Here is a 57,671-nt window from a genome sequence, read left to right as displayed (position 1 = left end):
GTATGCGGCAGAATAGGAGCAATCAATTTAACTAGCTTCATAACGCATTCATGCAGTACAGTTTGAATTGCACGGCGGCCATCACTGTTTTCCGCATCGCAGTATAGAATATCCTTTGCATAATCCAGATAGAAGGAACTTAAATCCTGTGTACAGAAATTATTGATACCATTATAGATATCAGCAAATTCATAATTGTCATAGGATTGTTTTACCTGATCAACCAAATCATTTAACTTAATGAGCATATATTGGTCCACTTCACGAAGATTTTCGTAAGAAACCGCATCATGCTCTGCGTTAAATCCGCTCAGGTTTCCAAGCAGGAATCTGAATGTGTTACGAATTTTACGATATACTTCGGATACTTGTTTCAGAATATTATCAGAAACACGTACATCAGCCTGGTAATCGACACTCGCAACCCAAAGACGCAGAATATCTGCACCCATTTGATTAATAACTTTTAATGGGTCAATTGTGTTTCCTAGGGATTTACTCATTTTACGGCCTTCTCCATCAAGTGTAAATCCGTGGCTTAATACTTCCTTGTAAGGAGCTTTACCAGTAACAGCAACTGACGTTATCAAAGAGGAATTAAACCATCCACGATATTGGTCTGAACCCTCGAGGTAAAGGTCAGCTGGTCTTCTCAAATCTTCTCTTGCTTCAAGAACTGATTGATGGGAGGAGCCAGAGTCAAACCATACGTCCATAATATCTGTTTCTTTCGTAAATAAGCCATTAGGGCTGCCTTCATGTGTAAAGCCTTCTGGGAGAAGATCTTTTGCGTCTTTCTCAAACCAAACAGTGGAACCGTATTGTCGGAATAAATCGGATACATGCTTAATCGTTTCATCCGTAATGATTGCTTCACCATTTTCTGCATAAAACACCGGAATCGGTACGCCCCATGCACGCTGACGGGAAATACACCAGTCTCCACGATCACGAATCATGTTAAATAATCTCGTTTCACCCCATGCAGGTACCCATTTAGTTTCTTTGATCTGCTGCAATAGGTCTTCACGGATATCATCAACTGAAGCAAACCATTGGTCAGTTGCACGGAAAATTGTTGGCTTTTTCGTTCTCCAATCATGCGGATAAGAGTGTGTAATGAAATCAAGTTTTAACAGAGCACCGACTTCCTCGAGTTTATCCGTGATTTCTTTGTTTGCTTTATCATAGAATAATCCTTCAAATCCAGGAGCATCAGAAGTCATATGGCCTTTTCCATCCACTGGGCAGAGTACTCCAAGATTATATTTCTGACCTACGATAAAGTCATCTTCACCATGTCCTGGCGCAGTATGAACACAACCTGTACCTGCATCAGTGGTTACATGCTCTCCTAAAATAACAAGTGAGTCACGGTCATACAATGGATGTTTAGTGACTACATATTCCAGTTCAGCACCTTTAACAGTCTTCTCAACTTCAGCATTCTCCCATCCAAGTGTTTCTTTAACGGAAGGCAATAATGTTTCAGCCACAATATATTTTGTACCATCCACATTCACAAGTACATAATCAAGGCGTGGGTGAACAGCAATTCCAAGGTTAGCTGGAATGGTCCAAGGTGTCGTTGTCCAAATAATGAACTTCGCTCCCTCTTCCACTACTCCTTTGCCGTCCTTCACATCAAATGCAACAAAGATAGATGCTGATTTCTTGTCGTGGTATTCGATTTCCGCTTCAGCTAGTGCAGATTCACTGGAAGGAGACCAATAAACCGGTTTTAATCCTTTATAGATATAGCCTTTTTTCGCCATATCACCGAAAACTTTGATTTGCTCAGCTTCATATTCAGGTTTCAGTGTGATGTATGGATTTTTCCAGTCTCCTCTTACACCTAAACGTTTAAATTGAGTGCGCTGCTGATCAATTTGTGTATAAGCATATTCCTCACAAAGTTTACGGAATTCAGCGATTGTCATTTCCTTACGATTTACTTTTTTGTTTTTAGTTAGAGCTGTTTCAATTGGTAAACCATGAGTATCCCAACCTGGTACATATGGCGCATTATAACCATTCATTGATTTAAAGCGAACAATAAAATCCTTTAAGATTTTATTCATTGCATGCCCGATATGAATGTTTCCATTCGCATAAGGAGGTCCGTCATGCAGCACAAATTTAGGAAGGTCCTTCGTGCGCTCCTGTACTAATTTGTAAATATTTTTTTCTTCCCAACCTGCTTGAACTTCCGGTTCTCTTTTTGGTAAATTCCCACGCATTGGAAATTCTGTTTTAGGCATCAATAATGTGTCTTTAAATTCCATTCCATTCACTCCTTAAACTTCGGTTAAACTATTTTCATAAATAAATACAAAAAAGCCTTTTCATCCCGGTAAAGGGACGAAAAGGCTATATTTCCGCGGTACCACCCTTTTAGAATATTGCCTGACAATATTCCTCTTGGTATTCGTAACGTGAATGACTCGCCACTATTTACTGCCAGCCAAGCTGGGTTCAAAAGCAGACTCAGGGATGATCTTCCATCCAGATTCTTTTACCGGACTCCCACCTTCCCCGGCTCGCTACAAAAAGTATAATCTGATGTACTGTTCCCGTCTTCGTTTTATCATTTTTTGAATAGATTTGTTAAAATATTATATTCAATAACTTACGATAAAGTCAAGACCTTACATTTCTTCTTCATTCAGGTCGATATCAAATTCAGTGGCATCCACGTCATATTTAAGAAGTTTATCCCAATCTTCACTGTTTAATAAATCAAGCTGGGCTTCAACAAGCATTTTAAAACGCATTCTGAATACTTTAGATTGCTTTTTAAGGTCTTCAATTTCAATAGCAATTTTTCTTGCTTTAGATAATGCCTCATTGACAATTCGGTCAGCATTTTTTTCTGCTTCCTTCATAATCAATTTAGCCTCTTTTTGAGAATTTCGTTTGACATCTTCTCCGGCTTCCTGAGCAATGACGATTGATTTATTCAACGTTTCCTCAATGTTGGAGAAATGCTCAAGGCGTTGTTCCAACTCTTCCACTTTAGCTTCAAGATCTTTCTTATCTCGAAGGACCAACTCGTAATCTTTAATTATTTGGTCAAGAAACTCATTTACTTCATCTTCATCGTAACCGCGGAATCCTCTGCCGAATTCCTTGTTATGTATGTCTAGCGGTGATAATGGCATAGACTGCACCTCCGAATACTGATTCTTCTCTTAATTATTATACTATGCTTTCGACAGTAATGGTGATATTCCTTCTAAATTCCTGATTATTTTTGTATACCACACTTTATTTTCCATTTATCTTTCTTTGTTTTTCCTTCAATGGAAAATATCTTCATTCTCCCTATCCCACGAGTGGATAACACATCACTTTCTCTGATTTCATATGATGGATTATCGACTTGTTTCCAGTTTACCTTAACACGCCCCTGCTGTACGAGTGTTTGGCTCTTTTGCCTCGAAATATTGGCGATAGCCGACAATATCGTATCAATTCTCATGGAGGAAACTGTCACTTGGCATTCCTTCCATTGTTCCGTAACAGTCATGGCCTGATCAGCAGGTATTTCCTGAAACTTTACACCCGCATTGCCCATTTTAGATATATTCATCTCCAGATAGGATGCTACATCTTTTGCAACAACGAATTGTACTCGCTCGCCTTCAATCCATATATCACCAAATTTTTCTCTCTTTAAGCCAACAGACATTAACGTGCCAAGAATCTGCCTGTGTTTCAGTGTCGTAAATTTTGCAGAATAAAACAATTCATAAATGGTCAGTTCGTAATCCTCGATTTGCGGTTCATAATAGTCCGGATAGAGGAGCGCTCTTTGCCGCTCGGCCGCTTCGCTTCCTCCAAAAAAGGAAACAAGTACATCTCCATTTGTACCAATTAGCATCCTTACAATCTCTGATTCTCTGGGGTCAAGAAAATCTGTCAGTTTAGGGGCATATTGCTCCTGCACTTGATCAATCCATCCAAGCACCTGATCGATAAATTCTCTTTCTTCCTGACGAAAATGCTGATAAATATCCATTTACATCCTCCAGCTAAAATATAAAAGCTCCCTGTTTTGAAAGGGAGCTAACATTCTTCTTAAAAAATGCCTGCCAACGCGGAGATTCCTACTCGTGCCATATTTAACACAAGAATCGCTATAATTGGAGAAATATCAATCATGCCGAGCGAAGGTACAATTCTCCTGAATGGTTCCAAAAACGGCTCACATATGCGTGCTAAAAACATTCCAATTCCTGTATCCCTTGCATTTGGAAACCACGACATTAATATGTAAATAATTAAGGCCCAGGAATATATATCTACTGCTTTATAAAGTATATAAAAAACTATATCCATTATTTACTTACCACCTTATATCCTCCAGTTCATCTTCTTGAGCATATCCAGAGATGGAACCTGAAACATCAACATTATCAGGGGTACATAAGAATATATTTGACCCGATACGCTGAATATCCCCACCTATTGCATAGACTGTCCCACTTAAAAAGTCAACAATTCTTCTAGCCTGGTCTGGTGAAATCCTTTGTAAATTCACAACAACCCCACGGCGATTTTTTAAATGGTCGGCAATCTCCTGAGCATCTGCATACGCTCTTGGCTCCAGCAATACTAACTTAGAAGATTTCTGTATGCTTTGAAGACTCACTATATTTTGTTGTTTTTGCTGCTGATCATGTTTATTCACTTTTGCCGGAATTTTTTCTTCTTCAACATATTGTTCCTCATACTCATATTCTTCATCCTCGAGTGCAAAGAACGTTTTCATTTTTGATACGATAGACATCATTTACACCTCTCTTTTATTCATTCCCTACCAAGGCAGTTCCGATTCTAACCATGGTTGCACCCTCTTCAATGGCGATTTCATAGTCATTAGACATACCCATTGAGAGTTCTGTGCATGGGGCATTGGGCAACTTCATATTTTGTATCACTACTTGCAATTCTTTGAGTTTACGGAAACAAGTACGTATTTCTTCTTCATCATCTGTGAAAGGAGCCATCGTCATAAGTCCCATTACCCTAATTTTTTCAAATTCAGCAAGCTGTTGTACAAACTCAATTGCAACCTGAGGCTGTATTCCATGTTTAGTATCTTCTCCGCTTACATTTATCTGAACAAAACAGTCAATCGGGCGAGTGGCTCTCTTTTCTATTTCTTCAGCCAATGATAAGCGATCAAGAGAATGTAGAACGTCCACACGATTTATGATCGTTTTTACCTTTCTCGTTTGAAGCGAACCGATAAAATGCCAAACTGGTCGTTCTTTTATACCCTCTTGCTTGGCTATTAATCCTTCCGGGCGGTTTTCACCAAAGTTTTTAATTCCGGCTTTATAGGCTTCTAGAGCACGTTTTGTTGAAACATATTTTGTAACAGCAATTATTTGTATATCTTGTGGATTACGACCTGCACGTTTTGCAGCACTCTCGATTTTTTCATGAATGATTTGCAGGTTTTCCGTCACTTCCAATATCCTACTCCTCCTTCCAGCCGATTAACCCCAACATTCGACCAGTTTTCCCCTCATCACGTCGGTGAGAAAAAAAGTAAGAATCATCACAACTTGTACAAAAACCAGTTGTCATAATATTCTCTGGTAAAATACCGGCTTTCTGAAGAATTAAAGCATTCGCCAGCTTTAAATCAAGCTGATATTGATTCTCCGTAATTTGATTATAAGCGGTTTTTGTCTGTTCTTCTAGTATAACCTCTAAATAGTTAATTACTTTTTTGTCGACCGTATAACAGTTTTGGCAAATAGATGGCCCTATTGCAGCATATATCTCTTCAGGCTGAACACCTTCATCCTGTCTCCAGATATCAATCATAGATGAACCTATGCCAGCAACCGTCCCCTTCCAGCCTGCATGTACAATCCCAATCAAATGATGGTTAGGCGCCATAAAATATACGGGTACACAATCTGCAAAACAAAGCGTCAATAATATTCCGCTTTCTTTTGTATATAAACCATCCGTTGCTTTTAATGCTGTTTTATAATCTATAGCACCAAGCCCGGCATGACTTTTGTCAATTTTCAAAATAGACGCTTCATGCGTCTGCTCAGCTCCAACCCATCTTTCAACAGGAAAATGGAGCTGGTCAGCTAGAATACGCCTGTTTTCTATTACTTTTCCATCTAAATCAAAGACGTGAAAAGCTGTATTCATCGACTGAAACGGAAAATCGCTGATGCCTCCGTTCTTCGTAGTAAATCCCGCCAATAAATTCGGATGCCAATCCTTCCAACCTTTTATCGACATAAATGATTCGGAAAACTGAACAAATGGTTCCAAGCTAATACCCCTCGATTTTTCTTTCATTTTATCATAATCCCGCATAATTTTCTTCTTCTATTCATTAAAACTTCCGTATCCCTTGTATTCCACAAGAATCACATCTTCTCCAATCATTTTAATTTTATACCACGGAATGACAGTGTCTTCCTCTTTATTTAAAAACGAAAGCATTTTACTGTTTGCTACCGTTATACTTTCTATTTTCCCAGTACTTAGATTAATTTCAATATCTTCAACATTGCCCAATCGTTTTCCATCGAATGTATTTACGATATCTTTGACTTGTAACTCAGAAATTTTAATCATACTCTATCTCCTCCACTCGGGATCTGTAGTTACAGGCATTATATGAATGGAAAGAACAATAAAGAACTTCTCTCTCTGGCACGCCCTCCTATCCATCAAATCTTGAACGTTATAAAAAAAGGATTTAGTTTCTTTCATATCTGGCTATCTACAAAACCATAAAATCTTTAATAACAGATGCAGGTGATGCAAGAATTTTGAGTTCCTTTTTTTACATAAGGATTGGAGGCCCAGCTATAATAAATAGGCTTAAATATAAATAAAAACTATCCTGCAAACGAGGATAGCTTAAGGGCAATACATATTTAATTATAAGTTCATTGATCAGCAGCTAGATATTTTTATTCATTTGGCGAATAGCCGCTTTTTCCAAGCGGGATACCTGTGCCTGTGAAATTCCGATTTCCTCAGCAACTTCCATTTGCGTTTTCCCTTGGAAGAAACGTTTCTTAAGGATCATTTTCTCACGCTCATTTAACCTGCGCATGCCATCTTTTAATGCAATCTCATTAATCCATGTGCTATCTTTACTCTTCTCATCACTGAGCTGATCCATTACAAAGATTGGATCGCCTCCATCATTGTAAATAGGTTCAAATAATGACACCGGGTCCTGGATTGCATCTAGTGCAAATACTACCTCTTCATACGTAACATCAAGAGCTTTTGCAATTTCTTCAGATGTCGGTTCTCTCGATGTTTCACTCATCAGTCTCTCTCTGACCTGTAAAGCCTTGTATGCAATATCTCTCAACGATCTGGAAACCCTAATCGGGTTATTATCCCGTAAATAACGGCGAATTTCCCCAATGATCATTGGTACAGCATACGTGGAAAATTTTACATTCTGACTTAAGTCAAAGTTGTCAATCGATTTCATTAAACCAATGCATCCAACCTGGAAGAGGTCATCAACATACTCACCCCTGTTATTAAAGCGCTGAATGACACTTAGGACAAGTCTAAGATTACCGTTAACCAACTTCTCCCGTGCTGATGATGATTCTCCAGATTGCATCTGTTTAAACAACTCTCGCATTTCATCATTTTTTAAAACAGGTAATTTTGATGTATCCACACCACATATTTCTACTTTGTTTCGTGTCAATCCATTCCCTCCTAGCAGGAGCTGCTGTACAAAGTAAAGTATCTCCGCGGGAGGGAATTATATGCACATAAAAATTATTTCCGTATAGTGACTAAATGAAAACTCCCTGATTCATAAAGCTTTTATACGACTAAATATTTTTTACACCTTCCTTAAACCATTTTATTAAATTCTTTTCTAAGCCTTTTTATAATTCGCTTCTCAAGACGGGAGATATAGGATTGCGATATCCCCAGTAAATCAGCAACATCCTTTTGTGTTTTTTCCTCTCCGCCAACTAGGCCAAATCTTAATTCCATAATCTGCTTTTCCCGATCATTCAATTGTTCCAGTGCTTTAGCCAAAAGTTTTTTATCAATACTTGTCTCTAAGTTTTTTGTGATGATATCATCATCTGTGCCTAATACATCTGATAAAAGCAATTCATTCCCATCCCAATCAATATTCAGCGGTTCATCGAATGAGACTTCGGAACGTGTTTTACTGTTCCGTCGTAAATACATTAAAATTTCGTTTTCTATACATCTTGATGCATATGTCGCCAGCTTTATTTTCTTTTCGGGATTAAAGGTATTTACAGCTTTAATAAGGCCGATTGTGCCAATACTGATTAAATCTTCAATGTTAATACCTGTATTCTCAAATTTACGTGCTATGTATACAACTAAACGAAGATTTCGTTCAATTAGCATAGATCTTGCTGTTTCATCTCCAGCAGGCAGTTTATGAATTAATATTTCTTCCTCTTCCTTACTGAGTGGCGGTGGAAGAGCCTCACTGCCGCCAATATAATACACTTCATCTGACTTAAGCTTTAATTTAACTAAAACTTTTGTCCAATAATAGGATAGTCTAAAGCGGAAATTTCTCAATTGTTTAACCCCTTTCCTAATCCTCAACGTCTATTTTCTTCCTGAAATGAGTATAGTGATTATTACATTAAGAGGCAGATGCTGAATCACCGGCCGGTACCATTTTTGGATGAACAATGGAATCGAAAAGCCCTTCTCCTGATAATTGCTGCATGGTAAAAGAAATTAAACATTTTTGAACCTCACGACATTCATTGGCTACTTTAATGGATAGGACATCTGGTTTAAATGCAATTAACAATTGACTGTCATTCCCAACAACCTTACACGGAATAATTCTCATTTTTTCTTGCCACTCATCAGGGAAATCAGCAAAATCGCCATGCAAATTCTGGATCCCTTTGTCAATTAACTTGGATACAGACGCAGGTATCATTGTTTCCCTTCCATAGAGTGAAATAATTGCTACAGGAGAACCGGATAATGGATCGAGTAATTGATTTCCTGTGTCAACAAGCCCTTCTGATTCAAATGAAACGCCATTAATTTCAACAATCATTGTAACCCTCTGCTCTTTATTCCACTTGGCAAGATCAAGGATGTTAATATGCTTTTTTGAAAAATGCCATGCCAATGGAAATCCAATCATAACAAAAATCCAACTGACCGGGTCACCGAAGCTGCCTGCTCCACTTGTGAATCCGTTGAAATATTCAGTCACTTCAAAACTAAAAAAATAGTGACTGCCTAAGAGGATCCCACCAATTGTAAAGGTTACAGCATATAAAGTTACAACTCTTTTAAAAAATGCTCGGATACTTCTAAAACCAAATGCGGTTAAAACCATGAAAATAGAAACCATGCTTTTCAGCCAAATTTGATCAGCTAAATAGGAAAAGGGAGTGATATATAGCCAAACAACCATAGATCCCACTAATCCTCCAGCTAGCATTCTAATCCATTTTATTTGGTTTTTTAGTAAAACCGCAGTCCACACTAATATACTTGTATCAAAGACCCAATTGAGAAACCAAATGGCATCAATATAAATAGTCATATTGTTTCCCCATACTTTTTTTAATAGAACATATGAGAAATTATAACCTGACATAATCCAAAAGGTTGTCGCTTCATGTAAAGAGTGCAACCGTTTTTTATTTATATTTTCATCAGTATTTGTCGATGATTTACTGCAAAATTTCACCAGTCATATTTAATTTGAACTATTAGAACTATCGGGGTGGAAAAAGGAATTGAGATAATCAATCAGATTCTTAATTAAAATGTTTGAAATAGAACTATCGGACTAAATCCATAGAATGAGCTATAAACCCTGCAGCGGGAATCTACAAATCAGCTCATTAAAAATATTTACAAAAACAAAAAAAGATGATGATGTAATTTACTATTACATCATCATCTTCCTCTATGAAATATATTATCTACGACGATTACGATTTCTTAAGAATGTCGGAATATCAAGTGTATCATCAGTATTGCTGCTCACTTGATTATTTCTGCTAGGTTCTGAAGTATAAGATTCCTCACGCTTAGGTACTTCGCGCTTGATTGGATTCGTTTGAGGAGCAGGGCGTGATTGGCCAAAGTTCGGTCTTGCCGCCGGACGTTGTTGTTCAATTTCATTGAAGCCAGTCGCAATCACAGTTACTACAATTTCATCTTTCAGATTCTCATTAATAACAGAACCAAAAATCATATTTACTTCCTGATCGGAGGCTGATGCTACAATATCGGCAGCTTCCTGAACTTCGAATAAGCTTAAGTTCGTTCCTCCAGTGATGTTCATTAACACACCTTGAGCACCGTCAATGGATGTTTCAAGCAATGGACTGGAGATAGCTTTTTTAGCCGCTTCAGCAGCACGGCTTTCACCTGATGCAACCCCGATTCCCATTAAAGCGGATCCTTTATTGGACATAATTGTTTTCACATCTGCAAAGTCCAGGTTAATTAATCCTGGCACTGCGATTAAATCAGAAATACCTTGTACACCTTGTCTTAAAACATTATCTGCTTCACGGAAAGCTTCAAGCATTGGTGTACTTTTATCAACGATTTCCAATAATCGATCATTTGGAATAACAATTAACGTATCAACAGATTCTTTCATAGCCGCAATTCCACCCTGAGCCTGCGTGGAACGCTTACGGCCTTCGAATGTAAATGGTCTTGTCACTACACCAACAGTCAGAGCACCCAATTCACGGGCAATCTGAGCTACAACTGGAGCAGCTCCTGTTCCGGTACCACCGCCCATACCAGCTGTAACAAATACCATATCTGCTCCTTGAAGGGCTTGCTCAATTTGTTCTTTACTTTCTTCAGCAGCTTTTTTTCCAACATCCGGATTGGCGCCTGCACCAAGTCCTCGTGTCAATTTACCGCCTATTTGCATTTTTATTTCAGCTTTTGATAGATTCAAAGCTTGGGCATCTGTGTTAACCGCAATAAATTCTACCCCTTGTAAGCCATGTTCAATCATTCGGTTAACGGCGTTATTTCCGCCGCCCCCTACTCCGATTACTTTTATCGTTGCTAACGAATCAATATTTGTATCAAATTCTAGCATGGAAAGTCCTCCTATTATTTTCGGTAAAGTGTTTCCCTTATTCGAAAAATACTCCGAAGAATTTTTTCATTTTTGTACTCACTTTATCTTCCGGATTTTTTGGTGCTTTTTCTTTTGGAGCTGGTTTTTGAGCCGGACGCTTTTCTGTTGTTTCTCTGGTAGCAGCAACAGTATGCGCTCCTAACTTCAAGCCTTGCGATCTGGCTTTGTTACATGCATATGTGATAAGACCAACAGAAGTTGTGTACTGAGGTTCTCTGACACCTATGTAATTTGGTTCCGCTCCACGAACGCGATTTTGCAAAATATTTTGTGCTAAATCCAGTATACCAGGGGTTTTTACTACTCCACCAGTGAGAACATATCCCCCAAGCAAATCAGTTACACCCATATTCACTATAGCATCTTCTACCATTTCAAAGATTTCTGTTAATCTATCTTCCATAATATCAGATACGATAAATTGATTGCAGGTCTGTTGTTTTTCGCTGCCAATCACCGGTACTGTGAATGTTTCTTCTTCCGCATCATCATCAATAAATGCATGGCCATGTCTAACTTTAATTTGTTCGGAAACATCAGTTGGTGTTTTTAACACAATGCTGATATCTTTTGTAATATTATTTCCGCCAAGCGGGATAACTGTAGCTCCTTTTAACTCCCCATCTTCAAATACAGCGACTTGTGTAGAACCGCCACCTATATCAACTAGGGCTATTCCAAGATTACGCTCATCCTTGGATAAAACAAGTGAGCCGGCCGCCATAGGCTGCAATGCAATATCAGTTATTTCTAAACCTGCACGTTCTACAGCGCGAAGGGTATTATGTAAAATGGTTCTGAGTCCGGTAATTAATACGCCCCTCATTTCAAGGCGAACTCCAGTCATACCTTTTGGGTCGCTGATTTCATCTATTTCATCCACTTTGTAATGCACAGGAATAACATCAATAATTTCTCGATCAGAAGGAATTGTAACTAATTCCGCCTGTTCTCTAACACGAGTTTTATCCTCTTCTGTAATCTCTCGATTGTCATTGGATACAGCGACTACCCCATGGCATGGCTGAAGCATAATATGATTGGCGCTGATTCCGACAATCACTTTACGAATCTCCATACCTACCATTCTTTCAGCTTGTTCAACTGCTTTTCGAATGGATTTGACAGTTTCATCTATATCAACAATCTGACCTTTTTTCAAGCCTTCAGATGCTGCATTCCCCACACCGATTATGTTCAAGGAGTCATTTTCCATTTCTCCTATTATCACTTTCACAGTGGATGTACCGATGTCAAGGCTAACATAAATTTCATTGTTGTGCACCCTTTGGCACCTCCTTTAATAGCTATCTATATTATGTTTGAGCTTTTTGAAACCCTACAAAACAACTATTCGCCAAAACCCTTTATTATCCTGTTATTTCATGTGAAATATCAGAATGTATAAAGAATGTCTGTTTTTTAATGATAAGAAATATTTCAGAAAAACAATTTGTTATTTCATATTACCTTATTAACTACAAGTCTACACCAATATGAACGCCTAGAAAAGTCAAATTTGTAGCATATATCATATAAAAAAAGAATTTTCTCACATCTGACCAATTCATTCTGTTTTATTTCAGAAAATTAAGCTACTAAAATAATACGCTATGTCCTAAAAATTCATTTTCTATATCAGTTGACTTAAAATTACGTTCAAAGATTCTTTTTATGTTCCTAAATACAATTTTTGGAATTACCTTCATTTTTCACTCCTTGAATCTGACTAATAAGAATGAAAATATGAACCAACTTCGAGATCGATAACCCCTTTGCTGCCTTCCTCCAATTGACTCACAATTGCAGCATAATGCACCAGCTTCTCAGCAAGAGTTTCTCCACTCGCAGTTACTTCAAAACCGTCATTCATGTAAAGAGTGACTTTCGTTTTATCAGTCTTTGATGGATTATGGTGAATCTCAGATATTGAGTTCATCACATCCTCGGACATTTCTTCAAGCTGCCCTATAACGATTGACAATGGTTTCCCCTCTTTAAATGAAACAAGTAAAGGCCCTGAATCTGGAATATGGCTTAACTTCTTGTCCAATATCTTACCATTCGATAATATTGGATAATATTCCTTTCCCTTTTGTACATAGGCGGTGTATTTATATTCACTGACTTCCAATGTTATATGGTTGGGAAATCCTTTTTTTAATTTGACATCCTCAATCTCAGGATGTTTTTTAATCATCGTTTCAATTTTGTCACCTTTAATCTCCCAAATATTATCCTCTACTTCCAAACCGCTTTGCTCAATGATTTCTTTATCTGTCAAATACGCATTGCCTTCGACCTGTATAGATTGGATTCGACTTAATGGAGATTGCAAATAGATAATACTGAATATAAGTAAAAAGAAAATCGTCAACAGCCCGATTAGGCGCCTATTTGCTTTCTTTTTTCTCATCTGTTTCAATTTAGGAATTCGATCTTCAAGAGATACCAAATTCTTATCCAATACAAACACCTCATTTAACCAACAACTAAGAATCTGCATACCCTCGTCGTTTTACATATACATAATAAAATATTCTCACCATGATATATAGGTATTATTGCAAAATTATATCGATGGGTGAAGATTTTATTTTTAAATTTCAAAGAACTCATTTACCAAAAATTGATAGATAACACATCAATTATGAGAAAATTATAACATATAATCTCTTGTTTTTTTCTGCTTTTTTAAAGGAATGAATCAAGAAATCCGCTTCCGATTCCATCGGTTAAAAAAACAGGACGATTGGATTATCATGAATCGGAAGGGACGAGGTATTCATTTTTCATAGCAGGCCATCAAAACCAACTATCTAAATGAGTCCTTTAATCACAATAGAAAAGGACATAATTATAAGTCATTAACCGTAAGTCCTGCTTGATATCTTTAGAAACAAGATTTTTATTCCTCTTTGATTTCATTTCGTCCTATTTATTTACTGCAGATCCTGCATCATGCTTAATAAACGCTCAGCCGAATCAGGTATACCCATTTGCTTTGCTGACTTCTTCATAGATTCAATCCTGTCTGTATCGAGCATTATTTCATCAATCGCTTTAATTAAGGTGCTACCATTCAATTCACTTTCTTTTATCATGGTTGCTGCCCCTTTTTGTACTAAAGCCTGTGCATTCTTTTCCTGATGATTATTCGTTACATAAGGACTTGGAATCAAGATACTGGCTATTCCCAATGCTGTTAATTCAGCCAAAGTGGTCGCTCCCGCTCGCGATACAACCAAATCAACTGAAGGCAATATTTCCGGCATATTGTGTATAAATGGTTTTACAATGACATTATCTGGAGTTCCAACTAAATCAAGCTCTTCTTTTACTGATTGATAATGAACGTCACCAGTTATATATATCACTTGGTATGGTTTATCCTTTAATACTTCAATATTTTTTAAAACAGCTTCATTAATTGCTTTTGCTCCACGGCTTCCTCCAAATATGAGCACAGAAGGAATGCCTTTCTTAATGCCTAATTGCTGAATTGCATTTGAGCCAATATGTGATACAACCTCTGAACCCCTCGGATTTCCAGTAAAGACCACTTTTTCCTTCGGGAAATATTGCCGAGCCTCTTCAAAGCTTATAGCCACTTTATTAACATATCGACTTAAAAATTTATTTGTTAAACCTGGCACGCTATTTTGTTCATGTATAATCGTTGGAATCTTCATTTTGGACGCTGCATAAACAACCGGTCCACATACATATCCACCGGTCCCGATGACGACATCCGGCTTAAACTCTTTTAATAGTTTTTTGCTGTTTGAAACACCTTTTAAGAAGCGCCATATTGTTTTAACATTTTCCAAGCTTAAAGATCGTTTAAATCCTGTAATCTCAATAGCTTTAAAATCAAGACCTTCTCGACTAACGAGGTCTTTTTCTAATCCTTTTTCGGTACCTATATATAAAAAAGATGCCTCCGGATTTAACTTCTTAATTTCTCTTGCCATGGCCAGTGCAGGATATATATGTCCTCCCGTACCTCCACCACTTAATACTATTTTCATGATTGATTCACCTTTCACTTAACATACATTGTTTCTAACTATATGATTTACCCATATTCTACTACACTCTAAACCAGGTTTACATAGGTTCTTCATTATATATATTACTTAAAAATCCCATTATACTTAAATAATGATAATCTGTAAAAAAAAGAAGCCAAATGGATCAGCTTCATTTCACTCTAATAATTAGAATACCTACTTATATTGAGCAATACACCAACCGCCATTAACATCAAGGTCAACGAAGAACCTCCATAGCTTAAAAACGGCAATGTAATCCCAGTAACTGGCATAAGTCCTGTCACAACACCAATATTGATCATCACCTGTATGGCAATCATAATGATGATTCCAACTGCTAAAAAGGCTCCAAATAAATCAGGTGCTCCAAGCGCGATTCTGATACCTCTCCATAACAGGAGAGAGAATAAGAGTATTACTAGTGAACCACCTATAAAACCCAGTTCTTCGGAGAGAATCGCAAAGATGAAATCTGTTTGCGGTTCAGGCAAATAAAAGAACTTTTGTCTGCTTTGGCCCAGTCCCAGCCCAAACAAACCGCCAGGTCCAATAGCATAGAGTGACTGAATGATTTGAAATCCGCTCCCGAGAGGGTCCTGCCAAGGGTCAAGAAATGATGTGATTCTCTTCATCCGGTAAGGTGCAGATATAACAAGTACAACAAAGCCTGCCACCCCAAGCATTCCAAGACCGACGAAGTGACTTATCCTGGCACCTGCAATAAAAATCATCGCTATACATGTTCCTACCATTACAGTTCCTGTTCCAAGATCAGGCTGCATCATAATTAACCCAAATGCTAAAAAGACAAGACCTAACGAGGGTGCTAAACCTTTCTTAAAAGAAGTTATGTACTTTTGTCTTTCAGATAAGAATTTAGCGAGGAAGACGATCATTGCCAGCTTCATAAATTCAGAAGGCTGAATGGAAAAAGCTCCTACTCCAATCCAACTCCTCGAACCATTTCTTAATGTTCCTATTCCCGGGATGAGCACCACCAACAATAAAATAAAACAAATGATGATTAAAGGTTTTGCCCATCTTCTCCAATTCCAATAATCAATATTCATAATAACCAGCATAGCTACAATTCCTACACCTGCAAATAATAATTGTCTCTTTGCAAAGAAAAAGGTGTCATCAAATTTATAGGTAGCCCATATTGCACTGGCGCTGTATACCATGATTAGCCCTATTGAAAGCAAGGAAAACATTGCGATGATCAAAATAAAGTCAGGAGTGGTTTTTTTTGCAGGCACTTCCATGCACCTCTTTGTTTTAAATTAGGGAAGTATTCCTGGGCGTGATAAATGCTAACAAAAAGAGACGACTTCAAAATCGTCTCTATTGCATTTAGGCAGTGCCTTTCATGAGAAATACTGACTCTTGAACAAGCTCCCTATTTTAACTTATGCACGGCATCCATAAACATGTCTCCCCGGGCTTCAAAAGTTTTATATTGATCCCAACTTGCACATGCCGGTGAAAGTAAAATAGTATCGCCACTTTCTGAAAGTTTATATGCTTCATTGGCGGCTATAGCTACATTATCGACATGTTTGATTATAGATATCCCTGCTTCCTGTGCAGTTTTCGTTAATTTTTCAGCTGTTTCTCCAAAAACAATCATTGCCTTAACATGAGTGAGAAGCGGAATTAATTCATCAAATTCATTTCCTCGATCCAAGCCTCCAGCTAACAGGATTAATGGACTTTTAAACGAGGATATAGCGGCTGACGCAGCCAAAATATTTGTTGCTTTGGAATCGTTATAAAATTTTCGTCCATTTATTTCTGCAACAAATTGAGTACGATGTTTAACACCGCTGAATGTTTTTAGTACATATTGAATCGCTTCATTAGCTACACCATATAATTTAACAGCAGCAACAGCGGACAAAATATTTTCGAGATTATGCTTACCAGGCAATACTACCTCATCTATAGCAATAATCTTTTCATCTCTGAACCAAATAAATCCGTCATTCGTGTAAGCACCTGTTTCATCCACGGATTCAGTGCTGAACGGAACTGAAATAGCAGCTGAACGCTCTGCCGCCTCTTTGGTAGGCGCCTGACTGGCATTATACACTATGAAATCAGTATCCTTTTGGTTTTTGGTTATTTGTGCTTTAGCGAATGCATATTCTTCTTTCGTCCCATGATAATCCAAATGGGCATCAAATAGATTTAAATAGACTGAAATATAAGGTCTGAACGTTTGAATACCCATCAACTGAAACGAGGACAATTCAATTACTATAACATTCTCCGCCGTTGCTTCCTGAGCCACTCCGCTTGCTACCGTTCCTATATTCCCGGCTATAAGCGGCTTTTTCCCTCCGCGTTCAAGCATCTCATAGATCAATGTAGTCGTAGTTGTTTTTCCATTCGTACCTGTTATTCCAATAAAAGGAGCCTCAGATATTCGATAAGCAAGCTCTACTTCAGTAATAATTTCTATATTCTTTTTCAGCGCTTCCTGTATCATCGGATTTGTATACGGAATCCCGGGGTTTTTTACGATTAACTCGAACCCTTCATCCAATAATTCAATCGGGTGGCTACCGCAAACGACCTTAATACCTTCTTCCAGTAAACCTTGAGCTTCTGGGTTTTCATTCAAAGGCTTAAAATCATTTACAGTTACAAAAGCACCAAGTTTATGCAAAAGTGAAGCCGCACTTACCCCGCTCTTTGCCAGCCCGAGGACAAGCACTTTTTTTCTTAAATAATCATTTATTTGCTTCATATTATAACCACACCTCTAAGTAGATTCCTAAAATAGCGAAAAGTAAGCCAACCGTCCAAAACGTTACAACTACACGCCACTCTGACCATCCGCTTAATTCATAATGATGGTGTAATGGACTCATTTTAAATACACGCTTACCTGTCGTTTTAAAAGAAGCTACCTGAATAATAACGGATAAAGTCTCAATAACAAAAACACCGCCAATAATAACAAGAAGTAATTCTAATTTTAGCAATATCGCCACTGTCGCAATAGCTCCACCTAAGGCAAGTGATCCCGTATCACCCATAAACACCTTCGCAGGATGAGCGTTAAAAACTAGGAATCCCAACACAGCCCCGACAACAGCTACACAGAATAAAGCAATATCATATTCTTTTAAATCCCAGGCTAATACAGCAAATGCTCCAAACGCGATAGCAGAAGCCCCAGATACCAACCCATCAAGACCATCAGTTAAATTGACAGCATTCGAAAAACCGACTAACCAGAAAATAATAATAAAGATGTAAAACCATCCAAAATCAATGCTGTAATCAGTCAATGGAATACTAATTTCAGTAGACATATTGCTCTGTCTCATAATGAAATAAAAGATACAAGATATAACTATTTGCCCAAGCAATTTTTGTCTAGATGTTAATCCAAGATTTCTCTTCATGACGATTTTAATAAAATCATCCAGGAAACCAAGTAAACCAAAACCGATGGTTACAAATAGCAGTAAATAGGTTTCAGTACCCGGATCTCTAAATTTACCAGTCATTACAAGGGTTGTAACAAGGATTGACAGTAAGAATACAACCCCTCCCATCGTAGGTGTACCTGTTTTTTTCTGATGGGATTTCGGTCCTTCTTCTCTAATACTCTGACCAAATTTCAAACGTCTTAGGAACGGTATAAAAATAGGGGAGAGAAGAACCGTAATTAAGAATGATACGAGTATAGTAAAAAATAAAACTTGCTCCAGCATGGTTCTACTCCCTTTCGTCTCTTCGGTTCAAATTTAATTTCTGTTCAATTGCTTCTAATGCGACTTCTTTATCGTCAAAATGAAGAACTTCCTTACCAATGATTTGATAATTTTCATGACCTTTTCCGGCAATCAGGACTACATCACCAGGTTCAGCACTGAACACGGCATCATAAATTGCTTCCTTACGATCAGCAATAACTTTGTAATCATAGCCGGCGACACCATTTTCCATATCAGAAAGAATGGATAAAGCATCTTCACTCCTCGGATTATCAGATGTGAATATGGCATTTGAACTATATTCACATGCTACCCGAGCCATAATTGGACGTTTTGTACGATCACGATCACCACCGCAGCCAACGATCGTATATACTTTTTTAGAAGCAAACTCATTGATTGTCTTCAGAACATTTTCCAAGCTATCAGGTGTATGTGCATAATCTACTATAACTGTAAATTCCTGTCCTCCGAAGACCGGCTCAAAACGCCCCGTCACTCCTTTAATATTCTGTAAAGACGATAAGATCTGATTGATATGAAGACCTGAAACAAGTCCAACAGCAATGGCAGCCAGACAATTGTATACGTTGAATTTTCCAATCATCGGGATTGTTATTGGACAGCTATGGTCTGGCGTTGTCAAAGTAAATTTTGTTCCTTCTGAAGTAATAATAATATCAGTTGCCCTAACATCTGCTTTTTGAATAATTCCATATGTTACCACACTAGCAGAAGTTGATTTTTCAAACATGATGGATGCTGAATCATCAGCGTTTAAAATGGCATACTTCGGCTTATTATCCTGATAAGTATTTCCTAAACGTGAGAATAATAAGCTTTTTGCATAACGGTAATTATCCATTGTTCCATGATAATCAAGATGGTCCTGTGTTAAGTTTGAAAAAACAGCAATATCGTAATCACAGCCAAATACACGCCCCATATCGAGTGCATGCGAAGATACTTCCATAACTGCAGTATGTACACGATTGTTCACCATATCTGCAAATGTTTTTTGTAAGGTTAGGCTATCAGGTGTTGTATTTTTTGTTTCGAACTTTTCAGATCCAATCTTCGTATACATGGTTCCGATTAAACCTGTTGTATAGTTTGCATCCTGAAATATTCTTTCTACCAGATGACTAATTGTTGTTTTTCCATTTGTTCCGGTAATTCCGATTAGATTAAGCTTTTGTGTAGGGTGGCCATAAAAGAAATCAGCCAGTAAAGCCATTAACTTTTGTGTGCTTTTAACAATTACGACAGGTACAGAGAGTGATAGAGGCTTCTCTGCAACAATAGCGACTGCTCCATTTCTAACCGCCTCTTCTGCAAGATCATGGCCGTCGACAGTATATCCCTTAATACAGATAAACAAGCTGCCTTCCTTTACCTTGCGGTGGTCATTCTCAATGGATGAAATAAGAGGGTTGCCATCTCCCTGTTTCTGTTTAAACGGTATTCTAGAGATTAATTCATCGAGTTTCATAAAACTGTTCCTTTCTTTTTAAAGCAATCTTCACTATTGTATCGTAATTTAAGCCGTTTAGAAATAATAAAGTATATAATCTTCTAGTCAGGTAAAAGAATAACCGCTTACACTTTTTTCAGATTACGAAGAGGCAGCTGAAAAGAACTTTTATCAGCTGCCAATTTGTTATTCTATGCAGAAATATCCTGAAAGCAGCACCACTTTTATAACCTATTATTCCTCTGTATCATCCTCTTCCAGATATATTCGGATGGAAGAACCCTCTTTCAATTTGACACCTGCTTGCGGTGATTGCTGCACAATCCGATTTCCGCCCCCAGACTTTTCTACTTTGAAGGTAGAATATTGCTCACCCAAATCCTTTAGTGTCATTCCAATCAAATCAGGAACTTCTTCCATTCTCGGATCTAAATAGTTTTTTTCTTTCTCTACTTGATTTTTACGCTGCTCAATACCAAGTGCTGGCAAACTATCCTTCATGATCCTTCCAACAATAGGAGCTGCTACGACCCCTCCAAATTGAACCGTTCCTTTTGGATTATCAATCGCTAAATAGACAACCAATTGCGGATCATCAGCTGGTGCAAACCCGATAAATGAGACAATGAAATTATTTTCTAGGTATCTGCCGTTTTGAGCCTTCTGAGCTGTACCGGTTTTCCCGCCAACTCGATAACCATCAACAAATGCACCTTTCCCTGAACCTTGTGCCACTACTGTTTCAAGAGCTTCACGAATTTCCTTTGAAGTTTCCTTTGAGATAACATTCCTTTTCGCCTTTGGAGTTTTCTTAATGATGGTATCACCTGTGACAGGATTTACAATTTCTTTTGCGATATAGGGGGTATAAAGTGTTCCGCCGTTAATCGCCGCCGACACAGCCATCACCTGTTGGATTGGTGTAACTGAGACTCCTTGGCCAAAAGCAGTTGTTGCCTGTTCAACCGGGCCAACTCGATTTATATTAAATAAAATCCCTTTCCCCTCTCCCTGTAAATCAATACCCGTTTTTTCTCCAAATCCAAAGTCATGAATATAATTAAATAATTTTTCTTTTCCGAGTCTTTGACCAAGCTCAACGAACCCAGGGTTACAGGAGTTCTGTACTACCTCAAGGAATGTTTCAGATCCATGTCCCCCCCGTTTCCAGCATCTTAAACTAGCTCCGCCTACCTTTGTATAGCCTGGATCATAAAAATGATCATTTTTCAAATCCACTTTTCCTTCTTCAAGCGCTGCGGCCAACGTAATAATCTTAAATGTAGAACCTGGCTCATAGGTACTCCATACAGGTAAGTTCCGATTATAAACCTCAGGTGCCACATTTCTAAAATTCGACGGATCAAATGTAGGCCTGCTCGACATTGCCAGTATTTCTCCTGTATTAGGATTAACGGCAATAGCAACAATACCATCGGGGTTATATGTTTCTTCGGCAATTTCCAGTTCTCTATCAATAATCGTTTGAATTCTGCTGTCAACTGTTAGCTTTAAATCATACCCATTTGCTGGAGCTTTATAGTCATCAGCCATATTCTCCATCCGTTTTCCTTTTGCATCAGCATAAAACTTAACATACCCTTTTTGTCCCTTCAGCTCATCATCATAGGCCAATTCAAGGCCCATCAATCCTTGATTATCGATACCCGCAAATCCAAGAACATGTGCCAGTGTAGATCCTTTAGGATAATAACGAATTGAGTCCTCAGCAATATAGACTCCTTTTAAATCTAAGTTTCTAATTTCTTTTGCTTTATTGTGGCTGATTTTTCGGCCTTCAGGTATCTTTACGATAGACGTATTTGAGGTTATGAGTTTAAAAGCTTTATCCGTCCTCATATTCAGTACTGAGGCTATTTGTTTAGCTGTATCCGCTGGATTCACCACCTGGCGAGGGACAATATAAACAGTAGGGGCGGATTTATTAGTAGCATAAACCACTCCATTACGGTCCTTGATCTCTCCCCGTTTTGGCTCAAATGGAACATTTCTGCTCCACGAATCTTTAGCTAAGCCCGTCAAAAAATCTCCTAAATAAAACTGAACATATCCTAGTCTGATGATGATTACCAGAAATACGAACAATCCGATCAACAATGCTGCGATTAATCGTTTTCTGACAGTAATATTTGATGCTCTCATGCCCATCCCTCCAATGCACGACTCTTTTTCACTGTATGCTTGTACCCTTTGGTTTATGTATGCACATTATGAAAAGAAAAAAAGAGCCTGATAGCTTTAAAAGCTATCAGGCTCTGAAATAAATCTAATCGGATTCTACATCCTCTTCCTTGGTTTTTGAACTATTCTCTTTTGATTTTTCATATATGGTTTTAGGATTCTCAAATTGAACAACTAGGAAAGTATCATCCTTCAATTTTGTTCCTGCTTTTGGTTTTTGAGTAACAGCATACCCGGAGCCTGAAGTATTTAACTCCACCTCCATTAAGGAAGCCGCCTTCATAACATCCCTAATTGACCATCCTGAAAAATTAGGTACTGTTAAGTCGCCATCGGTCAGAAGAAGAACCTTCTCTCCTTGAATAATCTGAGATCCTGCACTCGGCGATTGTTTAGAAACACTCATCCCTTTCCCTATAACAATAGGTGTCAGGCCAAGCTCTTCAACCTTCGCCTTAGCAGTCTCAACATTCGTTTCTTTTAATTCAGGAACTTCACTAGTGGATTTTTTCTTTGTATTATCTGATTTAATATTTAGGTACTTTAATGTATTTTCCATTACTGAGTTAAATACTTGGGAAACTGGGGCTGAACCAGACTCACTAGCGCTGATTTTCGGCTGTTGAATAGCCACATATACTACAACCTCAGGATTATCCTTCGGTGCCATTCCTAAGAAAGAAAATAAATAATTTTCATGACCAGTAGCGTAACCCGCGCCAGTTTGACTGCGAATCTGAGCCGTTCCCGTTTTACCTATAACATCATAGCCATCCAATTTATATGGCTTACCGGTTCCATGTTTAGAGGTTACGACCGTTTCCAATATATCACGCACCTCAGCTGCCGTTTCCTTGGAAATCGGTTTGCCTGCTACAGTAGGTTTCGTTTCCTTCAATACTTTTTTCGTGTTGGAGTCCACAATTTTTTCAACTACATAGGGCTTCATCATTTTTCCGTCATTTGCGACGGCAGTTGCTGCCTGAATCATTTGGATCGGTGTAACAGTTGAACCCTGCCCAAAGGCAGTCGTGATTTGTTCAGATTTATATTTATAAACAAATTTACCGGTCGTTTCACTCGGGAGATCAATACCTGTTTTTTTACCAAAACCAAAGCTTTCAAAGTATGTTAAAAGTTTTTCAGTTCCGATTTTTTCATCAGCCAATTTAGCAAAAGCAACATTTGAAGAACGTTGAACCCCTTCTAGATAGCTAATCGTCCCCCACCCTGCTCCACCATTATGGTCTCTTATCGGTCTAGAACCTTTAATCTTAAACATGCCTGATTTATATTTTTCATTAGGATTAAATACTCCTTCTTCAACAGCAGCAGCCAACGTAAAAATCTTCATGGTAGAACCTGGCTCAAAAGATTCTTCAACCGCTAGATTCTGCCAGGTATCTGCAAGTCCATCCCTTGTGTTTAAATCAAAAGTAGGGCGCTGTGACATAGCCAATATTTTCCCTGTCTTTGGATCTGCTACGACACCAATCATTTTAGTTGGGTTATATTTCTTATTGACTTCCGACATTGCGTCTTCTAAAAAGATTTGAATTTTTTTATCGAGCGTCAGCTGAACAGAAGCTCCATTCGAAGGTTCGTTCACTACCGTCTCTTTATTAGGAAGAATATTTCGCCATAGGTCACCCTCAAACTTGATAGATCCATCCTCTTCCTGTAAATACTTATCCAATTCTTTTTCTAGCCCTAACGCTCCAGTTGTTTTCCCTGTTTCTTCATTATTCTCAACAAACCCTATTACATGTGAGGAGAAGATTCCATTCGGATAAAATCTCTTCGTATCCTTTACAAACGTAATACCTGGTAAATTTAATCCTTCGATATCATTTTTTTGTTGATGGGTTAAATCACGTCCAGCAGCACCAAATTCAGTTTGATAAAGTCCTTTTTTGTTCAAACGACTTAATATTTCGCTTTCATCCATATCAATGTGCTCAGCCAATACTCTTGCTGTTTCTTCCTTATCTACAACATGTTTTGGCTTTTTCGGATTTTCAGTTACAGATGAATTAAGGAGGGCAATTAGCTTATAGGTTGACGTATCCCTTGCCAGCACCTCACCATTTTTGTCAACAATCGTTCCTCTTTGTGCCGACAAGGTACGGGTGACTTCATACTTATCCTGCGCTTTAGCAGCAAGCTCCTGTCCACCGGCAACACCAGTATACTGAATATACAAAAAGCGAAAAAATACTACACAAAAAAGCAGCCCAAATATTACAAATAAGAGTGCTGCTCCCCTATTGCGGCTTTTTCGATTACTCATTAATCTTGCACTACCTTAACATTTTTATCTTTTAGTGTTAATCCCAATTCTTTTGCTTTTTGCCAGATTCGGTCATATGTACTTAACTCCGCCACTTGATCTGCATAATCTTTATTAAGCTTTTCCTGATTCTCTATCTTGCTTTCAAGAGCAATAATTTCATTATTCGTTGAGTATATATTCGCTTGTGCGGAAATGATTTTTACAGCAAAGAAAGCGATAAACAATGAGAACGTTAAATATAGAATCTTCTCACCAATCGTAATGCCGCCTTTTACTTTAACCTTCTTTGTTGTTGTTCCTACATGACGTTGCTGTTCTTGCTGAAGTTTTCTTGCTAAACTACTCAAGTTTATCCCCTCCCATTAAATAATTTTTCATAATCTATTCATTTCTTTTCTGCTATTCTTAATTTAGCTGAACGCGCTCTTTTATTCGCTTCCACTTCTTCTTCACTCGGTAAAATCGGTTTTCTGGTTATCAACTTTAAATCCGGCTCGAATTCTTTTGGAATAATCGGCAATCCATGTGGCATTGGCGGTAATTCCGAATGTTCTTTAAAGAAGCTTTTGCAAATCCGATCTTCCAACGAATGGAACGTAATCACTGAAATTCTGCCGCCTTTATTGAGCATAGGAAGCACTTTTTCTAAAGATACTTCAAAAACTCTCAGTTCATCATTCACGGCTATTCGTATGGCTTGAAAGATTCGCTTAGCGGGATGTCCGCCTTTTCGCCTTGCTGGAGCAGGGATAGCTTCCTTAATAATATCTACCAAATCAAAGGTTGTACGAATTGGCCCAATCTCTCTGGCTTGTTCGATTTTGCGGGCAATTTGTTTCGAAAACTTTTCCTCACCGTACCTAAAGAAAATCCGGACCAACTCTTCGTATGTCCAGCTATTCACTACATCATAAGCTGTTAAAGGAGATGATAGATCCATTCGCATATCAAGTAATGCGTCATGGTTATAGCTGAATCCTCTTTCCGGGGTATCAAATTGAGGAGATGAAACACCCAGATCGTATAGAATACCGTCTATCTTTGTAATACCTAATTCAGTGAGTTTTTCATCAAAATAAACAAAATTACTATTAATTAATGTTACCTTGTCCATATAAGGCTCTAGCTTCTTCTCTGCATGCTTTAATGCAGTCTCATCCTGGTCAAACGATATTAATCTTCCTTGTCCGGATAAAGACTTCGCAATTAATTCACTGTGTCCTGCGCCCCCAAGGGTACAATCAACATAGATACCGTCAGGTTTTATATTCAGTCCATCCACAGCTTCTTTTAATAGTACAGTCGTATGATTAAACATTTCTTCACCTTCCTGAAAGGAAGTATGCGCATTAAATATCAAAACCAATCATATTTTCAGCAATCTCTGAGAAAGATTCTTCTGATTCCGAGAAATATTCTTCCCATATTGATTTACTCCATATTTCTATCCGGTTAGATACTCCTAAAACTACGCATTCTTTTTCCAATTTTCCATAGTTTAAAAGTGGTCCCGGGATGTTCACACGTCCCTGTTTATCCAGTTCACATTCAGTCGCACCTGAAAAAAAGAAACGGGTAAATGCTCTTGCATCCTTCTTCGTAAGTGGAAGGCCTTTTAGTTTTTCTTCAAGTTGAGACCATTCATCCAGTGGATATCCAAACAGGCATTGATCAAGGCCGCGTGTAATTACAAACATATCGCCTAAACTTTCCCGAAATTTAGAAGGTATGATTATGCGTCCTTTTGAATCAATTGAATGATGGTATTCACCCATGAACATGTCCTTCACCCCACTTCTCCACCTTAGAGTACCACATCGCCCCACTTTTCTCCACAATTTATATAAAAAAACTTTAATATTTGAATAAAATTTCAGACTATGATTCATTGATTTCAGCCAAGCCTAGAAAAACAAAAAAAACTGCCTTTCTAAGACAGTTTTTTCTAGATATTATTATCTGTTTTTTTATGTTCTATTTGGACAAAAGCTTCCATAATTCACTCTTTATTTATTGTCAAACGAAGCAAATCTCCACTTAAGTTCTTACAGCATCTTTATATGGTTACGACATAATGCGACCCATCAAATTCGAGCGATTCCGCCAAGAGGCAATCGACCCATAATGTCCCATATTGATTGAAAAAGTAAAACGGATTGAGAATTCTTTCCTGCAGGCCGCCTGCCGGATGGAGACTATTTTCGACACGATTGTATTTTGCAATCGTTTCTTCATTTTTTCTCTCTAAATGGCTCTCCACCTTTTTCTGCATAAAAAGGAGCTGTTCTTTAATCAAGTGGCGATTTTTTTCGAAAAGAGGTTCCAATCCTTTATCGAATTCAACCGCTTTTTGTTGCCACGTAAGATGAGCAGATTCCAGATTTTTAATTATACTGCTATATGTATCCGGAGCCTGTTTACGCAATTCTTCCAGATAGAACTCCCTATCCTCTGAACAACCTTTTCTCAAAACTTTTTCCAAGGGAAGATTAAGTTCCTCTAATAATCTTTCAATATTTCCTTCCAATAACGTAAAGGAAAGTCGAGGCCATATCGGTGGCATCTTTTCTCCAGTCATGGCAAACGCAGGTTTAATTTCACTCCAATAGGCAATCTCGCCGGGTCCAGCTATAAATCCTAAGACAGGAAACAGTTTTTCCTGTAAAAGTGGACGAGATACAACATTTGTACTGAAATACTCTGGATGTTTAGATAGTAAACGATCCAGCTCTATTTGGGATAATTTAATTCCGCTTCCCTTCCCAATTAAGTCACTTGAACCTTCTTCACGTTCCAACAGCAGCCGGTTAAGAGTTGAAGGCTCGTAGTAAAATAAGTTCGTACATTGTTCATCAAGATCAATAATCGGATTATATCCGTTTTTTTTCAAAAGATTTTGCTGTTCAATTACGGCTTTGCTAATTCCTGCTTCATAAGCAATTTGCTGATAGACAGGCCCAGCCAGCTTCCTAAAGCCTGGGTCGCCTGAATCCACCATTAAGAGACCATGCATTTTAAAGAGATCATTTATAAGAATAGCGAAAAAATCGGTGATGGTTTCGGATTGATCAATTGCTTTTTCCGCCCAATCCAGCAATTCGTTCGTACGCTCTGTCTCTCCCCATAAGGAAAATACATCCTGCAGCCAATCTTTCGCTATATCCGGATTCATATTAATATCAGATATCATTTTTTTCGATAAAGGTTTTTCCGGGTACACGATTTTTTTAGTTTCATGCCCCTCTTCAGCGTAAACATGATTAATCTCTTGGTAATCATGATCCTCACCAGCAATCCAGAAGATTGGGACTACCCTTTTATTTAATCTTTCACTTTGTTCCTTTGCCAATTTTATAATCGAGATAACTTTATGAATAGAATACAGCGGTCCAGTCAATAACCCTGCTTGCTGGCCTCCAACGATTACTAAAGCATCCTCACGCAAGGCATCGATATTTTCCTTTACTTGCTCTGATATTCCATATTTACTCATGAAGGATTCAATATAGGTTGCCATTTCATCTCGTGGATAAGTTCGACCATCAAGCCAATCCGCCCGATCTTGAATATGCTTCTCATTCTTCCAATCATACTCTGCAAAAGATTTATTTATACTTCCCTTGATATAGTCAGATGCAAAACTATTCATAGCTGGAAGATTCATTTTTATGTATTCCATCATCAATGGTTGTCTCCTTTTGAACAAATTCATATAACAGTATATCATTCCCTTTGAAAGCTTTAAAAGGTATTGCTACTCGCCTATGTAAATACTTTTACTATTCTCTCAAGAATCCCAATTGCGGCCAATAAAAAATAGGCGGCAGAGAATAACAGGAATGAAGCTCTCCAAAAACCAGTGAAAACTCTTTTCAAGTCAACCTCTTCCCTTACTTTGTAATGCATAAACAACACAGCGGAAGCGATTATAATCAAGACAATTAAAATAATCCATAAGTATGAATGTTCAAAAAGAGCGATGATTGCATAATGAACTGCCATAATCAAAAAAACCGTCGTAGCGTCGGCAGAAAGCCTGACTGCCTTTTTGTTATTTTTAAGCATCTGTCGGGAAATTGTATATACGGTCAAATAAACAATAATTGGCATGATTACGCAAATAGCGATAAGGCCTGCTAATAAGCTGTCCACTCACATCTCCTCACTTTCTTCCATACCACGCACCATATTAAACAGCATTTTACATTGAGGTGCTGGGATATCATTCTTATCTGCTTCGCGAATACAATATCCAAGGATTGCCTCTATTTCAGTCTTTTTATCCAACTGAAGATCCCTTAACATAGAAGAGGTATTCTTGGCTGTTCGACCACATATTGTAATAATTCTCTCCAAATAAATCTGATGCTCAGCCTCCGGAATTAATAACGAATGACAAACCTCCTGACAGATGGATTCCACCAGCTTAATGTAATATGTATTTTTTATTAATTCTCCGTTGCGAACCCCTAGTATACTGGTCAACGGGTTTATAACAGAATTAATAATCAATTTTTCAGTATGAATTGATTTGATATCAGGGAGCAATTGCACCGGAAAACCATCCGTATCCAAATATTCCATACCCGGCAGCTTCCTTCCTCTATATAAGCCCATTTTTATCATTCCAATTCCTGTATGGTGAACCGTATGATTATTTTCCCGAATGGCACCATGCTCAACAATCCCAGTATAGATTGTGGAAACCAACAATTCAGGTAAATGAGCGAAATGGCTCATACCGTTTTGTAAAAAGACAACTGCAGATGCATTCTCTTCTAGTAGAGACCATAGTTCTATGAGAGCGGTCTGCTTTACGCTTAGAATGATGATTTCTTGTCTTTGAATTAAATGTTCCGAATCATCAATACATACCGCATTAATATTTTTATAATTATGCTCACCCTGCATGTCAATCAGGGTGATTCCTTTTTTATTGATTTCGTCCGCTTGTAATGATGTGTGCGTGAATAGCGTAATTTGATGGTTATCACTCAGCTTGGAAGCTGCCAATAATCCAATTGCCCCTCCTCCTATTATCCCAATCCTCATGTTCTCCTCCAAGTGATCTTTTGCAATAATTGTAACATTTGCTATGTATGATGAAAAGATAACTCATCCTGTTTTGAGTCAATCGTCATTTAGCTGAATTATCGATGGCTTCCGCTCTATTTCCTTGTAGTTTGGAGGAATAGCATAACTTATACGGCTGGATTACCCATCGCTTATCAACCACTTCATTCTTGTGGCTGGATTAATCATGAACTCCGCTCTATTTCTTTGTCGATTGGCCAGATTACCTACTTATTCGGCTGAATTTCACACTTATTCACACTTATTCGGCCGATCCTCATTCAACAAGTGTTTCAGTAGCCGTCCTGACGACTAAAAATTATGATTTTTCTATATATTTAGCTATAATGGAAATATAAGTATAAACTTTTCACATACATTTAAGGGGGCTATGAAGTGAGTGTAAAGGTTGAAAAATTACGCGTTAACTACCGCACGCTTGAAGAATTCAAGAAATTTAAGGAATATGGTTTGCAAGAATTATCCATGCTTGAAGATCTGCAGGCAAATCTTATTGAAGATAATAGCGAATCACCTTTTTACGGCATCTATTTTGGGGATAAATTAGTTGCCAGGATGAGTCTTTATAAAATCGATGCCAGGTTTGATAAATATTTTGACCCTCCACAGGATTACTACGAAATATGGAAGCTTGAAGTTTTACCGGATTATCAAAAAAAGGGATACGGCTCCATGCTCGTCCAATTCTCCAAAGATCTTGGCCTACCAATCAAAACAAACCCAAGAGTCCATTCACGTAATTTTTGGGAAAAACAAGGCTTCGAACCTGTAGAGTATGATATGGAAAGAGATTTAGGAGAGAACCCACTGATTTGGCAGCCTAATAATGATAAATAGATTGACTTTAAGCTTTCCAGCGAGAAAGCTTTTTCTTTTCATCAAACATTAATAGAAGCACACCTTTTAAAAAGGCATGCTCCTGTAGCAATCATCATTTTTCCTCCGATAATTGACGTGCCCGATTCAGTAAATCAAGCAATCCACGGTAATCCTTCTCCATCTGCTTAAATCGTATTTCTACTGTATCTCTCTCTTGAACTAAATAATCTGCGTGCTTTTTTAACTCTGAGTATTCCAGCAGTAATTCTTCAGGCGAGCGGAATGATCGTTCTTCCAACCTACTCTTTAAGTTGGTTAAATAGGCAATAACCGTATCTAGAGAAAGATTGAGCTCAGCATCCCCGACTATTCCGACCGAGATTTTTTGTTCCTCACGCTGCGGCTGCTCCACCTCCAATTCCGCAGTCCCTAGCGATTTTTTAAGATCTTTACGTACTTTTTTAGCCAGCTCTATCCCTTCCGAATATTGCTTACGGACATAAGAATTCCATCTAAAGCCACATGCAGCCGGAGTTCTCGACAACCCTTTACCAACCTCTTCAAATGCTTTTAATTGTGTGCTTCCCTCACGGATATGGCGTAATACCACCTCCGCCAAATAGACATCCTCATCCTGCGACCATCCATCCTGCCTTGAACCTGTCATCCACTCTTCCCCCCAATAAGCATTCATAATATTCAATCATATGCGTCTAGTAGGAAAGATAGAATAAACAAGATTCTATTAACATGATAATCGCTTCTTATTGAGACTTTTTCTGAAATCGTTCCACAGTCTCCATATGGAATGGTAATACCCATAACTCTGAACATCGTTTAATCTCTTCTTGCATCCGTTTATACAAATCAGATGCTTTCTTTTTGCGGATAGTCATACTTTTATACGCCATCAACGCATTAATATCATTTTTAATAATAGGCTCAATAATCCCTACTATGGTTTTCTCATCTATATTTGACACAACGCCATTTGCAAATCCATACAAGCTTGCCTCTTCTTCAGTAAATTTTCTCCCCGACATCAGCCATTCCAGTCCCTTGGATTCTGCCACCCTCTCAAGTAAAAGAGCTCCACCGCCCCAACCGGTGGTAATTCCCTGCTGAATTTGAATAAAGCCCATAAAAGATCCTTTTTTTACATATCGAAAATCACATGCTGTAGCCAGTTCCAATCCACCGCCGACAGCCGGTCCATTTAAAAAAGCAAAAACAGGCTTCGGCAAAGTAGCTATTTTATATAAAATTTCTCCCATACGCGATAACATTTGGTAAGCATCTTTTTGATTATCAAGAAGATGAAAGACTTTTAAATCACCACCCGAACAAAAAACATTACCAGTTCCTGTGATCACCATGGCCTTACAATTTCCATCCGTTTTCACTTGTTCGATGGACTCTTCCAATAAATCCATAACCTCAAAATTTATGGCGTTCCTAACATGCGGCCGGTTTAGCGTAACAAGCAAATATCCTTCTTTTTTCTCCACAATCACTTCTTTCACCGTGAATCCCCCTTAAAAACAAAAAAGAACACAGGTTTCCCTGTGTTCTCTCGAGTTGATTATTTATTTACAACTTCTTTTCCTTTGTATGTTCCACATGCTTTACAGATACGGTGAGATAATTTCATTTCACCGCAGTTTGGGCATTCAACCATACCAGGGACTTGAAGTTTGAAATGCGTACGACGCAATCTCTTTCTAGTTTTCGAAGTTCTTCTGAAAGGTACAGCCATGTTTTACACCTCCTTAAAAAACGATGGTTCTATGGAAGACTTATGTAGTCTTTCATTTTTCACTGTTATCATCATTGTTGTCAAAAAAATGGGCCAACTTTGCCAGTCTTGGGTCAACTTTTTTAACTTGTTGGTCCTCTAAGATTAATTCCCAGTCATCTCCAGCTAGCGGAGCAGCACCTACAGGATGATCCGTATCACAGAATACCTGCAATGGAATCTCCGTGAGAATTATTTCTTTGATTACCGGCGTAAGATCCACTACATCACCCTCAGCCACATGATATTCTCCATCCTCAGTCTCCATACCTTCATATTGATTAAAAAGGTATGTCTCTGTTGTTTGAACATCGATTGGGAATGGGACATCAACTAAGGTTCTTGAACATGGTAATGTCAATGTACCAGATATTTTCAAATGAAAAGTAACTCGATTGGAACTCAAGTCAGCTTTCCCAAATACACGAATTGGTGAAATATCACGAATTTGCGGATCTGCCTTTTTCAGTTCAGAAAGATCTGCTGTCTCATCTACATTAAAACCATTGTCGCGAAATTTTTGCAGTTGTGGAATTGTCCATTTCATATTATATCACCTCAAGGCAACAAAGGTAATTATAGCTTTGGTAAATTCATTTGTCAATGTTTTTTCTTTACAGCCATATGTGATACCCTTATGCAAATTTTAAGCGCTTATCTATTTATTTTACCCGAAATGTTTCATTTTGAAAACAGAATTAATCAAGTGCAAGTTTAGGGAATGCTTGCTTCCTGATTCCTCCATCATATACTATAAAAAAAACAACCATTTATCAGGAGGTGTACAATATGAATGCCCTGGGACTTGTAGTAGAATATAATCCTTTTCATAATGGACATTTATATCATTTACAACAAGCCAAAGCTATTACAAATGCTGATGTGACCATAGGCGTGATGAGCGGAAATTTCCTTCAGCGGGGGGAACCAGCCCTGGTGGATAAATGGACAAGGACTTCCATGGCCTTAAAGGCTGGTATTGATCTAATCATCGAACTTCCATTTGTTCATGCTGTTCAAAAGGCTGAATATTTCTCCGAAGCATCTATCCTATTATTAGAGGAAGTTGGCTGTCAGTCTGTTTGTTTTGGCAGCGAGCAAGGAGAAATAGAACCTTTTATACATACATACTCAATTATTCAGGAAAATTCTAAGGAAATCGATCAATGGATACAGCACTATAGCAAGGAGGGATACAGCTACCCCAAGGCTGCCTCTCTGGCCTTTTCGGAACTACAAGCGCGTCATCCTTCTATGCTTTCTTTAGACCAGCCTAATAATATCCTTGGATATCACTATGTATCCGCGATTTTAAAACATAAATTATCCATCGAGCCAGTAACCATTAAACGAACAGGTTCCGGATATCACGATCCAACTCTCATGCCAGGTACAATAGCAAGTGCAACTGGTATACGGAAAGAATTAATGGAAAGCGGTAAACTGGATGCGATCTCTTCCTTTGTTCCGGATACAACATTTGCCCATCTAAAAGCATATCTAACAGAGCAGCGCACTTTGCATAATTGGGAGTTGTATTGGCCATTTTTAAAAGTTAAATTAATCACGACGCCCGCAGAATCTCTTGCCCAAATTTACGAAATGAAAGAGGGCTTAGAGAATCGATTAATTGAAGCCGCTGAACGCGCCAGTAATTTCATGGATTTTATGTCATTAATTAAAACGAAGCGTTATACCTGGACTCGGCTACAAAGAATACTAACCTATACGCTGTTAAATTTCACAAGAGATGAAATGCCAAAAGACCTGACTCCGCCATATATTCGCGTATTGGGATTTACAGCTGCCGGGCAGCAATATTTAAAAAGCATAAAAAAAGAAAAGGGAAATCAGATCGTATCACGCCTAGCAGCCTGTAAAAATCCTTTAATAAATATTGATAAGAGGGCTGCCATTGTTCATGCTGCCGCTCTTCCCTCAGCTATTTCTATGAAAGCTCAAAAACGTGAATATATGTCACCCATTGTATTAACTGATTAAAAAACGAAGCCATTGATTCACCGTACGAATCAATGGCTTATGCTTTAAATCAAGCAGCTCTTATTTCATGCTTTTTAAATAATCCAGTGCATCATCAACTGTGTCCACAGGAACAATAATCATATCTGTTCCAATCTCTTCTGCTGTTTTTACAGCAATTTTATAATCCGATTCCTCAGCACCTTGTTGATTGGGTGCAAAAAACACTTCCGCATCTGCACGATCAGCTGCTACAATTTTCTGATCAACACCACCGATAGGACCGACTGTTCCATCATCAGAAATGGTACCTGTTCCTGCTATTTTCTTCCCTTTCGTGTAATCCTCTTCCGTTAATTGATTAAAGATCTCCAATGTAAACATTAACCCAGCAGAAGGCCCCCCAATGCTATCTGCGTTTATCTCGATATCTCGGTCTGTTTCAACACTTCGATCCTCAACCAAGGTAATGCCAACGCCAACTCGTCCAGTTTCCTCTAGCATCTCCAATTGAAGTGTCTTAACAATATTTTTATTATCACGCTTTATTTCTAATTTCACTTGGTCCCCAGCTTTTTTCGAGGAGATATAGTCTATGAAAAATTCACTTGACTCAATTTCACTTCCATCGACTTTAATAATTCGATCTCCAGGTTTCAATACTCCGTCTGCAGGTTTACCCTTGGCAATCTGCAGCACATATATGCCTTCTACTTTTACTTTGGCTTCATAGCCTGCTTTTTTATACCCGTTCAGGATAGCGGATGTTTGGGAATCATCCATCAATTTCAATTGTCTAACCGTATATTCTTCATCGGTTTCATCCTGACTTCTAATTTGTTCCAGTTCATAAATCCTATGATAATCTGCTATTTTAGCCCATGCATATGTATAAATATTCGCTCTGCCCATTCGGATCGTTGTCAGCATAAAAGAGCCATCTGCTTCACTTCCATTTTCAACCTCTACAAATTGCTCCAATGTCTCCGCCGACCCAGGGGTGGAAACATAATAAGGCAATTTATAAAATGCAGCCAGAAATGCCAGCAATAGAACTGCAACCCCAATTTTGCCTATATTAAGTTTACGCTTATGCTTCATCTTTTTTCTCCTTCCAATGCTGTATGGCCTCTTTAATCTCCGGCAGTTTTTTTCTTGCTTCTTGCTCCCCAATCATAATAATTTCAAGAATGTTTGTAAATGCCAATGAACTAAATGATTCTACAGCAGGCTGAATCATTACGTCAGCGTTAATCCCTTTCATTTTGACAATTTCCATTTGCAGTATATCTAAACTTTTAAAAATAACATCGTATATAGATTCAATATCCGTATCTCCTCTTGTTGCAGAGACATCGCTTGCAATCACAATATCCGCTCCCATTTCTTTCACAACCGATACAGGGACCCGATCCATTAATCCTCCATCTACAAGTAATTTCCCATTAATCCTTTTGGGCACAAAAATGCCTGGTATAGAAATACTTGCTCTTACCGCTTCATAAACAGGACCTTCCGTAAAAATAACTCTCTCTCCTTTTTCTATATCCGTTGCCACTATAGCCAATGGAATTGAAAGATCCTCTATATTTTGATTTTTTGTAAATAATCGAATGTATTCCTCAATCTTTTTCCCGGCTACAAAACCTAATCTGGGTACAGTCAGATCCATAAAGTATTTTCTTTTAAATTGCAACGAAACTTTTTGCAGCAGTTCTAAATCTGATCCACTTGCATAAAAACTGCCTATTAAAGCTCCCATACTGCTCCCGGCTATGCAGTCGATATTTATACCTTCACTATTTAGCACTTTTAATAAACCAATATGTGCAAATCCCCTTGCACCACCAGAGCCAAGCGCTAATCCAATTTTAGGTTCCATTTCTTTTGACTCTCCTTTATCCGTACTGATTTAAGGCATGTTCCCTTAATAGGAGTCTTAGTTCTAAATTATTTTACTTTGAGTATATTTTGTTATTGGGGACAACCCAGCTATATACAAAACTTCTTTTGATTTTACTAAATATATTTTAGCACCAGATTATTTACCACGCTTAAATTTAATAAGGGAAGGGATATAAATTGGATAAATCAATCTTAAAATCAATGCTTTTTGCGTTAATTGCAGTTATTATGGCAGCTGCATTGATCTTGATGCCACAGGAAGCCTTCGAAGCCTCTGTTCGAGGGTTGAATATATGGCTTGAAATTGTCTTTCCTTCCTTATTGCCTTTTTTAATTATTGCAGAAATGTTGATTGCATTTGGTGTCGTAAAACTACTGGGTGTCTTTTTAGAGCCACTAATGCGTCCATTGTTTAAGGTACCAGGAGTAGGAGGATTTGTATGGGCAATGGGACTTGCATCCGGTAATCCTTCTGGAGCAAAACTAACAGCTAGGCTGAGAGATGAAGGTCAGCTATCCAGAATAGAAGCTGAACGGTTAGTGTCGTTTACCAGCTCATCGAATCCATTATTTATTTTCGGTGCTGTATCTATCGGTTTTTTTAATAATGCTAAACTTGGAATACTTTTAGGATTAACTCATTATGCAGCGAATATTTTCGTCGGTTTAGTAATGAGGTTTTACGGGAGAAATGAAGAGAAAAAAAATCTTAACCGCAGTAAAAAAGATACAAGTATTTTCCCAATCATGACAGCTTTAAAAAGTATGCACCGTACCCGTCTAAATGACCAGCGGCCATTTGGAAAAATATTAGGAGACGCAGTTAATTCCTCCATACAAACCCTTTTGATGATTGGAGGATTTATCATTATTTTTTCCGTGATCAACAAGCTATTGTTTCACTTACATATTACCAGCTTCTTTGCATCCATTTTCAGCAGCCTGTTCCACACGCTTCATCTGCCATCTACTTTAAGCATCCCTTTTATTTCGGGGTTATTTGAAATCACGTTGGGATCGCAATTAACAAGCCAAGCTGGCGGTGCAACACTATTGACACAAGCAATCATAGTCAGTGCTTTACTCGCATTTGGAGGATTCAGTATACAAGCTCAAGTTGCCAGCATCTTAGCCGAAACAGATATACGCTTTAAACCATTCTTTCTTGCACGCCTCATCCATACATTTTTTGCTGCGATACTTACATTGATTTTGTGGAAACCTGTATATCTGCGATTATCTACTTCTGAAAATACATCAATCACCGAATTTGTTTTTTCAATGGAAACGCAGGGATTATCCAGCACTATCTTCAGTTTCTTCCTTAATTACGGTGCATTGATTACTATTCTTTCTTTGGCTGGCTACACCCTTTTATTATACATACAGTATAGGAAATCCATATAAAAAGCCAATCCCTAATTTAAGTAGGATTGGCTTCTTTTTAACAGCAATATAAATGAGTACATTTTATTCAGACATCTTTATTCTCAGCCGTTTTTGTACACATTCAGGAACAAGCTCTGAAACATCTCCACCGTACTTCGCTACTTCTTTTACGATCGATGAGCTCAAAAAAGAATATTGATTATTTGTCATGATAAAGAATGTTTCAATTTGATCGTTTAATAAGCGATTCATAGAGGTGATTTGCATCTCATACTCGAAGTCAGAAACGGCTCTCAACCCTCGGATGACTGCATTTGCATTTCTTGCCTTAGCATAATCCACGAGCAACCCCTGAAAGCTATCCACTTTCACATTTGGTATATGGGCAGTTGCTTCTTCAATGATTTGCACTCTCTCCTCCACAGTAAATAGAGATTTTTTAGCAGAATTATGAAGGACACCGACATATATTTCGTCAAATATGTTTGCTCCTCTTTGAATAATATCAAGATGTCCATATGTTATAGGATCAAAACTTCCAGGACATACAGCTATTTTCTTCACTATTCTCCCCCCATTTCTATAAATATTTAACGCTCAAAAAAGGACACAGCCGTAATGCCATACTTTTCAACACGGAACTTAGTAAAATTACCAATCTTTTCAGGCAACGTTAATTCTTCTCCATGTTCGCATATTATCATACCGTCTTCTGCCAATAATTCAGCACTTTCGATTTCTTCAATAAGAACAGGTATCATATTAGCTATTTTATAGGGAGGATCCATAAAAATGAGGTCAAATTGAGCTTTTCTCTTTCCAAGAGCTTTTAATGATCTTAAAGCATCACTCCTATGTACCTCGGATTGACTTTCGAATTTACATGAACTGATATTCGTTTTAATAATTTGAATAGCTTTTGAGTCCTTATCAACAAAAACTCCTTTTTCCATTCCTCTGCTCAAGGCTTCAAGCCCAAGGGATCCGCTTCCTGAAAATAAATCCAGAACCGCTCCACCTTCAAAATATGGTCCTACAATATTAAATAAAGATTCTTTTACTTTGTCCGTTGTTGGCCGGGTTGTCATGCCTGGAACAGCCTTTAATGGCCTTCCTTTACAAGTACCTGAAATGACTCGCATAATCTGTCACCAAATTTCATATGTATTCAACTTTCTAAAATATCCTACCACAAAATCTTGATTTCACAAATAGAAATCAAATTTCTGCGATCAGTGAATAGTTCAGGTTGATTTGGTCATACTACTAACAACAACATCTTCAGAGGTGTTGTTGCCAACCGCGGAGAAGACTTACGTTTCCCCATAAGTTCTTCCTCCGGTTTCTCCTCTCCCTTTGCCTTCTGCGTTTGTAAAAGCGCGTAGAAGGAAGCCCTGGTGCCTATGTGTGCCAGGGCTTTTCTTTTAGGTGAATTAACTACAGATCAACCGACACCCATTTTTTCCACAGTGAACAAGGTGGACAGTTTCAAAAATAACTAATTTGATTAATAGATCAGTTGATTCGAACACTTTATTGGGATACATTTATATTCCTGATGAACTAGACCGGATTATGATACACTTATCAATATCCGATTTACAGGAGGAAAAACAAGAATGAATCAACGTTTTATAGAACTAGGCCCCGGATATTCTGACCTTTATGAGCTATTGGAATTAGCAAAGGCTAATCAATATCGAATCAATTATTTTTTATGCTTACAGTCAGAGGGACCTAGCGGCAAAGTCATGTCGTTTGTATTGGTTATGAAAAAATCAAGCTATGGCGACTTCATCCCACTTTATATTTGCAGAGAAGGAATACCTGTTTTAGTTAATAAGCCAAGCAAGCGTTATGAACTTTTTGACCAAGCAGCCAAGGAGCAAGGTAAAGAAATTATATCGTTGGAAGTTAGGCATTCATCTACTTTTGCTGACCCTGACCTTTATTATCAGTATTTAATAGGTATCCTGCGCATGAACCGTTTTTTACCCCCATGGCAATAAAGAAAAACCGGACCCATTAGGATCCGGTTTTCTTTAAATGCCTATTCTATATTCTTCCTTTTCTTTTTCATGCTTTTTACTCTCAAATTCAGTTTTAATAAAAGGTTTTTGAGAAAATTCAACTTTTTTGACAAAAGCATAGGAAGATAATTTTTCTGAAACTGCTTCTATTTCGTCCATATTTACATATAATACGGCATATTTTAATTTGCGGGAAACATAATGCAGATTGCCTGTTTTACGCAGAGTTTTCACTTGTTTTAGACTATGCAGCCAAACAATCAGGCTTTGCCTTTCTACAAACATATACATACCCCTTTAGGATGCAATTTATATTTAGTGTACCATATTACTAAAAGATGTATCAATATTTAGAAATGCTATGCAGAATTAGTGAATAAATCTAGAGATTGCAACTAACTCGATTATCTCCTTGGATAGGTCTGCACTATCAGAGTTTATATCAAAAATGATAGGAGTACTTTAAATGAAACTGCATAATAGAAAAGATATCGATCCCACTTTCCTATGGAGAATCGGATAGGTTTATCATACAACCTCAACGTTTGTATTAGTTGCTACAAAATCTAATTTCGGCCATATACCAAAAGGCAACCCCATTTGTTCTGGGATTGCCTTTTTTTCTCGTTCCTATCAGGAACATCCACAGCTTCCTCCGCTGCCACAGCCTCCGCTACAGGATGATTCAAAAAACGGATTTCCTGTCGGGACTTTTATATGAGGGGATACTGAATGACCAATCAGCATACTAATTTCATCAAGTAATTGCTGTAAGTTTGTTTCAGCCTGTTTATATTCAATAACAGATGGATGAAGGTCCATTTCTCTTTTAGCCTCACGAATTGCTTTAGAGACAGTACGATAATCCGGATGGTATCTTCCGAAACGCTGTACTTCTTCGTAAGCGTCCTTTAAAGAATTAAACGCTTGAATTTTTTTCTGGGCCGTTTTATCCTTATACATCTGAGTTAAACTTAAAAAGTATTGCTTAGCTATATCTGAGTTCATTATATCTTTAGCCAATTGTTCAGCATGGTCAATGATTTCAACCGTTTCAATAGTAGCAAGCATGAAAATACTCACCTCCAACTTTATCATACCATGTAATATCCAAGGATGCTATAACTTAGAAATATTATCCACCTATAAAAGATATATGGCTTGTCCCCTATTACTTTGGTAAGTAGAAGAAGTAATTCGCTGCCAAACACCCCTTACTTCATCTACTCTTACAGAACGTCCTCATTTTTTTAGGAACCGTTATTCACCAGTATTCATTGACTGAAACATCGAAACCATCATAGAAGCCATTTGAACGCTGTTTGAAAGCTGATGAACACGATCCGGAATCGTTTTTTTAAAAAAGTACTTAGCTTCAGTATCAAATTTCGAAAAATCCTGTGGATTTCTGCACAAACGTCTGTACCAGATTGGTTGTTGCCTCAAAAAACTCAGTAAATCTTCATCTGCCTCAATTAATTCATAGATATCTTGTCTCAAGCTCTCACTCCTACCTAGCTAATCTTGCCGAAATTTGAAAGGATGATTATTCTGGACGGAAGGTGGTGCACTTTCTGATTGTCCGGAAGATTGAAATTGAGAGATGACTCCCTGAACCACTCCTAAAACCTGACTAAAATTCCCAATTTGTTTTTGAATTTGATCAGGGTCCATTTTTTTAAGTTGATTTAAAAGCTGCGAAATAAACTCGCCCTTATCTGTTTTTTCAGTCTCATCCTTTTCCTTTTTTTCCTCTTTATATTCATTCCACACTTCATCCTGATCACCCAGCAAAGACCAATCTTCATAAATTTCCTGCCATGTTTTCTTACCCATTCTTACATCTTTTACGATTTTCGGATTACTCTTAAGAAAAAGCTTAAAATCCTGAACAGAAGGATGCAATTTGGAATCATCCATTTAATTTCACCTCACCACATGACATACGCCTAGGGTAGTATATGTTTCGATATATAGAAAAGTGATGCATATTTCCAAAGAACTCCGCACATAGATTTCCTTTATACAAATAATATTTACACACAAAAAAGAGCACTGAGGAGAAATACTTTCCTTCAGTGCTCTTTTTTGTATCATTTAATCAGATAACGCAACAAAGTTTTGAGTATAGTATCTTTTATATACTCCCACACCAAGGCGCGTAAAATCTTCATTTAACATTATATCTCTGTGCCCTTTACTATTTAACCATCCTTCAACAGCCGCAATTGCATCTGTATACTGAGCAGCTATGTTTTCGCCAGCTGAGTAGTAAGAAACACCGCCTTCCTTCAAACGATCACCAACATCTTTATCATCGGGTGATACATGATCGAAATACTCATTCACCATCATGTCTTCGCTATGTTTAAATGCCACAGCTGAAATTTTTTCATCAAATTCAAGGGTACCTAAGTCAAAACGTGTTCGTATGATATTTGTCAAATCAAGAATTTGCTGCTGACTTCCTTCTTCAACCAGCTTCCATTCTTCATCCGTTAACTCTTCAGGTTCATCCAATTCTCCACGGTATGTCAGCTCATATGGCTTATGCATAATCAATGTCTTTGCATCCATAAACCTCACACCTGATACCTGACCGAAAATTTTATCCAAATAAACCTGAGCATACATATCGCCAAACTTTATTAGAGGGCGATAATGAAGATCTTCTTCCGACAACTCGAAACGATATTCAGTGCCTTTCCAATTCAGTTCTATATAACTATTCATATTCAATTCCTTATACAGGGACTCCACTGTTTGATCAATAAAGAATGGATATAAATTAATATCTTCTGCTGAACTGTATAGGGTTACAATTTTTTTATCTTTTTCGTTTACGCCAAATTGTATATACTTACTTAATGTATCATTATAGATCCACCAGTTATATCCATAAGCTGAAGGATCAATACGGTCTGGCTCCCCATATTCATCCAGTAACTGATTACTGGTTTTACCAATCCATTTAGATACACCCTGTTCAGGTCTGGATTCGTTATCTGTTAATTCTTTAATCTTATCCGAAGTTTCCATTGTATTTTCATTAACGGAATTTTGATCAATGATAGCTGTATTTTCTTTGACATCATCTTTAACCGTTACATAGATGCCGAAGATGGTGATTAAAATTAAACTAAAGAAAACCCTAAAGACCAATTTCAGAGGTGGTCCCTCCTGTCATTCTTACTTTATATTTTTTTATTATACCATTAGAATTCAAACAAACCTATCACTTAAATGTAAACAATGAAAAATAAGTATAATATAAACATATTGGATAGCAAAATGAACGAATTTACCTTTCTGCCTCTATAAAAGAACAATTTATTGCAGATAAGGTAAAATAATACTAAAATTAAAATTGAGAATTTCCAAAACTTGTTTCATACCGAACAAAGCATTTTCTAAAAGGGGATAGGAGGAAATAAGATGAGATTTGAAAATACAGGACTTGAAAAATACCAAGTTAACCTTAACAGGCTAGATGAGGTTATGAGTGAAAACGGTTTAGTCAGAGCCGAACAATGGGATTACGAACGCGTATCCTACGATAAGAAATATGAATTAAGGGATGGCACTTTTTATTTACGTGTCTTTGGCTATGCGGTTGAAGGTGACGTAGGTGCACATCGGGCAACTATCCAACTCATGACACCAGTCCTAGGTAAACACTATTATCCACATGGTGTTGAATATGGTGAAACAGAGCATTTTCCTACATCTCTTCAAAAACAATGCGAGACAGTTCTTGCGGCAGTTAAAGCTGAACTGGATATATTTGTAGAAGTGGAATAAAGGATTATTAAATAAGCCTGCAGATTGTATGATCTCCGCAGGCTTATTTTATTTTTTTTCTCATTAAACAATAATCCCCCTCCACTCCCACTGCTTTAAATCCATACTTTTTTAAGGTTTCCTTATAATAAAAACGTTTATCTGCTATTTCTGTTTGGATCATTTGGGCAATCCCTATTTTATGAATATAATAGAAAAAACCCTCCATAACTTCAGAAACAAACTCTTTTTCTGTCTGAGCATCTGTAAAGCTTAAGGAAAAGGTTAATTTTTCACCTTCTCCCTCCAACTCCAATTCTCCAATGAATTTTTGGCTTTGCAAATCAATAATAAAACAGATCCACCAACCTACATCCCCACCTTCCAATTCATATAATTCTATTAAAAGAGGGAGTATACATTTTACGCGATCAGATGGGAAAGATTCAGGAACAATTACCGGCGATACCATTTTGAAATCATACGGGTACAAAATAAGGGACTTAGCCAATGAGATGGAACAAGGAAAGATAAGAATGCGATTAGTCCTAATTTGTTTCATTACCGCACCTCCGATTAATTGCCTCTAAATAAAGCCTATGATAAACATCAGCCAGTCCTGACAAAATCCATTCCTAAGCCGCCATGTAAAAGAAAGAAACGAAAAAAGGTCATCTCTAATTCTATGAGACGACCCGTTTTACCTATGCAACTTTTATTTTTTATGAACCAATAATCGCTTTAAATACACTTGTTGTTTTACCACCTTCGTATATTACATAAAGCAATAAATATACAGTGACACCAGCAACCGCGTTCACCATCCAAATGACGCTTGTAGGCGGAGCGATTTTTCGATGTTTCTCAATCTTCCCTTTAAAACCATAATACAGACTGATAATCCCCATTACGGCTCCTATTGTAGCCAATGTAATATGTGAGATTAAAAAGATTGTATAGTAAATTTTTATTGATTCAGGTCCTCCAAATGCCGTGTTCCCTATAAATAACGTTCTGCTTGCATAAATAATGAAGAACACAACTGCAAAAACAGCTGCCCAAAACATTAATTTTTCGTGGACCTTTATATTCCCTTTTTTTACTTGCCATACTCCAAAGCCTACAAGGATTGCGCTGATTACGATACAAGCCGTGCTGATCGTAGGCAGGACTGGTAATGAACTGCTCATAATGGTGGAACCTCACTTTACTTATTCTGTTAACTCTATAATTGTAAAATACTAAATTTGAAAACTCAAATTATTTTACAGTATTCACTAAAGTTTCACTATTATTAATTAGTTCCCTAAATGCGGATTTGCCTCCATAAAACGTTTTGTTTCTGCATCCGCATGTTTGGTATCTTCTTTAAACCAAGTGAAGAAAGTTGTAGCCAGGATAATTCCATATACTATTTCTTGAATTATTTTCATAATTACACCGCCTGTTTGCTGATCTTCAACAGCCGGCATATTTATAAACATTTGAGGACTGCTTAAGTCCAAAGTGGATAAGATACCGGCAGGAACACACAATTTCATCGCCTCCATCCATACAGCTGGATCTGCATAGGTTGCATACATGGGATCTTTAGAAAAGATGATAAGCGCACAGGCCGGTGTAATTAATATACCATTGGCAAAGATATAGCCAATTTTCTTTAATCCTGATAATCGCTGGCTTTCTTCGATTTTATTAACTAGATGCCACCACATGAACAGCGAGGAAATAAACAATACCACTGTGAAAAGCCCATGAAGCAAAGTATTGACTTTGACGATATCAAAAATTGACGGAACATGGTAAAAAGAAAACAGTCCATTAAAGAAAATCAATGTTATTAATGGTTGTGTAATCATTAAAAACCATTTTTTAAATATGAACTTTTTTAGTAACCAATCCGGCAATCCCAATAGAAAAAATGGTGGAATAACTAAAAATAAAAAAGCCATTTGAACCATATGAACCGTAAAAGAAAGATGTCCCAATAAATCTATTGGCGACCCCTTTATCATGTATAAAAGAATCATAGCTATCGAGAAGTATACAGCTTCTTTCTTTTTAAATTGGTCACCTGCTTTAAAATAGGTGATATAAAAATAGAAGGCTATGATCAATAGTGTCACGAGGAACAGGTAAGGACTCCATAGGGCCCTAAATCCAAATATATCTAATTCCATTTATCTCACCTCATAATTAGTTTTCCTGCCCAGAAATTCACAAGAAAATATCAAATAACCCAGAAATCATATAGTTTTAGTTTCTAAAAAAAATCGGCTTAACAAGTTAAGCCGATTCCATCTTAAATCCACACAATTAATACAAATGCAAGGATAGTAGTCACACCGATCAGTAACCCGGTATACATAAATCCTGCCATCGTTCCATGACCTTCTTTATTCATATGCATGAAATAATAGAGCTGAAAAATGACTTGGATTACCGCAAGCAACAAGATGAATGGTAAAACGAACCACTTGGAAAATCCATCATAACCTACTGCAAAGAACGCAATTAAGGTTAGAAAGATCATCATAATAAATGTAATAACCTGCATCTTCATATCTTCCGCATTTTTCTTACGTCTATATTTAAGAGCTTCTTTACTAAGATGTGTTTTAGGTTGATTTTCCATTTATCATCACCCCACCATTCCCATTAAGTAAACGACTGTAAAAATGAATACCCATACAACGTCGATAAAATGCCAGTATAGGCTCGCAACATAAAATTTCGGAGCATTATACAGATTTAAGCCACGTTTCGAATTACGGAGCATTAACGTAATAATCCACAATAGTCCAAAGGTTACATGGGCACCATGGAAGCCGACTAATGTGTAGAAGGCGGATCCAAATGCAGAACCTGTAAATGTGTGATGATATTCATGCACATAATGATTAAATTCATAGATTTCTAAGCCCAGGAAAGCAGCCCCTAATAAAACAGTGATTAACAGCCAAAACTGCATTTGTTTAAAATCGTAGTTTCTCATATGATACATCGCATAAACACTTGTTAATGAGCTGGTTAACAGCAGCATAGTAGCAATAAACGCCAGCGGCATATCAAATAAATCTTTGGCTAGAGTCATTTCCTTATTAGGCGGTACACTATCTTTCAGAGCTAAGTATGTTGCAAATAATGAAGCAAAAAGCACTGTCTCTGCAGCGAGGAAAAGCCAAAAACCTAAAAATTTATGCTTTCCGTCATCTGTATGTTTCTCAGGGTGAGATGGCCATGTTTCTGGTGTGAATTTTTGCCCTGCATTCATTACACCTCAACCCCCTTATCACTTTTAGCATTAGAAGATACCAAATCTTCTTTATGGATATGATACCCATGATCATCTTTAACGGAACGGATGAGCATAGCTATAAAGGTAATCAACAAACCAATCACCATTACCGGGACTGTCCATTCTTTATCCGTTGCATTATAAAGTGCTCCAAATGCAGCAACAAACAATCCAAAAGAAATAATAACAGGAAGAATTGAATTGTTAGGCATATGGATATCACCAAGAGGTTCAGCCGGTGTCATCGCATTTCTACCTTCCATTTTTTCAAGCCACCATGCATCATATCCTCTTACTAATGGTAATCTTTCAAAGTTGTATTCAGGAGCCGGTGAAGAAATTGCCCACTCAAGTGTACGTCCATCTTGCCATGGGTCATTACCGACTTTAACATTTTTAACTGAAGTAACTACGATATTAACCAATAATATAATGACTGCTACAGCCATCATGAATGCACCGACAGTAGATATTAAGTTGCCATTATCCCATCCCTGTCCGTCCAAATAAGTGAAAACACGTCTAGGCATTCCCATTAATCCAAGGAAATGTTGAACAAAGAATGTTAAATGGAATCCGATTAGGAATAACCAGAATGTGATTTTACCCATGAATTCATTCAATACTGTACCAAATATTTTTGGCCAGTAAAAATGTGTACCTGCCAACAAGGCCAGAACTACTCCTCCGACGATAACATAGTGGAAATGGGCAACAACGAAATAGCTATCATGATACTGATAGTCAGCCGGAGCTGCGGCATTCATAATTCCCGTTACTCCACCCATTACAAAAGATGGAATAAATGCAACGGCGTATAACATAGGAGTCGTAAACGTAATCTGACCACCCCACATCGTGAAAATCCAGTTGAAGATCTTTATACCAGTCGGAACAGCTATCGCCATTGTTGCTACTGCGAATATCGCATTTGCGACTGGCCCAAGACCAACCGTAAACATATGGTGAGCCCATACCATGAATCCTAGGAAACCGATTAAAATAGTTGCAAAGACCATAGATGAGTATCCAAATAATCTCTTTCTCGAGAATGTTGGAATAATTTCAGAGAATATTCCGAATGCCGGAAGAACCAAAATATATACTTCCGGATGTCCAAAGATCCAGAATAAATGTTCCCAAATAATTGTATTTCCACCCAAAGCCGTTACAAAGAAACTGGAACCAAACATACGGTCAAACATCATTAGTGTCAAACCAACTGTAAGCGGCGGGAAAGCAAATAGAATTAAGGCAGATGCCACAAATGTTGTCCACGTGAAAAGCGGCATACGCATAAACGTCATTCCAGGTGCTCTCATATTAATAATCGTGGCCAGGAAGTTAATTCCCCCTATTAACGAGCCCATACCTGATATCTGAAGTCCAAGTATGTAAAAATCTATACCGTGACCTTCAGAAGCCAACGATAGAGTTGCATAAGATGTCCATCCGGCATCAGGCGCTCCGCCCATAAACCAGGATAAGTTTAAAAAGACTCCTCCAAAGAAAAACAACCAAAAACCTAATGAATTTAAAAATGGAAATGCTACGTCTCTAGCCCCGATTTGCAGCGGCATAATCGCATTCATAAATCCAAGCAATAAAGGCATGGCGGCAAGGAAAATCATGGTTGTTCCATGCATGGTAATAATTTGGTTAAACATTCCACCACTGATAAAATCATTTTCTGGCTTTACAAGCTGAATTCGTATAAACATTGCCTCAAGCCCACCCAGCAAGAAGAAAAATCCACCTGCAAAGATATAGAGCTTGGCAATTTTCTTATGGTCAACAGTCGTTAAATAATCCCAAATGACACTAAGAAACCCCTTTTTTTGAGCAATAGTACTCACGTTTTAACCTCCCCTTTGAAAACTAGCAAACTCTTATTTTTGCGATAAGGTTTCCAGGTACTTAGTAAGCGCATCGATTTGTGAATCAGAAAGCTCTCCGTAAGTGTCAGTCATTTTGTTTCCTTCTTTAACTGACTCCGGATCCTTAAGCCACTTCTTCACATTTTCTTCATTATTTTCCAAATAACCCGCTACTACTTCACGATCAGCAAAATTTGATAGATTAGGTGCTAATCGAGCCTGCTCCGGTCGCTGATCATTGGAATCGATCGCATGACATCCGATACAGCTTTTATTGAAAATTTCCTGGCCTTCACTTGCTGTTGCATCAGTAAGTTTTACTTCCGTGTGCTTTGTTTCTTTCATGCTGGCTACCCATTGGTCAAATTCATCCCTTGGCAAAGCTTTCACTTTGAAATCCATTAATGCATGGGAAGCCCCACATAATTCAGCACATTTTCCATAAAAAATCCTGCCGGCTTCTTCACTTTTTCCATCATCAAACTCAAGCCAGAAGCTATTTTCTCCCTCTGTGTTCGTATCAAGCTTACCCCCAGCTGAAGGAATCCAGAAGGAATGCTTTACATCTGACGCTGTTAAATTAAAGTAAACCTTTTCATCAGTTGGAACAACAAGTTCTTGTCCTGTCATGATACCTTCGCCAGGATATTCAAACTCCCACCAGTAATAATTAGCCCTTACATTTACAGTTAAGGCTGTAGGATTCCCATCCTTATCCTTTTCATCCTTGGCAGATACATCTGCAAAATCAAATGTATAATAAATCGTTGGAACTGCAAGGATGATTAATAAAACAATCGGGATAACCGTCCAAAGTATTTCTAATTTGTGGTTACCCTCAATTTGCTTAGGGATTGAATTATCTCCCTTTTTACGACGAAATTTTAAAATTGCAAGTACAAAAAGAATAACAACAACAATGATTACCAATACCATAATGGCAGTACTGAGTATCATTAAATCATACTGTTTCTTCGCTACCTCACCTGCTGGATCCAATGCTGATAGATACGGCTTTCCACAACCCGAAAGTATTAGCATCAAAACAGCAATTAAGGATGCAATGCGCCATTTTTTCATAGCAAATAATTACCCCTCTTTCGTAAAAAATTTCTTCTTTCCAAAGGAACATCTTATATATTGAATTTCTTTAAGAAAGAACCCCCAATGTTAAAAACGATTAATTAAAGAAACAATGACCATTGCCACAAAAGAAATAGTCATATAGTTTAATGAATAAATGAACATCTTATTGGCCCACTTTAAATCTTCTTCTTTGGAAAACTCCTTTTTTAATGAGAATCCCTTTAAAGTTAATATAAGCCAACCTATATTTAAAATTGTTGCCAGAACTACAAAAGAAACCCCGATTGGTTTCAGTATAAATGGAATTGGAAACAATAAAGCTACCCATATAAGCATATGAATCTTAGTTTCTTTAAATCCTTTTACTACAGGCAGCATAGGAATTCCAGCCGCTCTGTATTCCTCCGTCCGCTTCATAGCCAATGCGTAGAAATGTGGAGGCTGCCACACAAACATTAATAGAAATAATCCCCAGGCAATGGGATGTAATCCTGGGTCAACGGCGGCCCACCCAATTAGTGGCGGTATAGCACCAGAAAAACTGCCGATAACAGTATTTGAGACAAACCGTCTTTTTGACCACATTGTATACAGCAATACATAGGCCAATACCCCAAGTAACCCCATAAAAGCTGCCATTGGAGTAGCCATTAATAGAATCAATAATCCAGTTACCACCAGTGCCAGGCCCATATACAACACTTTTATAGGGTTCACCTTCCCAGTAACTGTCGGACGCTTCTTTGTACGAGACATAAACACGTCGATATCCCGGTCTATGTAATTGTTTAAGCTGCCAGCGCCCGCTATGATCATTGCTGACCCTATAACACCATATAGAACGAGATCAAGATTCCCAAGGAAACTCTGGTCAGTAAAATAAAGACCGAGCCAAATACCTGCAAAAACAGTGATTAAATTTGAATTGACGATGCCTACCTTTACTAATACCAAAAAGTCCTTAAATGCTGTACTGTTCATATCCTTCTCCACGTCTAGTCCCTTCTGGTTTTCATACGAGGTCTGCGATGCCGGTTTAGGTTTCATGCTGTTACCTCCTATCTGAATAGTAGATTTCCAAACTTTTAGTTTCAAGCGATATATTCACAAATTATAACAGTGATATTTATATAGAAAAATTTGCCTAATATATATTTAAACACAGATTACACTTCTATTGTGAAAATAATTTGTCCATTTTTTGTCATAAGTGTGACCTAATCATTATATAGTGGTAATTTTATCCTGTAAATATATTTTTGTAACATTGAAAGTATGAAAACCTTATTTAACCAATTAAATCCCCTCTCTATTTCTAACAAACTCTTCTTTAAGTTTCAACTATAAACAATTACATGAATTTTCAATTATCACTAAATAAATAATTTCTTTGACTATTTAGAAACTTTTCTTTGTAATTATTGTAAAAATTATTTATGATATGTTAGTAATGATTATCAAACTTTGTAATATTTACCTCATTATACGGTTCCAGTTATTAGGAAACAAATGTTTAAGCTTACTATTTTATAAAAACAAAGCAGGTGTTAGATTTACATGCAAAAATCTTTGAAATGGTTTGCCGTTATGACATCCTTTGTCATGCTTGTAATCTTAATCGGCGGTGCGCTCGTCACAAAAACAGATTCTGGTTTAGGATGTGGACGCTCCTGGCCGCTTTGCAACGGAGAATTGATTCCCACGGATATCACGCCCGCACTACTAATTGAATTCGCACACCGTCTTTTTACCGGCCTTGGATCCTTCATGGTAGTTGGATTAGCGATCTGGTCATGGAAAGCCATTGGACATATTAGAGAAACCAAATTTCTTGCTCTCCTATCTATTGCATTTCTAATCATTCAAGCATTGCTGGGAGCTGCCGCCGTCGTTTGGAGTCATTCTGATTTCGTGCTGGCTTTGCATTTTGGGATATCACTCATCTCTTTTGCCGCCGTTCTACTTTTAACTCTACTGATTTTTGAAGTTGATAAAAAGTTCGATGCGGAAAAGCTGATAATCCCGAGGAAAATGTCCATTCACATTATCGCTCTATTTATTTATTCCTATATTGTTATCTATACCGGTGCGCTGGTACGTCACGCAGAAGCAAGTCTCGTCTGTCCTGAGTGGCCCCTTTGTTTTAATGATGGTACTATAGTCCCTCATAATATGTATCAGTTTATTCAAATGGGGCATCGCGCTGCTGCAGGCCTCATCTTTATCTGGATTTTATATATTTTCGTCTATACTTGGCGCAATTATCGCCATATAAAAGTTTTATACTGGGGATGGACGCTCTCCCTTATTCTTGTCAGTTTACAGGTTATAGCAGGTGCTTTTATCATTTATACCCGTTTAAACTTGTATGTAGCCCTCTTACACGCCATATTGATTTCTTGTTTATTTGGAGTTTTTTCCTATTTTATCCTTCTTGTAACGAGATCACGGAAAAGCAAAGCTGCAGAAGCCTCGAATCCGTCTGTTAGGAAAACAAGCTGATTAGAATGTATAAAATCATCCTTTTGCATCACATTATACAAACTAGGGAAATAATCCAATACATAAAAAGGAACGTGAGTTAAAAACCCACGCTCCTTTTTATTGTGTTTTAGTTTTATTTATCAAGCACAATCAACAAATCGCCCGTCTGTATGGCTTCTCCATCATTAACATAAATCTCTTTGATGACTCCGTCAAATGGTGCCTGAACTGTTGTTTCCATTTTCATTGCCTCCGTTATGATTAAATGGTCTCCTTTTTTGACTTTTTGTCCATGAGACACTAATACCTTCATCACGGTTCCAGGCATTGTTGCACCAATATGGTTTGGATTGGAAACGTCCTGCTTTGGTTTCGACTGAATAAGAGTTTTAACACTTTCGTCCTTAACTACCACTTCTCGAGCCTGTCCATTGAGTTCAAAATAAACCATTCTTGTGCCATCTATACGTGGCTCACTAATTGAAATTAGTTTAATAATTAAGGTTTTTCCCTTTTCGATTTCCACTTCTATTTCCTCTCCAATGGAAAGTCCATAGTGGAACGTTGGTGTATCTAACTCTGTTATATTGCCATACTCACTATTCGAGTTCACATAATCAAGGAAGACTTTTGGATATAGTGCATAAGCGAGTGCATCAAACATCGTAACTGGACGTTTGATTTTCTCAAACAACTCTTCCTTTATCTTCACAAAATCCACGTCCTCAAGCAACTCACCTGGGCGAACTGTAATAGGAGATCTATTTTTTAGAATTACCTTTTGAAGTTCTTCAGGGAAACCGCCATATGGCTGTCCTAAATATCCGCTGAACAATTCAATAACTGAATCAGGGAAATCGATCAAATGGCCTTTCTCCAACACACTACTTTCTGTCAAATCATTTTGTACCATAAACAAAGCCATATCGCCTACTACCTTGGACGACGGTGTTACTTTGATAATATCACCAAACATCATACTTACTCGATGATACATTTCTTTTACTTCATCCCAGCGTTCACCTAAACCAACTGCTTTCGCTTGCTGCTGAAGGTTGGAGTATTGACCGCCTGGCATTTCATGTACATAGATTTCTGTATGGGGGGACTTCATTCCACTTTCAAAATCAGCATAGTAACTTCTGACCCCTTCCCAATACTCTGATAACTTTTCGACTGGCTTAATATCGAATTGCGGCTGCCTCTCATGACCCTCCAATGCATAATAAAGAGAATTTAAGCTTGGCTGTGAGGTAAGTCCAGCCATTGATCCAAGTGCCGTATCAACGATATCCACACCGGCATCAATCGCTCGTGCGTACTGATAGATACCATTCCCGCTCGTATCATGTGTATGAAGCTGGATCGGTATGTCAACTGCATCTTTTAACTCTGAAATCAGGCGGTAGGCTGCTTCCGGCTTCAATAAGCCTGCCATATCTTTAATAGCTAATAGATGTGCTCCCTGTGCCTCTAGCTCTTTAGCAAGATTTCTATAGTATTGCACATCATATTTTTGCCTGCTTAGGTCGAGTATATCACCTGTATAGCAAATCGCTGCCTCGGCAATTTTTCCTGATTGGCGAACATAATCAATTGTCTTCTCCATTCCCTTAACCCAGTTAAGGCTATCAAAAATTCGGAATACGTCTATTCCCGCATAGGCAGATTTTTCAACAAATTCCCGGATAACATTATCAGGATAATTCTTATAGCCAACTGCATTAGATGAGCGCAGGAGCATCTGGAATAATACATTAGGGATTTCCTGTCTAAGTAATAATAATCTTTCCCATGGATCTTCCTTTAAGAACCGGTAGGCTACATCAAATGTTGCCCCGCCCCACATTTCAAGTGAAAACAGATTCGGCATAAGCTTTGAGGTTGGTGCAGCAATCTCTTGTAAATCCTTCGTTCTCACTCTGGTAGCTAAAAGTGATTGGTGTGCATCCCTGAATGTAGTATCTGTGATTAACACATTTTTTTGTTCTTTAACCCATTGAGCCAGCCCCTCTGGTCCCAGTTTATCTAATAATTGCTTGGTACCTGTCTGAGATGCTAAGTAATCGTGAGTTTGGGGAACTTTTGGTTTTTCGAAAACCGGTTTCTCCTTAACACCTATGCCCGGAAAACCATTGACAGTCACATTAGCGATATAATTCAGCATTTTGGTTCCACGATCTTGTCGGTTAGAGAAAACAAAAAGCTCAGGTGTTGTATCGATGAATGATGTATCGTATTCTCCTGCAATAAATTTTTTATGCTTTACCACATTTTCAAGGAAAGGAATATTTGTTTTAATTCCTCTGACACGGAATTCTCTTAAATTACGCAGCATTTTTATAGCTGCCTGATCGAATCTGGTAGCATGAGTGGATACTTTAACAAGCAAGGAATCATAATATGGTGTAATAACCGATCCATGAAAAGCATTTCCAGCATCCAGACGAACACCAAAACCGCCGCTAGAACGATAAGCTGCAATTCGGCCTGTATCCGGCATAAAATTATTTAAGGGATCTTCCGTCGTCACCCTTGCCTGAATGGCATACCCATTGATATGTATATTGTCTTGTTTAGGTATGTTTAATGAAGTACCGTGTAAACTGTGTCCCTCAGCAATCTTGATTTGAGATTGAACAATATCAATGCCCGTAATCATCTCAGTGATTGTATGCTCAACCTGGACACGAGGGTTTACCTCGATAAAGAAAAATTCATCTCCAGAAACAAGGAATTCTACCGTACCCGCATTTACATATTCTACATTCTTCATTAATTGAACTGCAGCGTCACATATCCTTTCTCGTAAGGAATCGGTAAGTGACACACATGGAGCTACCTCGACTACTTTTTGGTGACGGCGTTGCACAGAGCAGTCCCTTTCATACAAATGGACAATATTTCCGCTTTGATCACCCAGTATTTGAACTTCAATATGCTTGGGATTCTCAATAAATTTTTCTACGTAAACTTCATCATTGCCAAAAGCAGCTTTTGCCTCTGATTTTGCCCGGTTATAGGCTTCTTCTACTTCCTCTGGGTTACGAACAATGCGCATACCCCTTCCGCCGCCGCCGAGAGAAGCTTTTATAATAATCGGGTAACCATTGATTTCTCCAAACTTCGTAACTTCTTCCAAACCAGAAACTGGTCCTTCACTTCCTGGAATAATAGGAATACCTGCCATTTTCGCTTGCTCTTTTGCCTTTACTTTATCTCCAAACATATCGAGATGATTTGTTTTAGGACCAATAAAAATAAGTCCCTCTTCTTCACATCGTTTTGCAAATTCGATATTTTCAGAGAGCAAACCATATCCAGGATGTATAGCATCTACATCACTCATCTTAGCAATCTCAATAATTCCTTCAATATCAAGATAGGCATCAATCGGCTTTTTACCGGCACCAACTAAATAGGCTTCGTCTGCTTTATATCGATGATAGGATTTGTAATCCTCTTTTGAATAAATAGCAACAGTTTTAATATCCAATTCATTGCAAGCTCGAAAAATACGGATAGCAATTTCTCCACGGTTGGCAGCCAATACTTTTTTAATTTTTCTCATCCTGAGCACCTCACAGCTTCCTGAAAATTATGACAATATAGTAATTTTTTAGTAAAAATAATGAGTAAGAAGATTATTCTTACTCATTATTTTAAGCCAGCTTATCCCTGGAGTGTCTCCCCTTTTTCAACTGGTTCTTTTTTGTAGGCTGCATCATATCTCGTCATCATAGAGACATTGACCAGTAATCCGACAGATATCAAAAGAATAATTAAGGAAGAACCACCATAGCTGATAAATGGTAAAGTAACCCCAGTAATCGGTATTAGTCCAGCTACTCCACCTAAGTTAACCATAGCTTGAATTCCAATCATACTGGAAATACCTACTGCTAGCATACTCCCAAATGGATCATTCGATTTTATCGCGGTATGAATCCCTTTTAATACAATCGTAGCCAAGCATATAATAACAAATCCTACCCCAATAAGTCCTAACTCTTCAGAAATCACAGACATTATAAAGTCAGTGTGCGGTTCAGGCAGATAACCATATTTCTGCGTGCTTTGTCCAAATCCCACACCGGTAATGCCACCATTGCCAATTGCCACATAAGAATTGACCAACTGATATCCTTCATACTTCTCACTGGAAAACGGGTCTAAAAATCCTACGAAACGTTCAAGCCTTTTTGGAGTAAAGATCTTGTCTTTAAAAAGAAAAATGATTGGTGTCGCAACAAGGATAGCTCCGAACAAAATCGATAGCAGTTTACCTAAACTCTTAAAATTCATACCAGAGCATAAGATAATAGTACAAGAACTCATAAAAAGAATGAATGCCGTCCCGATATCCGGCTGCAAAACGATCAATAAACAGATAACTAACAAGAATAATAGTGGTGGTACTACACCCTTATTAAAGACATTGATATATTTTTGTTTATTCGAATAGACTGCGGATAAGTATATAATCATACCTAACTTAATAAACTCTGATGGCTGCAAACTCCCTAACGCTCCAAGCTTAAACCAGCTCTCCGCATTTCCGGCGGTGTGGCCAATAAAATTTAAAGCAACGAGAGAGATAATCGAGCCTAGTACGATGATCACCAAAAACTTTTTATTTTTAAAAACCGGATAAGGTATAGCAGCTACAATGAAAAACAGGATAAACCCGATGATTAAATGCCTAAATTGTTTTATGTAGAAAAAATCGCTCGGAAGTCCAAATCTTGACACAGCCGTTACCATACTGGCGCTATAGACCATTACAAGACCAAAAATACTTATAGCGATAATGACAGCGATGAGGGTAAAATCATACGATTTTAAAATACGTTTTATCATATAGGTCTCCTTGAATAAATTTCATTTTAAAAAATATGCTTGTTTAAAAATTATATAAAGAAAAACAAAAAAACTCAAACAACATCGGCATCGTTTGAGTTTCGACTGCTACTTATTTTCTTAAGGAAGCATCATGAAGAGCAGAAAGTTCTTGTTCAAGGAATCCCAATAGCTCTTTACCGTCTTTCTCTTCTATTAATCCTAATCGAACGGCAAAGTCAATTTCTCTGGAGAGACCAAACATTTGGGTATCTAAAACTTCTTCATATAACGGACACTGAGGCATAGTCAAATTGTCCATTTGCACCTTTATTAGTTTAAATATTTTATCAGCGTCAGCCTTTAACAA

At 37.8% G+C, this 57,671-nt stretch carries 57 protein-coding genes and 1 other annotated feature (2 of these 58 running past the window's edge); of the genes, 6 read left to right on the top strand and 51 right to left on the bottom strand.

Going from position 1 to position 57,671, the window contains the following annotated elements; translation table 11 throughout:
- The 27 genes from ileS to AC4G3O_RS08725 form a co-directional block, all read right to left on the bottom strand.
- On the bottom strand, positions 1-2,285 hold the 5' portion of the coding sequence (gene ileS, locus AC4G3O_RS08855) for an isoleucine--tRNA ligase (protein ID WP_491136073.1). Its footprint begins 490 nt before the window's first position; only the first 2,285 of its 2,775 coding nucleotides appear in the window; it begins with the start codon at positions 2,283-2,285; its stop codon lies off the left edge, out of view.
- 69 nt (positions 2,286-2,354) lie between these two features.
- Positions 2,355-2,589: a binding site (T-box leader), on the bottom strand.
- A gap of 59 nt (positions 2,590-2,648) precedes the next feature.
- Positions 2,649-3,161 (bottom strand): DivIVA domain-containing protein, encoded by a 513-nt coding sequence (locus AC4G3O_RS08850; RefSeq protein ID WP_066100664.1) that lies wholly within the window; start codon positions 3,159-3,161, stop codon positions 2,649-2,651.
- Between the two features lie 86 nt (positions 3,162-3,247).
- Entirely contained in the window at positions 3,248-4,021 is a 774-nt protein-coding gene (locus tag AC4G3O_RS08845) for a YlmH family RNA-binding protein (RefSeq protein ID WP_148629546.1), read from the bottom strand.
- Positions 4,022-4,080: 59 nt separating this feature from the next.
- A complete protein-coding gene (locus tag AC4G3O_RS08840) occupies positions 4,081-4,341 on the bottom strand; it encodes a YggT family protein (protein WP_066100670.1) in 261 nt (86 codons plus the stop codon).
- A 7-nt stretch (positions 4,342-4,348) separates the two neighbouring features.
- Entirely contained in the window at positions 4,349-4,792 is a 444-nt protein-coding gene (locus AC4G3O_RS08835) for a cell division protein SepF (protein WP_148629545.1), read from the bottom strand.
- Between the two features lie 16 nt (positions 4,793-4,808).
- Positions 4,809-5,483 carry a YggS family pyridoxal phosphate-dependent enzyme gene (locus tag AC4G3O_RS08830; protein WP_066100674.1) on the bottom strand — a complete coding sequence of 225 codons (675 nt, stop codon included), beginning with the start codon at positions 5,481-5,483 and terminating at the stop codon, positions 4,809-4,811.
- A 4-nt stretch (positions 5,484-5,487) separates the two neighbouring features.
- The gene (gene pgeF / locus AC4G3O_RS08825) at positions 5,488-6,354 is read right to left on the bottom strand and encodes a peptidoglycan editing factor PgeF (RefSeq protein ID WP_491136072.1); all 867 of its coding nucleotides are present in this window, start codon (positions 6,352-6,354) and stop codon (positions 5,488-5,490) included.
- 12 nt (positions 6,355-6,366) lie between these two features.
- Positions 6,367-6,618 (bottom strand): YlmC/YmxH family sporulation protein, encoded by a 252-nt coding sequence (locus AC4G3O_RS08820; protein ID WP_066100677.1) that lies wholly within the window; start codon positions 6,616-6,618, stop codon positions 6,367-6,369.
- A 331-nt stretch (positions 6,619-6,949) separates the two neighbouring features.
- Positions 6,950-7,726, bottom strand: a complete 777-nt coding sequence (sigG, locus tag AC4G3O_RS08815) for an RNA polymerase sporulation sigma factor SigG (RefSeq protein ID WP_066100680.1) — start codon at positions 7,724-7,726, stop codon at positions 6,950-6,952.
- Between the two features lie 152 nt (positions 7,727-7,878).
- Complete coding sequence (gene sigE / locus AC4G3O_RS08810; RefSeq protein ID WP_066100683.1) at positions 7,879-8,598, bottom strand: RNA polymerase sporulation sigma factor SigE; 720 nt, start codon at positions 8,596-8,598, stop codon at positions 7,879-7,881.
- Positions 8,599-8,665: 67 nt separating this feature from the next.
- Positions 8,666-9,595: a sigma-E processing peptidase SpoIIGA gene (gene spoIIGA / locus AC4G3O_RS08805; protein WP_066100686.1), complete on the bottom strand. Its 930-nt coding sequence runs from the start codon at positions 9,593-9,595 to the stop codon at positions 8,666-8,668.
- Between the two features lie 381 nt (positions 9,596-9,976).
- The gene (ftsZ, locus tag AC4G3O_RS08800; protein WP_066100689.1) at positions 9,977-11,128 is read right to left on the bottom strand and encodes a cell division protein FtsZ; all 1,152 of its coding nucleotides are present in this window, start codon (positions 11,126-11,128) and stop codon (positions 9,977-9,979) included.
- A 37-nt stretch (positions 11,129-11,165) separates the two neighbouring features.
- The gene (gene ftsA / locus AC4G3O_RS08795) at positions 11,166-12,455 is read right to left on the bottom strand and encodes a cell division protein FtsA (RefSeq protein WP_139891296.1); all 1,290 of its coding nucleotides are present in this window, start codon (positions 12,453-12,455) and stop codon (positions 11,166-11,168) included.
- A 444-nt stretch (positions 12,456-12,899) separates the two neighbouring features.
- Positions 12,900-13,637, bottom strand: coding sequence for a cell division protein FtsQ/DivIB (locus AC4G3O_RS08790; protein WP_139891297.1), 738 nt, complete (start codon positions 13,635-13,637; stop codon positions 12,900-12,902).
- A gap of 475 nt (positions 13,638-14,112) precedes the next feature.
- The gene (gene murG / locus AC4G3O_RS08785) at positions 14,113-15,201 is read right to left on the bottom strand and encodes an undecaprenyldiphospho-muramoylpentapeptide beta-N-acetylglucosaminyltransferase (protein WP_491136071.1); all 1,089 of its coding nucleotides are present in this window, start codon (positions 15,199-15,201) and stop codon (positions 14,113-14,115) included.
- Between the two features lie 182 nt (positions 15,202-15,383).
- The gene (spoVE, locus tag AC4G3O_RS08780; protein WP_490551846.1) at positions 15,384-16,484 is read right to left on the bottom strand and encodes a stage V sporulation protein E; all 1,101 of its coding nucleotides are present in this window, start codon (positions 16,482-16,484) and stop codon (positions 15,384-15,386) included.
- 140 nt (positions 16,485-16,624) lie between these two features.
- Positions 16,625-17,977 (bottom strand): UDP-N-acetylmuramoyl-L-alanine--D-glutamate ligase, encoded by a 1,353-nt coding sequence (gene murD, locus AC4G3O_RS08775; protein ID WP_139891299.1) that lies wholly within the window; start codon positions 17,975-17,977, stop codon positions 16,625-16,627.
- Position 17,978: 1 nt separating this feature from the next.
- Entirely contained in the window at positions 17,979-18,953 is a 975-nt protein-coding gene (gene mraY, locus AC4G3O_RS08770; protein ID WP_066100706.1) for a phospho-N-acetylmuramoyl-pentapeptide-transferase, read from the bottom strand.
- Between the two features lie 4 nt (positions 18,954-18,957).
- Complete coding sequence (locus AC4G3O_RS08765; protein ID WP_066100709.1) at positions 18,958-20,448, bottom strand: UDP-N-acetylmuramoyl-L-alanyl-D-glutamate--2,6-diaminopimelate ligase; 1,491 nt, start codon at positions 20,446-20,448, stop codon at positions 18,958-18,960.
- A 216-nt stretch (positions 20,449-20,664) separates the two neighbouring features.
- On the bottom strand, positions 20,665-22,593 hold the full coding sequence (locus AC4G3O_RS08760; RefSeq protein ID WP_491136070.1) for a stage V sporulation protein D: 1,929 nt from the start codon (positions 22,591-22,593) through the stop codon (positions 20,665-20,667).
- Positions 22,594-22,717: 124 nt separating this feature from the next.
- Positions 22,718-24,922: a penicillin-binding protein gene (locus AC4G3O_RS08755; protein WP_139891301.1), complete on the bottom strand. Its 2,205-nt coding sequence runs from the start codon at positions 24,920-24,922 to the stop codon at positions 22,718-22,720.
- Positions 24,922-25,272 carry a cell division protein FtsL gene (ftsL, locus tag AC4G3O_RS08750; RefSeq protein WP_066100720.1) on the bottom strand — a complete coding sequence of 117 codons (351 nt, stop codon included), beginning with the start codon at positions 25,270-25,272 and terminating at the stop codon, positions 24,922-24,924. The genes AC4G3O_RS08755 and ftsL overlap by 1 nt, the downstream gene beginning before the upstream one ends.
- 38 nt (positions 25,273-25,310) lie before the next feature.
- Entirely contained in the window at positions 25,311-26,243 is a 933-nt protein-coding gene (rsmH, locus tag AC4G3O_RS08745; protein WP_066102300.1) for a 16S rRNA (cytosine(1402)-N(4))-methyltransferase RsmH, read from the bottom strand.
- Positions 26,244-26,274: 31 nt separating this feature from the next.
- Positions 26,275-26,706: a division/cell wall cluster transcriptional repressor MraZ gene (gene mraZ, locus AC4G3O_RS08740; RefSeq protein WP_066102303.1), complete on the bottom strand. Its 432-nt coding sequence runs from the start codon at positions 26,704-26,706 to the stop codon at positions 26,275-26,277.
- Between the two features lie 275 nt (positions 26,707-26,981).
- Positions 26,982-28,607, bottom strand: a complete 1,626-nt coding sequence (bshC, locus tag AC4G3O_RS08735; RefSeq protein ID WP_175354214.1) for a bacillithiol biosynthesis cysteine-adding enzyme BshC — start codon at positions 28,605-28,607, stop codon at positions 26,982-26,984.
- A gap of 80 nt (positions 28,608-28,687) precedes the next feature.
- Positions 28,688-29,077 carry a DUF3397 domain-containing protein gene (locus AC4G3O_RS08730; protein WP_077247941.1) on the bottom strand — a complete coding sequence of 130 codons (390 nt, stop codon included), beginning with the start codon at positions 29,075-29,077 and terminating at the stop codon, positions 28,688-28,690.
- Entirely contained in the window at positions 29,078-29,977 is a 900-nt protein-coding gene (locus tag AC4G3O_RS08725) for a 2-dehydropantoate 2-reductase (protein ID WP_491136069.1), read from the bottom strand.
- Between the two features lie 417 nt (positions 29,978-30,394).
- Between AC4G3O_RS08725 and AC4G3O_RS08720 the strand changes: the two genes are divergently transcribed.
- The gene (locus AC4G3O_RS08720; protein ID WP_066100726.1) at positions 30,395-30,856 is read left to right on the top strand and encodes an N-acetyltransferase; all 462 of its coding nucleotides are present in this window, start codon (positions 30,395-30,397) and stop codon (positions 30,854-30,856) included.
- Between the two features lie 94 nt (positions 30,857-30,950).
- On the opposite strand, the gene AC4G3O_RS08715 is transcribed toward AC4G3O_RS08720, so the two are convergent.
- The 4 genes from AC4G3O_RS08715 to AC4G3O_RS08700 form a co-directional block, all read right to left on the bottom strand.
- On the bottom strand, positions 30,951-31,505 hold the full coding sequence (locus tag AC4G3O_RS08715) for an RsfA family transcriptional regulator (RefSeq protein WP_066100729.1): 555 nt from the start codon (positions 31,503-31,505) through the stop codon (positions 30,951-30,953).
- Positions 31,506-31,602: 97 nt separating this feature from the next.
- Entirely contained in the window at positions 31,603-32,361 is a 759-nt protein-coding gene (locus tag AC4G3O_RS08710; protein ID WP_066100732.1) for an enoyl-CoA hydratase/isomerase family protein, read from the bottom strand.
- A 59-nt stretch (positions 32,362-32,420) separates the two neighbouring features.
- A complete protein-coding gene (rpmF, locus tag AC4G3O_RS08705) occupies positions 32,421-32,594 on the bottom strand; it encodes a 50S ribosomal protein L32 (protein ID WP_066100735.1) in 174 nt (57 codons plus the stop codon).
- Positions 32,595-32,646: 52 nt separating this feature from the next.
- Positions 32,647-33,180 (bottom strand): YceD family protein, encoded by a 534-nt coding sequence (locus tag AC4G3O_RS08700; RefSeq protein ID WP_066100738.1) that lies wholly within the window; start codon positions 33,178-33,180, stop codon positions 32,647-32,649.
- Between the two features lie 242 nt (positions 33,181-33,422).
- On the opposite strand from AC4G3O_RS08700, the gene AC4G3O_RS08695 reads away from it, so the two are divergent.
- Positions 33,423-34,634 (top strand): nucleotidyltransferase, encoded by a 1,212-nt coding sequence (locus AC4G3O_RS08695; RefSeq protein ID WP_139891306.1) that lies wholly within the window; start codon positions 33,423-33,425, stop codon positions 34,632-34,634.
- A gap of 60 nt (positions 34,635-34,694) precedes the next feature.
- On the opposite strand, the gene AC4G3O_RS08690 is transcribed toward AC4G3O_RS08695, so the two are convergent.
- Together AC4G3O_RS08690 and AC4G3O_RS08685 are read right to left on the bottom strand one after the other, a co-directional pair.
- Positions 34,695-35,714: a SepM family pheromone-processing serine protease gene (locus AC4G3O_RS08690; RefSeq protein WP_066100745.1), complete on the bottom strand. Its 1,020-nt coding sequence runs from the start codon at positions 35,712-35,714 to the stop codon at positions 34,695-34,697.
- The gene (locus AC4G3O_RS08685; protein WP_066100748.1) at positions 35,704-36,495 is read right to left on the bottom strand and encodes a patatin-like phospholipase family protein; all 792 of its coding nucleotides are present in this window, start codon (positions 36,493-36,495) and stop codon (positions 35,704-35,706) included. Before AC4G3O_RS08685 ends, AC4G3O_RS08690 begins: the two co-directional genes overlap by 11 nt.
- 200 nt (positions 36,496-36,695) lie before the next feature.
- Here AC4G3O_RS08685 and ylbJ point away from each other — a divergent pair, with 200 nt between their 5' ends.
- Positions 36,696-37,925 (top strand): sporulation integral membrane protein YlbJ, encoded by a 1,230-nt coding sequence (ylbJ, locus tag AC4G3O_RS08680; protein WP_066100751.1) that lies wholly within the window; start codon positions 36,696-36,698, stop codon positions 37,923-37,925.
- 63 nt (positions 37,926-37,988) lie between these two features.
- On the opposite strand, the gene coaD is transcribed toward ylbJ, so the two are convergent.
- Positions 37,989-38,471, bottom strand: a complete 483-nt coding sequence (gene coaD / locus AC4G3O_RS08675; RefSeq protein ID WP_066100752.1) for a pantetheine-phosphate adenylyltransferase — start codon at positions 38,469-38,471, stop codon at positions 37,989-37,991.
- A gap of 26 nt (positions 38,472-38,497) precedes the next feature.
- A complete protein-coding gene (rsmD, locus tag AC4G3O_RS08670) occupies positions 38,498-39,049 on the bottom strand; it encodes a 16S rRNA (guanine(966)-N(2))-methyltransferase RsmD (RefSeq protein WP_066100754.1) in 552 nt (183 codons plus the stop codon).
- A gap of 477 nt (positions 39,050-39,526) precedes the next feature.
- Between rsmD and AC4G3O_RS08665 the strand changes: the two genes are divergently transcribed.
- A complete protein-coding gene (locus AC4G3O_RS08665) occupies positions 39,527-39,916 on the top strand; it encodes a DUF7147 family protein (RefSeq protein ID WP_066100755.1) in 390 nt (129 codons plus the stop codon).
- A gap of 33 nt (positions 39,917-39,949) precedes the next feature.
- On the opposite strand, the gene AC4G3O_RS08660 is transcribed toward AC4G3O_RS08665, so the two are convergent.
- From AC4G3O_RS08660 to AC4G3O_RS08640, 5 genes are all read right to left on the bottom strand, one after another.
- Positions 39,950-40,222, bottom strand: a complete 273-nt coding sequence (locus tag AC4G3O_RS08660) for a YlbG family protein (protein ID WP_066100758.1) — start codon at positions 40,220-40,222, stop codon at positions 39,950-39,952.
- Between the two features lie 348 nt (positions 40,223-40,570).
- Positions 40,571-41,008, bottom strand: a complete 438-nt coding sequence (locus AC4G3O_RS08655) for a YlbF/YmcA family competence regulator (RefSeq protein ID WP_066100761.1) — start codon at positions 41,006-41,008, stop codon at positions 40,571-40,573.
- A 189-nt stretch (positions 41,009-41,197) separates the two neighbouring features.
- Positions 41,198-41,437, bottom strand: coding sequence for a YlbE-like family protein (locus AC4G3O_RS08650; protein ID WP_066100764.1), 240 nt, complete (start codon positions 41,435-41,437; stop codon positions 41,198-41,200).
- Positions 41,438-41,455: 18 nt separating this feature from the next.
- On the bottom strand, positions 41,456-41,857 hold the full coding sequence (ylbD, locus tag AC4G3O_RS08645) for a spore coat protein YlbD (RefSeq protein WP_139891307.1): 402 nt from the start codon (positions 41,855-41,857) through the stop codon (positions 41,456-41,458).
- Between the two features lie 177 nt (positions 41,858-42,034).
- Positions 42,035-43,099 (bottom strand): CAP domain-containing protein, encoded by a 1,065-nt coding sequence (locus tag AC4G3O_RS08640; RefSeq protein ID WP_491136068.1) that lies wholly within the window; start codon positions 43,097-43,099, stop codon positions 42,035-42,037.
- Positions 43,100-43,372: 273 nt separating this feature from the next.
- Between AC4G3O_RS08640 and AC4G3O_RS08635 the strand changes: the two genes are divergently transcribed.
- Complete coding sequence (locus tag AC4G3O_RS08635) at positions 43,373-43,738, top strand: YugN family protein (protein WP_066100769.1); 366 nt, start codon at positions 43,373-43,375, stop codon at positions 43,736-43,738.
- 43 nt (positions 43,739-43,781) lie between these two features.
- Here AC4G3O_RS08635 and AC4G3O_RS08630 read toward each other — a convergent pair whose 3' ends face one another.
- The 8 genes from AC4G3O_RS08630 to cyoE form a co-directional block, all read right to left on the bottom strand.
- Positions 43,782-44,279, bottom strand: coding sequence for a hypothetical protein (locus tag AC4G3O_RS08630; protein WP_139891308.1), 498 nt, complete (start codon positions 44,277-44,279; stop codon positions 43,782-43,784).
- A gap of 160 nt (positions 44,280-44,439) precedes the next feature.
- A complete protein-coding gene (locus AC4G3O_RS08625; protein WP_066100775.1) occupies positions 44,440-44,907 on the bottom strand; it encodes a DUF420 domain-containing protein in 468 nt (155 codons plus the stop codon).
- 108 nt (positions 44,908-45,015) lie between these two features.
- Positions 45,016-45,897, bottom strand: a complete 882-nt coding sequence (ctaG, locus tag AC4G3O_RS08620; protein ID WP_491136067.1) for a cytochrome c oxidase assembly factor CtaG — start codon at positions 45,895-45,897, stop codon at positions 45,016-45,018.
- A 122-nt stretch (positions 45,898-46,019) separates the two neighbouring features.
- Positions 46,020-46,352 carry a cytochrome c oxidase subunit IVB gene (gene ctaF / locus AC4G3O_RS08615; RefSeq protein ID WP_066100781.1) on the bottom strand — a complete coding sequence of 111 codons (333 nt, stop codon included), beginning with the start codon at positions 46,350-46,352 and terminating at the stop codon, positions 46,020-46,022.
- Between the two features lie 6 nt (positions 46,353-46,358).
- On the bottom strand, positions 46,359-46,991 hold the full coding sequence (locus tag AC4G3O_RS08610) for a cytochrome (ubi)quinol oxidase subunit III (protein ID WP_066100784.1): 633 nt from the start codon (positions 46,989-46,991) through the stop codon (positions 46,359-46,361).
- Positions 46,991-48,871, bottom strand: coding sequence for a cytochrome c oxidase subunit I (gene ctaD, locus AC4G3O_RS08605; RefSeq protein WP_066100787.1), 1,881 nt, complete (start codon positions 48,869-48,871; stop codon positions 46,991-46,993). Before ctaD ends, AC4G3O_RS08610 begins: the two co-directional genes overlap by 1 nt.
- A 33-nt stretch (positions 48,872-48,904) precedes the next feature.
- Positions 48,905-49,972 (bottom strand): cytochrome c oxidase subunit II, encoded by a 1,068-nt coding sequence (coxB, locus tag AC4G3O_RS08600; RefSeq protein WP_491136066.1) that lies wholly within the window; start codon positions 49,970-49,972, stop codon positions 48,905-48,907.
- A 90-nt stretch (positions 49,973-50,062) separates the two neighbouring features.
- A complete protein-coding gene (gene cyoE / locus AC4G3O_RS08595) occupies positions 50,063-51,025 on the bottom strand; it encodes a heme o synthase (protein ID WP_491136065.1) in 963 nt (320 codons plus the stop codon).
- A 510-nt stretch (positions 51,026-51,535) separates the two neighbouring features.
- Here cyoE and AC4G3O_RS08590 point away from each other — a divergent pair.
- The gene (locus AC4G3O_RS08590) at positions 51,536-52,480 is read left to right on the top strand and encodes a COX15/CtaA family protein (protein WP_066100791.1); all 945 of its coding nucleotides are present in this window, start codon (positions 51,536-51,538) and stop codon (positions 52,478-52,480) included.
- Between the two features lie 115 nt (positions 52,481-52,595).
- On the opposite strand, the gene pyc is transcribed toward AC4G3O_RS08590, so the two are convergent.
- The 3 genes from pyc to AC4G3O_RS08575 all read right to left on the bottom strand — a co-directional run.
- On the bottom strand, positions 52,596-56,033 hold the full coding sequence (pyc, locus tag AC4G3O_RS08585; RefSeq protein WP_066100794.1) for a pyruvate carboxylase: 3,438 nt from the start codon (positions 56,031-56,033) through the stop codon (positions 52,596-52,598).
- Positions 56,034-56,134: 101 nt separating this feature from the next.
- On the bottom strand, positions 56,135-57,322 hold the full coding sequence (locus tag AC4G3O_RS08580) for an FtsW/RodA/SpoVE family cell cycle protein (RefSeq protein WP_066100800.1): 1,188 nt from the start codon (positions 57,320-57,322) through the stop codon (positions 56,135-56,137).
- 112 nt (positions 57,323-57,434) lie between these two features.
- Positions 57,435-57,671, bottom strand: the 3' portion of a protein-coding gene (locus AC4G3O_RS08575; protein ID WP_373925453.1) for an Fpa/YlaN family protein. Its footprint extends 60 nt past the window's final position; 237 of the gene's 297 nt are visible here — the last part of the coding sequence; the start codon falls outside the window, past its right edge; it ends in the stop codon at positions 57,435-57,437.

It is taken from the genome of Bacillus sp. z14 (2026), assembly GCF_058313575.1.
The sequence above is the reverse complement of the archived record's forward strand: the minus strand, read 5'-3'. Positions and strand labels throughout refer to the sequence as shown.

What these genes read in the sequence shown, in the direction of transcription:
- AC4G3O_RS08850 (WP_066100664.1), bottom strand. Translation starts at nt 3,161, where the DNA reads ATGCCATTATCACCGCTAGACATACATAACAAGGAATTCGGCAGAGGA.
- AC4G3O_RS08845 (WP_148629546.1), bottom strand. Translation starts at nt 4,021, where the DNA reads ATGGATATTTATCAGCATTTTCGTCAGGAAGAAAGAGAATTTATCGAT.
- AC4G3O_RS08840 (WP_066100670.1), bottom strand. Translation starts at nt 4,341, where the DNA reads ATGGATATAGTTTTTTATATACTTTATAAAGCAGTAGATATATATTCC.
- AC4G3O_RS08835 (WP_148629545.1), bottom strand. Translation starts at nt 4,792, where the DNA reads ATGTCTATCGTATCAAAAATGAAAACGTTCTTTGCACTCGAGGATGAA.
- pgeF (WP_491136072.1), bottom strand. Translation starts at nt 6,354, where the DNA reads ATGCGGGATTATGATAAAATGAAAGAAAAATCGAGGGGTATTAGCTTG.
- AC4G3O_RS08820 (WP_066100677.1), bottom strand. Translation starts at nt 6,618, where the DNA reads ATGATTAAAATTTCTGAGTTACAAGTCAAAGATATCGTAAATACATTC.
- spoIIGA (WP_066100686.1), bottom strand. Translation starts at nt 9,595, where the DNA reads ATGACTATTTATATTGATGCCATTTGGTTTCTCAATTGGGTCTTTGAT.
- ftsZ (WP_066100689.1), bottom strand. Translation starts at nt 11,128, where the DNA reads ATGCTAGAATTTGATACAAATATTGATTCGTTAGCAACGATAAAAGTA.
- murG (WP_491136071.1), bottom strand. Translation starts at nt 15,201, where the DNA reads ATGAAAATAGTATTAAGTGGTGGAGGTACGGGAGGACATATATATCCT.
- murD (WP_139891299.1), bottom strand. Translation starts at nt 17,977, where the DNA reads ATGAAGCAAATAAATGATTATTTAAGAAAAAAAGTGCTTGTCCTCGGG.
- mraY (WP_066100706.1), bottom strand. Translation starts at nt 18,953, where the DNA reads ATGCTGGAGCAAGTTTTATTTTTTACTATACTCGTATCATTCTTAATT.
- AC4G3O_RS08765 (WP_066100709.1), bottom strand. Translation starts at nt 20,448, where the DNA reads ATGAAACTCGATGAATTAATCTCTAGAATACCGTTTAAACAGAAACAG.
- AC4G3O_RS08760 (WP_491136070.1), bottom strand. Translation starts at nt 22,593, where the DNA reads ATGAGAGCATCAAATATTACTGTCAGAAAACGATTAATCGCAGCATTG.
- AC4G3O_RS08755 (WP_139891301.1), bottom strand. Translation starts at nt 24,922, where the DNA reads ATGAGTAATCGAAAAAGCCGCAATAGGGGAGCAGCACTCTTATTTGTA.
- rsmH (WP_066102300.1), bottom strand. Translation starts at nt 26,243, where the DNA reads ATGTTTAATCATACGACTGTACTATTAAAAGAAGCTGTGGATGGACTG.
- mraZ (WP_066102303.1), bottom strand. Translation starts at nt 26,706, where the DNA reads ATGTTCATGGGTGAATACCATCATTCAATTGATTCAAAAGGACGCATA.
- bshC (WP_175354214.1), bottom strand. Translation starts at nt 28,607, where the DNA reads ATGATGGAATACATAAAAATGAATCTTCCAGCTATGAATAGTTTTGCA.
- AC4G3O_RS08725 (WP_491136069.1), bottom strand. Translation starts at nt 29,977, where the DNA reads ATGAGGATTGGGATAATAGGAGGAGGGGCAATTGGATTATTGGCAGCT.
- AC4G3O_RS08715 (WP_066100729.1), bottom strand. Translation starts at nt 31,505, where the DNA reads ATGACAGGTTCAAGGCAGGATGGATGGTCGCAGGATGAGGATGTCTAT.
- rpmF (WP_066100735.1), bottom strand. Translation starts at nt 32,594, where the DNA reads ATGGCTGTACCTTTCAGAAGAACTTCGAAAACTAGAAAGAGATTGCGT.
- AC4G3O_RS08700 (WP_066100738.1), bottom strand. Translation starts at nt 33,180, where the DNA reads ATGAAATGGACAATTCCACAACTGCAAAAATTTCGCGACAATGGTTTT.
- AC4G3O_RS08695 (WP_139891306.1), top strand. Translation starts at nt 33,423, where the DNA reads ATGAATGCCCTGGGACTTGTAGTAGAATATAATCCTTTTCATAATGGA.
- AC4G3O_RS08690 (WP_066100745.1), bottom strand. Translation starts at nt 35,714, where the DNA reads ATGAAGCATAAGCGTAAACTTAATATAGGCAAAATTGGGGTTGCAGTT.
- AC4G3O_RS08685 (WP_066100748.1), bottom strand. Translation starts at nt 36,495, where the DNA reads ATGGAACCTAAAATTGGATTAGCGCTTGGCTCTGGTGGTGCAAGGGGA.
- rsmD (WP_066100754.1), bottom strand. Translation starts at nt 39,049, where the DNA reads ATGCGAGTCATTTCAGGTACTTGTAAAGGAAGGCCATTAAAGGCTGTT.
- AC4G3O_RS08665 (WP_066100755.1), top strand. Translation starts at nt 39,527, where the DNA reads ATGAATCAACGTTTTATAGAACTAGGCCCCGGATATTCTGACCTTTAT.
- AC4G3O_RS08660 (WP_066100758.1), bottom strand. Translation starts at nt 40,222, where the DNA reads ATGTTTGTAGAAAGGCAAAGCCTGATTGTTTGGCTGCATAGTCTAAAA.
- AC4G3O_RS08655 (WP_066100761.1), bottom strand. Translation starts at nt 41,008, where the DNA reads ATGCTTGCTACTATTGAAACGGTTGAAATCATTGACCATGCTGAACAA.
- ylbD (WP_139891307.1), bottom strand. Translation starts at nt 41,857, where the DNA reads ATGGATGATTCCAAATTGCATCCTTCTGTTCAGGATTTTAAGCTTTTT.
- AC4G3O_RS08635 (WP_066100769.1), top strand. Translation starts at nt 43,373, where the DNA reads ATGAGATTTGAAAATACAGGACTTGAAAAATACCAAGTTAACCTTAAC.
- AC4G3O_RS08630 (WP_139891308.1), bottom strand. Translation starts at nt 44,279, where the DNA reads ATGAAACAAATTAGGACTAATCGCATTCTTATCTTTCCTTGTTCCATC.
- AC4G3O_RS08625 (WP_066100775.1), bottom strand. Translation starts at nt 44,907, where the DNA reads ATGAGCAGTTCATTACCAGTCCTGCCTACGATCAGCACGGCTTGTATC.
- ctaG (WP_491136067.1), bottom strand. Translation starts at nt 45,897, where the DNA reads ATGGAATTAGATATATTTGGATTTAGGGCCCTATGGAGTCCTTACCTG.
- ctaF (WP_066100781.1), bottom strand. Translation starts at nt 46,352, where the DNA reads ATGGAAAATCAACCTAAAACACATCTTAGTAAAGAAGCTCTTAAATAT.
- AC4G3O_RS08610 (WP_066100784.1), bottom strand. Translation starts at nt 46,991, where the DNA reads ATGAATGCAGGGCAAAAATTCACACCAGAAACATGGCCATCTCACCCT.
- coxB (WP_491136066.1), bottom strand. Translation starts at nt 49,972, where the DNA reads ATGAAAAAATGGCGCATTGCATCCTTAATTGCTGTTTTGATGCTAATA.
- cyoE (WP_491136065.1), bottom strand. Translation starts at nt 51,025, where the DNA reads ATGAAACCTAAACCGGCATCGCAGACCTCGTATGAAAACCAGAAGGGA.
- AC4G3O_RS08590 (WP_066100791.1), top strand. Translation starts at nt 51,536, where the DNA reads ATGCAAAAATCTTTGAAATGGTTTGCCGTTATGACATCCTTTGTCATG.
- pyc (WP_066100794.1), bottom strand. Translation starts at nt 56,033, where the DNA reads ATGAGAAAAATTAAAAAAGTATTGGCTGCCAACCGTGGAGAAATTGCT.
- AC4G3O_RS08580 (WP_066100800.1), bottom strand. Translation starts at nt 57,322, where the DNA reads ATGATAAAACGTATTTTAAAATCGTATGATTTTACCCTCATCGCTGTC.